This window comes from Ignicoccus islandicus DSM 13165, assembly GCF_001481685.1.
GTDB classification, from domain to species: Archaea; Thermoproteota; Thermoprotei_A; order Sulfolobales; family Ignicoccaceae; genus Ignicoccus; species Ignicoccus islandicus.
The window spans coordinates 1,322,122-1,379,792 of the sequence record NZ_CP006867.1; the positions used below are offsets into that span (position 1 = coordinate 1,322,122).

The window sequence follows — 57,671 nt, forward strand, 5'->3', positions numbered from 1 at the left end:
GGTTCAAAAATTCCTCCATCTTCTCTACAGTTACGTCACTGAGACCGTGTTCCATATAACACGCATCGCTCTCTGCATACTTCTCAGGTACATTTAACACCTCTATTAGGAATCTCTTTATGGTGTCAAACTTTCTCTCTATTTCCTTTGCCTTGTTGATGCCATCTATCGTAAGCTCAACAATACCGTTCTGGTACGAAACAAGACCTTCTTTAGAAAGCTTATTTAAATACTCTATCACCGTCGGTAACTTCACTTTCATGTAATCGGCTATGTCCTTTGCTGAGACTACGTTCTTCTTCTTCTTTAGTCTGTATATAACCTTTATGTAATCTTCGTACCTCTTTCCGTATGCCGCCCTCAATCTCGTATCCTCTTCATTACACTCTCAACCTTTCGATCCATTTTAAGCTCTTTGTCAGATCTGTAATCTATTCGTATTACAAAAACTACCCTCTTAATACCCCTAGCCTCCATTCTCTTCCTTATTTCATCCAAGACGTCTGAGATCTGGCTAAAATTATCTATTTCGAAGACTGTTGCCATAGGTGTAACCTTGAAATTTAATCCCTTGTCTCTTAGCACCTTAACTGCTTCCGCGACATATTCTGAAACGCTCGGGGAACCAGTTCCTAGTGGTAGCACTTGTATCTCTACAATCATCGAAGCTTCCCCTAGAGTTGTATTGAGGAAAGTAAAAAGCACTAGTTTCAGGTACGTGGATAAGGGTATCGAAGCAAAGAAATTAGTAGGCATGAGGAAAAATCTTCATAGACCACCAAGTGGCCAAGAAGTTACTGGGGTATTCGGAGTGGTAAAACTGAAAGTTAAAGTTGTGAGTTGGGGAGAAGTCGTAAGATGGAGTAACGAGCTAGCTTTCGTAATAATGGACTCAGGATATAAGCCGGACGTAATAGTCGCCATAGCTCGAGGCGGGTTAGTACCAGCAAGGCTATTAGCTGATTACATGGACGTAATTGACGTCCTATCTCTAAAGGTTGAGCACTGGATTGAAACAGGCTCCCATCAGGAAGAAGCGGTAATAAAGTACGAGACGAAAGATATTGACTTAAGCGATAAAAAGGTCTTAATAGTAGATGATATCTGCGATACTGGAAAGAGTTTATCTGTAGCTAAGGAGTTCGTAATTAAAAACTGGAAGGCTAGGGAAGTAAAGCTAGCAACGTTCCAATATATAGAACCAGTTGCACAAATTAAACCTGACTTCTACGTAGATCTGGTAAAGGATTGGACATGGTACATGTATCCGTGGAATTACGTTGAGGACATGGTTAATTTAGTTAAAAAGATGTTAAAGGAAGAAGGTGAATTGAGCCTACAAGAAATTACCGTAAAATTCAAGGAATGGTATAACATAACTCCCCCATTATCGATTGCCGAAACGGTCCATATAATGGAATACCGTGGCCTAATTAATAAGGTCAATGGGAAGTACGTACTAGTAAAGTGAATCTAGTTAAGACCTTTACACTTTTTCACATCTACGGGTAGACTTTACGTTGGTCGAAAGTGATTTCTATATAGTTGGTGGAGGCCCAGCTGGTATAGCAGCTGCGTATTTCCTTTCTCAGAAAGGGTTTAAAGTAGAGGTATTTGAAGCCAAGAAAGTATTAGGAAAGAAGCCTTGTGGTGGCGGTGTTCCCGATGAAATAAACAAATTGATTCCATTACAACCTAGGAGTATTTTACAAGAAGTTTATGGAATGGAAATTTACTACGAAGACAACTTGATCGGTATGTGGGAAACTAATAGACCTATATTCTATGTAATAGATAGGACAATATATTTGGAGAGTTTAGTAAAGGACTTAGATATAGTCGTTAATAAGAACTCTCCGGTCAAAATAAGTAACAATGTATTCATAAGTAAAAAAGGAAGACTCGATCCGAACAAGGTAATCGTTGCAACTGGTGTTTCATGGAGATTAAGAGAGCGAGATATGGTTGCACAGACGCTTCAATACGTCCTAGATGACGTGAAGCTAGATAACCCTCATCACATGAAATTCCTATTCTATAGAGATTTAGTAGGATACGCTTGGATATTCCCACTTGGAGAAAAAAAGGTTGAAGTGGGTATAGGTTCCCTTAACAAGAGCTTAGGTTACATGGAAGAGAGATTAAGAGAAATCATTAAGAGAAACAACTTCAATGAAGGAAAAGTAGAGAAACGGGAAGGTGCACCAATAGATATGGGTGGCTTAAAACCGGACTGGGGTGGAAACGGACCTTATGTAGTAGGTGAAGCCATAGGCGCTGTTATGCCACTCACGGGTGAAGGAATAAGACCGAGTATCATCACTTCATCTCTCTTAGCCCACAGCATTGAGAGAGGTAGTGATTATGTGAAGACTCTGAAGAACTCGGACTTGTTCAAAGCCACCAAACTCCAAAGGAAGATCCTTGAGAAGGTCTACAAGAATGGAGTATCAATTCCGTTAGAGGGAGTTCAACTAGAACCCAGAACAGTTGAATTAATCTACAGGTTAGGCATGGGCAAAATGGATCTAAAAACGTTATTCCATATAGCTAGAAAGTTACCGTCGTTATTTATGGGCCTTATCTAATACAATCATTTAGTAAAAGGATGTCTATGAATAATAGCAAAAGTGCGATGGGGAGTAGCGTTTTAGTACATTTTTTATGTTTCGATCCATGGGAGATTCAACGGAATGAAAGAGCTAGATGAGACCGACAAGAAGATCTTGATGAAGCTACAAGAAAACGCAAGAATTTCTTATTCGAAAATAGCGAAGGAGCTTAACTTAAGTGAATCAACAATACATCATAGGATAAGACGTCTCAAAGAAATTGGTATAATAAAGGGGTTTAGAACTCTACTCGATCCTGATAAGATAGGGCTTCATGTATCGGCTTTCGTATTACTCAAAACCGATCCACACCACCACAGTGAAGCTCTAGAGAAAATTACACGCATTAAGGGCGTTTACGAAGTGTATGATGTGACCGGAGAATATTCCGGATTAGTAAAGGTCATGGTTCGTAGTCGTGAAGAACTAGCTGAGGTCCTAGATGAAATAGGGAAAATTGATGGTGTACTTCATACGTATACTTTGGTTGTACTTAAAGTTATATCGCAGAAGGAAACAATAGAATTAGATTAACGAAGCTTAGCTACTTTCCGATTTAGTGATACACGTGTTATCAAGTAAATTACTAATTCACCTTTCTCAAAACCGCGAACGTATGCGTCGTATGGGATTGTGGTGTGAGAATCTCTCTCCATGACGACAGCAACCTCTCTGTTCAGTCCCAATTTCTTAAGCAACTTGTCTACTGTGATCCAGCGGTTCGCTTCAACGAAGCTCCATGTCACGAAGCCTTGTCCAATTATAGGAATATTTCCATCCTTACTCAGATAATCGATAGTTGGTTCTAACTCAGCTATTCTAAGACCTAATTCGCGTGCTTTTCTTCGAAGGTGACACGCCGGGCAAATATCTCCGTAAGATATGGACCCACAATACTTGCACCTTTTAATAGATTCGAGATCTTTCTCTAATTTTATACTTTCCCCTAATCTTTGGAGGTTCCTTAGAGTTCTCAGCTTAATCGAAGGGTGTTCGACCTCTATTTCGTGCATGAAGTTCCTTATCCTGTCTGCGAAGAGTATACCTACGTCGTATAAGGGACACCTCTCTTTGATCCATTCGAGTCTCTTATTTATCGCGAAGGCTAGGACGTCTCGTTCATATATCCAGAAAAGCGGCTTTACGCGTCCTAGAGCACCTGGCAGAGGTTCTTCAATAGCTGTAATCTTCCTCAGGTTCTCAATATCGGATGAAAGCAATGAGGTTAGGCCGACTTGAAGCATATCGTCTAGGTTATGTCCCGTTGAAACGTATCTATAACCTAGTCTAGTCCCTACCAAGTTTATTGCATGATTTCGTATTAGAGAACACAAACCACAAGGTTTTCTCTTAAGTTCACGATAGTGAAGTGCTGTAAACCCATATACATCGAACGCGTGAACAGTTACGTGTTCTATTCCGAGTTCTTGGGAATACTTTGCGGAAACCTTGGCTTCTAGCGTAGTGTACTTGGGAACAGTATCCACGGTTACAGACTTTAAATCTTCAATTTCACCCCTTTCCTTCAGCTTACTTAACAGATAGATCATTGTCAAACTATCTTTGCCGCCCGAGGTAGCAACGAGGATTCTCTTCGGTAACTTAATTCTCTTTACCCTCTTTATAAGAAATTCTTCGAAATGGTCCTTACATAGTCGTAGCTTAGCATAGGGTAATGTTACAACCGCTTCTTTAGAACACAGACTACATTTCGGGCGGCGTACCTCTACCATACTATTTCAGCTAATACGCTCCTGCTGTGATGCCTTTTTACTTCCACGCTTATCCACGAGTATTTCTCTAATTCCTGGGGTATTTCGACAGTTATTGGGTAACTTCCGGGTTGACGACCGTAACTAACGCCCCGCTCAACTTTTTCAATAACGACGTTTACCAATTTCGTCCCTATTGGTACGACCTTCCTCAACATCTCTTCTTGCCACTTCAAGACATACTTGCGGAAACTTTCGTAACCCTTAGCTATACGTGGTTTCTTAATCATATATGAGACTTTCGTCCCTTCAATTATTGAAAGCTTCCTAAGGTTAACTCTTCTGACGAGTAAGCCTTTCCTCTCAATTCGTCTCAGAAGTTCTTTATTAAACTCCCATGTCTCCTTACTCTCGCCCGGCAATCCTGCAATGAAATTTATACCCGGAAGCAAATGAGGTAATCCATTCCATCCTCTTTTTCTTCCTATTTCATTAATTACCTCTATTGCAAAAATGGCTTGATCGATGTCTACTTTGAGGTTATTCAGCTTTACTACTTTTGGATCAACGCTCTCTATTCCTAAAGCCGCTACGTCTCCAGGTGTGTGATACTCAACGATCGTCTTTAATGCCCTTCTGGAGAGGTCGGGCCATTCGTATATAGTCCTTGGATTGACGTTATCAATATGCAAAGTGATAAGGGAAGGTGCTACGTTACGTATGCCATTAAAGAGTTGTGTGAGGAGCCGTATGTTCGGTTTAGGCCATTCGTTAACGCCTAGTTCAGGAGAGCCGTAGACAAGTATGTCACTTTGTCTACCGAGTCGGAAGTTCCTGACTCCCAACTTGTAAGCGTTCTCAACTTCCTTGACTATATCGTATATAGGTCTGACCAATGGCTTGCCGTATTGCGGATCAATACAAAAGCTGCATCCTCCACTTACCCATCGAGCACATCCACGATAAGTTTCTATTTCAAGCGTTAAGTTACCTATATTCATATTAGGATGTTGTAGGACTATTTCGGTTCCTCTAATCAATGCTTTACTACGTAGATAGTAACTTTCCCTTGGATCGAGAGAGCTTATTCTATCAATTCCGTACTTAGCAGCTTGATAGAACCAAGGCGCGAGATCACCTCTAATAATAATGAAATCCTCGTCAATAATTTCCGTTCTCTTCCCACCAATTCCGCCAATCCCATAAGTAGTTATTGGGCCTCCTAAAGCTATTGGAGAGTTGGACCAGAGCTTCAGTAACCTAAGTTCTTCCACATCCCTTAAAGGTTCGCCTCCAAGATATCTTCCAGGGACTAAAGCTCCAGCAACGACTAAAGTAAGGTCAACCTTTCCGGAAAGTTCAACGAAAAGACTCCTATTGCTCCTTACTTGATCTATCGTTAAGTAGTATACAGTCGAGTATTTATCGGCCAATTTCATTGCACCGTAAACTTCTCTTGAATAGACGTCCAAGTACGGTGGAACTCCTAGACCAGCTGGTTCGTCAGTGTAACCGTCCACTATTAGGAGTCGCCTTAGCTTCATTTCGTTGATGACCACGTGAGGGTACGAAAATGAAGGGTAAAATAGTCAGAGATAAAATACCTCTACAAGTACCGGGACAGTACAGAAAATGTACATCGGATGAAGAAATATTGTATTTAGCAAGAAAATTGGTCGAGGAAGGAATAGAATTTCTCATATCATTAGATCCCGTAGAGCTAGCCGATGTATACGAAGTACTTTATGAAATAACGAAAAGAATTAATGTGGATATAGGAGAACTTAGGAAGCAAAAAGCTTCGGAGAAGGGAAATATGGTAAACCTTTGGTGCACAGAAGAGCAGCCGTAAATTCTTACAGATTTACAATTTAATTTTCTATTTATACCTAGCCTTATTATAGTACCTTGAGTGTAATGCTCACGAAGTAACGCATTGCACAGGATGAGGTGAATGCTGGATGATAACATTGATAGAGTTCCTTAAAGTTCTAATACAATACGCTTTACTGATTTCATTGCCATTATCCTATAATCTAACTCATTTAGACAATTACATCGATGTACATCATATAACCGAATACTCGAACTATATTGTTAATGATTGCAAAATTTCCATACTTAGACTTTCTCCGGGTCGTTATATAATACCTCAAGCGAAAATTACTATTTTCGTTTCCCCTCAAATGCTGGCCTCACAGAAATCGTTCCTATTATCAAGTCTACAGAAATTACTGCAAAATAAATATGAGGTGTATTTAGTTAAACTGAGATGTCCGGACTATCCTCACTTAAACGACCTCCAATTAAGGAAATTCTTTAATGGCATCCTTAAGAGCCAAATATGTTATGGATGGGGTCCTGAAGCTTACTATTGCGATTACGTAGATTCCATTATTAAGATAAGGGATTCGCCTATGGGCTCGTACGAACTCTTCTTGAATTCAACTCTATTAGATAGCTCCAAGGGTTCCCAACTTGCTATTAAGTACTTGATCAAAAGCGGTAAACTAAAGTCATTGGGCGTTTCCAGATGGATATACGTTAATCATCGCACGTATGCGATTGGATCGCAAGTAACCCCTTCGCTCTTAGACGGTAATGTGGATGAGATATTTAGATTAGCGGATAAATGGTTATCGACAAAGTAATGCAAAAAAGCTGTAATCAAGATCACTTCGCGGTCGAATTATTTTGAAGAGAAGTGAACTGCTGAAGTACGTTGCCTTACTAACGCTTTTGATAGCATTAGCGTCAATCTCTGGTCAAGCATGGGACGATTACGTATTCATTGAATCTGCACGTCTACTTCTTCAAGGAAAGGATCCCTATGCATATTCTGATAGCATTAAGGCTTATGTAGTTGGTTTAGGGCCAATGTGGGTAACCTATCCTCCATTGCCGTTGCTCTTATGGGCGCTTTCGATTTCGCCGCTAGTCTTACTAAAAGTTCCACTCTCATACTTATATTTACTCTTCATAAAACTTCCGTCAATCGTAAGTATACTATTTTCTATAACTATAGCAAAGAGGATGAACGCTAACTGGAAGATATTGTTGTTAAACCCAATAGTAATAACCTCGATATTCATTCACGGTATGTTTGATTCCATCGTAGCCTTCTTCTTGTTACTTGCTCTCTACTTCCTTATAAGTGGAAAGGTTGAATACGGTGGGATTGCGTATGGATTAGCGCTATCCACGAAACAGCACGCTATTTTAGCACTCCTACCGATACTTTTCTATATTTATAGGAAATTTGAATCGCTTCGGATGATTTTAAGATTCGGACTAATGGCACTTGGAACTTTCGTCCTAATAATCTTACTTTACTCGTCTATATTCGGATTCAGTAATTTAGAAGCTTTGTTCAGATCTATATTCCTCTTTCATTCACATAGACCCCCCAATTCGTTAGGTTTCGGTGGATTTGCTGTTCTGAACTTCTATTCTGATGCTCTGTCTGGGTTCACTGGCAATACTGCAGTAGCACTAAGTATGGGCTCAGTTGTGGAGTTATACAAGGTAATTGATAAAGCGTCTCTACTATTCATTCCATCATATTTAATTCTATCTATCATTATTAGAGATCCCTTTGAGGGCGTACTTCTCGCGTATTTGGTTTATATACTATTAAGCTACGTTGGTGCTGTTCAACACTTAGTCGTTCCTGCTGTCCTTTATACCTTCGCATATCAATCTAGCCCGTTGTTAAGGAGGTATTCTAAGTTACTGATGTATGCATTTATTCTATATTCGATCCAACATATATTGAGCTTCTGGGACTTGTTCCCAATGGTCGTAAACCCCTTATTCCTAAAGTCGTTCGGATTATGGTTGGCCAAGGTTTCCAGGATCATAGATTACGTTTTCGAATATTGGGATGTGGTCCTTCGGATAATTGGTTCGATATCATTGTCCCTTGCTTTCATCTCACTAGTCTCATTCATTGTAATGTACTTTAAGGATCATAGAAGGTATGCTTCGTACCTTGTAATTGGATCGTACATATTGGAATTAATAATACTCATTGCACTGGCTCCTAGCTTAACCCATCATAATGAGATGAATGGAAATGAGATTGTGGAGGCGAAAGGTTGGTGTTTAATAGTACCTTGGGAGAACATGGAATATCCCGGGCAAATGTACGGAGATTACATGTCGAAGTTCGCAGTTCCAATCTATGGCTACTATTCGTTTTCAAAACCTATCGCAGATAAACTAGTTCATGAGTTGAAGGGCAAATGTAACATCGGAATATTAGCTAGGTTAGATCTCTTTAGGGGGTATGAATACACGGATTTAATAAGCTCCTTGATCCAAAACAAAGTTAAGTACGCATGGGTATTGAGTCCAAATAATTACATTGACGGAGTTGGTAGCACTTCTCCAAACTCATTTAAACGCTTGTTGGAGGTGATAAGGGTAAATACACCCGTTAATGGATATTTCAAACTAGGAGGTATCTTGGACATCTTAAACGAAACCTTAGGATTATTTAAGGACATTACATACTATGACGGTTATTATAAGTATAATGGAAAACCGCTATTGTTAATCTTAGGTAACCTATCTACTAGGGAACTAGAAATTATCGAAAAGTACGGTTTCGCCATTGACAGATTCAATGGCACTATTATAAATATTAGAGATATGGAGCTATCCATATCCTAAGCAACGAATTGAACTCTAGTTCGTATTCAACTTTCATTGGTTTATCCTTACCAAAGGAAATCTTCGCCATTTCCGCAGCTTGGTATGCTCGGGACGCGTCATTCAAATGAGAAATAGAGTATTTAGCGTGGGCATCTGTATCTATATTTAAGGAAAGTAGCGGATTACCAATAGTTAGTATAGCATCATACGATTTGTTAACTTCACTTGCATGAACCTTGATTTCGTTTGTCTCCTCGACAGCACTCAAATAGACCTCATCACCAACTACTTTCGCGTCAGCAACTATATCTCTGAAATCCTTAGGTTTCATTGAAAAGCTCGCTTCTAATTCAACGTCCGGTTCTCTCAGTTCCTCGCCGATTGAGAGTTCACTTGCCAAAATTTTGAATTCCCTTTCAACACTTGTCTTCTTATTTATGTATCTTATAACGAAGTATGGTGAGCTTGAATCGTAGTTTAGCTCGACGATGTCTTCACGTGTTGCTCTTTTTATAGCATTAGCCACTTCGCTTGAAGGTATTTCTACTAGGGCTTCCCCACCTTCTACATAGTATTCCTCGAACGATGTAGAGGTTAATTCGAATACTATCATTAGGTTGTTGTCACTACTCATTTGCCTTATAGCTAGACCGTTTTGATCTATCTTTATTGGTAATGTATCGAGAAGTTTAACTATTGGCTGCCATATTTTCTTGAATTTAGTACCACTTGGATATACAGCGCGCAGTGTTACCATATTTCTAATTACACCGAATTCTAGTAGGTCTATCAAATTCTTATTTTATTAGCCTCGGCCACGCGTTGGAATGTGGGTAGATGTAATGGAAATTGAAGTGACCGTAGACATAGGAAAGTATAAATGGGTAAGGTTGCCTCGCGAAGACGCATTGAAGTTATTAGAAATAATTGAAACGAAACTTGGAGAGAGTCCTAGAGACTTACAAGAAGCAATGAGATACATTCGCCACTTCGATGAATTCTATCAAGAGATGAAAAAGAGGTTTAAGGATTTCATTGCACCAACGCAATCCTTAAGTGACATGATTAAAGGAACTGTTGTTGTTGATAAGCTCTCACTAGAAAAGGAGGGAGGTAAAGATTACGTAACTATAGTATTCGACAGGAGGGTACCATTAGATGTGTTGAAGGAAGCACTGCAGGAAATGGGATACAGTGTTAGAGAGAAGGTGGAAAAAATATGGTAAGGGTATTGAGAGTAATGATTCACTCGTATGATAACGAGATCTTGGAAAAAGCTCTAGATTCTATTAGGAAAACGTGTAATTGTGAACCTAAAATATCTAAATCAAAACTCATTCCAAATTACGCATTTGTAGAACTCCCATTAGTAATCTCACCCGATTCCGTTTCTAGGTTGTTAAAAGAATTAGGTATAGAGGATTTCAAGTTAGTTGTAATAGATTGAATTACTTCGTCTACGTCTAATCTAATCATCTTGATTCTTCCATTATGGAATTTCACAAGAGCTTCGCCTTTCCGCAGCAACGTAACGTAGCTACAGTAATCGCGTAGAGACGTACATATCCAATTATCTTTGTCTAACCTATTAAGTTTAAGTACAATCCAAGTGCCTATGTTACTCCATATCTCATAGCTTAGATCACTTGGGGACTGGGTTGCTACTATAAGACTTATTCCCTTACTCCTTCCTTCACGAGCTATTTCTTCCAAGAGGTTACTTTCTATAAGCCACGCTTCATCAACAACTATTACCTTCCTTAGATCTTTTGAAGGTTCCATATTTACTATTTCATCCAGAATATTCTCGATCACCCTGTTAATTTCTTCTTTTCTTAATGTAGAAGTCCCCTTAAATCTGTACACTTGCACCGGTATCTCCATTTCTCTTAATATATACTCTAGGTCTCCTTTGGGATCTATTACTATCACGTTAACGTAGGAAAGGAGTAAATGTATTCTTATTATGAGTGAAGCTAAGATTGTTGTCTTGCCCATACCAGTGCTTCCAATCACCCCTATGTGATGTCGTATACTGGTAGGTGGAATGAATTCTATGCGATTGGATTCAATGTCGATCCCTAAGTATATACCATCGCTTATTGTTGATTCAAGTGGTGGATTAGCTAAGGCTAGAGCAATGGAAGGTACTACTATTCCATTTTCCTTTACAACCTTCGGGTTAACCATCTTCTTGAGTTCTCTTGAATCGATGTCGCGTACTTGCGCTTTGAAAAGGCTACTCAACAAGTTTTTTAATGTATATTTCTCGGCTTCCAAGCGCTCTAAACCCCTTGAGTAGAGTAGGTAATTGATCTCTATTCTCGAAGGTAGTGTAGACGTGGAATAAAGCTTCAATAGTTTTTCTAAGTACCCTATTCTCAATTCTATTCTAATATCAGTTGGATCGTTCATTTTTTGTACTTTTAAATGAGTTAATTCCCTCTCAATACTCTTTATAATAGATACCGGATCGATGCTTTTCTTTAGTAATCGTATTTCCAAAGCTACGTCTAAATTCAATCTGTTTAAGAACTGAGTATACATTCTAATAATCTCGTCATACTCTTCAAGAAGTTTTACTGAATCTATATCTTCAACTCTCAATCCCTTTACATATATAGGTCCCCTCTGAGTTCGTATACGAACAGTATTGGAATCAATTTCCTCAACAACCTTCTTTCTATTCTTAGGCTTGATTCCACTTTTACATATAATGAATGGTGTAACAATGGCAACAAGTAGTTCTATTATTCCCATTACGTTCTTACCACGTTCTTACAACGATCCTTTTAACACCACCAGAGAGTAGCGTAGCTAAACTATAGATCGTTATCGATATAGTTGTTAAGTGTATGTATGGGATAGAAGCTAAAAAGAACGGCGCTAAAAGTATATCTGCAGTAGATAATTTCTGCTTAGAAACCCTACTCAGAAGTTGTAGACCCAGTTTGTTTGAGAGGTAACCTAGTTCGAAAAGGCTAGGTGGTGTAAAGCCTTTCTTTCTTCCATTTATTATAATATCGACCTCATTCCCTTTATCTACATCGAAAGTGACTTTCCAGACTTCTATGCCATTCCATAATTCATGTTCTAATTTACCATTCTTAACGTTGGATGAAAGATATATGCCGACAGTTTTTTCATCAAATATTCCCGAAAATGCTATTGAAACGCCTTGACAGTTCTCAAGAGGAACGAACTTGAATCTCATTATTAAATAACCGTCTTGAGAGGTCTCAAACTTTGGTGGAGAAGTATAATAATATAAACTACAAGGTAAATAAATTGCTATTCCAGGATCGGGTACAATTAATCCCTTCACTTTTATTTTCGAGTTAGTGAGAATAGTGTTAGGGCTAACATAGATCTTCTTCCAATCTTCTTCAGATACATCTATCTTAATACCAAGCAATTCCACTTTGATTTCAGAACGAGGCCAAGGAACACCACCTAGTGTATATGCGGTATCAAAGAAGCCTTTTGGATTCGTTGGATATATTCCACATATTCCTTTTAAATCACAAAAATATACTAAAGCGTATGGAACGTGATTTCCCTGTTCATCCAAGAGAGTTCCTTGAAGGTAGAATACGTTATAAGGTCCTCTCTCAAAGACCCCGGAGGCAATCATTTCAACGAAGTTAGCAATTGTTGGACTCATTGCTACAAATAATTTCATTATAGGTATAACGAGAGGCGTCATTACGTAAGTTACAACACCTAAAGAGAACATGAAAGCACCAGCAGATTTCGTAATTTTAAATGGAATACTCATGAGCAATATACCTATGGATAGGAATCCTGGAAGCAAGAGTTCCGATATTCTAGCTAAAATATAGAGAGCAGTCCAACTATAAACAGCTAACTTGAGGCTCGAAAGAAATATGTCTAGGAATGGTCTCGTAAACAGATTATTGAAGACTTCGATACGCGAATACGCTACGTATAATGCCTCTAACACTTTCCCTAATGGAAACTTATTAAATACAGTTTTCATTACCTTTGAAAGATAGTCTATAGTTATATAAGTAGATGCAATACCCTTATCTATCTCCAAGATTTCTTTGATATAACTTTCTCTATCCATTCCAATAAGAGCATAAGTTTTATCTAGAAACCATAATATTAGGAAGAAGGATGAAGTGAGTGTGAAAGTTGTGATAGAATCTGAAATGAGTATGGGGGCCCACCTTTTGAGACTTGGGAGGGGAAGTGGAATCGAATAGAGGAGGGTTCCTATAACGTACGTTAGAGCGGACAACGCGGCTGAAATTGCTAATATACCTAATATTAGGTCCATTAAACTCGAACCCTCCTTGTTCAACAAATATCAAGCTAAGGAGACCAGTGGGGTGATCGAAAGTTGGTAAGTACCAAAAAGAGATGGCGGATCAGAACGAACATAGTATGGGACGTAGACAAGAACGTTCCTGTATTTAAAGATACATGTTGGGATTGTAATTACGTAGAACTTCCAATGACGGACCCCGGTGACGCTAGACCTTCTTTTGATAGTGATCGAGACCTCCTCGCTAAGACTCTAGAAGAAGAGTTTGGTGCTGGAAAGTACCTAAATGAAATAATCGGTAGCGGATCTTTTCTTGTAAATAAAGGGGCAGGATTAGACGATTTCAGAGAGATTTTTAGTCGCGGAACTATAGTTGGAAAGCTCTATTGGGATATTATCAAGAGAAGATGGCGTTTCCGGCCTAGTTACTCAGCAGCGAAGATTATGGTTGAGAAGGGAGTAATACGAAAGGTAACGGTTCTCGACTATCCTAAAGAAGGTTCCAATATAAGTGGTAATTGTGAAGTCGACGAACACGTAGCACTAGTACTCAATGGCGAACCAATTGGAATAGGGTATTGTCGTAGCAATGGAAGAATTAGAGTAGTAACTACTTTCCCCAAGGAATTGTATGGTCGGGAACCGTTCCCAGCGCCTGACATACCTACCAATATTCACGATTGGATTAAGGAGAATGAATTAAGAATAAGAATGATGACCTCTCAATCAGAAAAGTTCCTATATCAAATGATCGAAAAAGTAAAGAAACCAGTCACGGTGTCGTTCTCTGGAGGTAAAGATAGCTTAGTCTCTCTTCATCTCACGTTAAAGTTCGTGACTCCCACAGTAATATTTAATAATACTGGGATAGAGTTACCCGAAACTATAGAAACAGTACGCAAGGTCGCATCGAAATATAATCTCGAAATAGTAGTCGCTGACGCTGGAGATGATTTTTGGCATGCTGTAAAAATGGTTGGTCCGCCTGCTAGGGATTTCAGATGGTGTTGTAAGGTAACCAAACTCGTTCCAATGGCTAAATTGGCAAAGGAAAAGTGGCCTGATGGTGCATTAAACGTAGTGGGTCAGAGAGCGTTTGAGAGTATTGAAAGGTCGAAATCACCTAGAGTATGGAGAAACAAGTGGTTCCCTCATATATTAAATATATCACCGATACATGAATGGACGCAATTGGACGTATGGTTCTATATATATAAGAATAACTTGGTTGAGTTAGTAAATCCTCTCTATTTCAAAGGATTTGAAAGAATAGGGTGCTTCATGTGTCCTGCGAGTCCATTGGCGGAGTTCGAAACGACCAGAAGCGTACACCCAGAGTTGATGGAACGTTGGGAAAAAGAGTTAAAGATATGGAAAGACAGGCTAAACTTACCAGAAGAATGGATAACCTATGGTTTATGGCGTTGGCTTTCGCCTTCTTCAAGGAAAAAGTCATTAATGAGAACAGTCGGTATCGAATATGATGTTTGGATAGAATATAAAGGTAGACTTCATCCACCAATTATTGAGAAGAAGGTTGGCGATGGTTTTGTTCGCTTGAAATTTCTTTCGAATATTTCCCATTCTTTATCCGACCAGGAGAGCATTATTGGTAAGAAAAGAGATGGTAAATTGAATGCAGAGGGTTACTCAGTTACATATAAAGAGAATGTAATTGAGATCGAAGGCGAAAATGCCATAGAGGGTGCAATAGAAGTCTCTGCATTGATATACAGATGGTTCAAATGTATGAGATGCAAGAGTTGTGAAGTATGGTGTCCAACTGGTTCGATCAAAGTGACTACGCGTCCAAAGGTTAACGCTGAAACGTGCATAAGTTGTAAGTTGTGCTTAATTGAGTGCCCCATGTACGACCCGTTCTCAGACAGAATAGTTTCCGCTGTTCTACTAGATAGGTTCGACGGTTGGAGGAGGAGCACGAAACCCCTTAGAAAGGAAGTACTGAAAGAATTGAAAAAGACCTTTTCGAAGCCCGTTGGTGAGCCACCCGTTACTGATGACGCTGCAGAATTAGGAGGTTTATAGATTTTGTTTCATTAAAGTAATTTTAAGTGAGACGTCAACTCGTTAACCATTTCCTCCGGTGCTGGACCTATAGCTATAGCTGTCAAGGTGTTAGGTGGTAACTGAGTAAGACCAGCATCTCTAATAAGAGAGCATGGTAGACCTTTCTTAAGAGCTTTACTATACAATTCTAATAATTCGCTTTCAGAAGAAGCTTTTAAAACAACCTTCTTCTGGCCTTCCATTCTCCATTTATGAACCCATTCACGCCATATAGCACGTTCTAATGCGATAAAAACTGCTTCGCATGAAGCGTGTGCTACTTGAGCCGCTATTTTTCCTCTTCCCATTTTAAGATCCGTTCTCACTACAATAGATTGCTTGAATTTCATTCACGTCCACCTTTAATCCGCTCATTCTGATAGCATATATTACGTCCTTACACGTAGCTCTTAACCATCCAGCTACTTCAATTGCCGTTTTCAATGGATCTTCACCTTGCCTATATGCTTTTATCATCTCTTTCGCTATTCTCCACCTTTTCTCAGTACTACTCATAACTTCTATTATCGCTTTCTCTATGTTTCCTTGAAGCTCGAATCGAGCCCTTAACAACGCGTAAACTAATTTGTGAACTATTTGGGGAACTCCTATCGTACTTCCACGTAGAGTTATTTTCCTTCTCATGCATACTTTACAAGGAATCTTCGAGGTTAGACCTTTCCTAGGAATTTCCTTATCTACAATTCCACCGAAAATGAAGTATTTAGCTGACATCAGCTCCGTTATACTAAGTTCTCTTTCCGCGTTAGGATCAAGTAATATTACTCCATCTTCGTTCTCTATATCTTTTATAGATAGCAATTTAATGAAATTAGTTTTAATATCAATGACCGAGTTTAGTGGCAAATCTATTAAGACGAAATGTTTGTCCCAAAGAAACGTTCTAACGGCATTGAGCGATTCCTTAACTTGCATCTTTAGTTTCCTCTGTTCGCGCGGCGTATGGAGGTCGAAAAACCCCATATATATGCCTACTCTCGGATACTCGGTAACTAATGGTTCAATATGGGTAACCTTAATTTCACCATTTTCTTGATGAGTAGCATCGCTTGTTTCTGTACCTCCACGTAGAGCATACCAGACGCATTCTTCATCCACGCATCTCTTGAACCACCTTTTGCATTTGATTCCCTCTCCTAGTTTAATGGAAGAGCCTTTAAGTAGCATATGCACAGCAGTCTCTTGGAAGGGATCTCGAATAAATCGCTTATTCCTTACATTATATTTACTGGCTAGAACATTTATACCTCTATCGGAAAGCACTTTAATGAGGGCTTCGCCGGGTCTGAGGTTTCCCAAGGCTCGCGAACCTCAATTGGGGATGTGGAAAAGCGTAAAGGCCTGATAGGTGAAGAGGCTGAGCTACGCTGAACTCATATATATCCTTCTTTGAGCATTAGCTCGGCAGTAAGTAGGCTTACGCCCGATGCTCCACGCAATAAGTTATGGCCGACCGCGACCATTCTAATTCTCCCGCTTTCCATAACCTCTATACGTCCCACAGTCACTGACATACCATTTCCATTATAGCGATCTAATCGAGGTTGTGGTCTATCTTCCTCTTCCCTTACTATTATAGGTGAAGGCGGAGCTGTAGGTAACGAAAGCTCTTGCGGTCTGGATCTGAATTCCACGAGAACGTCTTTAACGAGGTTAGCATCGACGCTCCTCTTGGGTTTAATATAGATGACTTCAGTATGTGAATCCAAAACTGGTACTCTAGTTGTAGTAGCCTCTATAGAGAATTTGGATGGCTTGATTTTTCCATTCTCTAGTTTCCCTAAAATCTTAACGCTCTCAACTTTCACTTTATATTCTTCTTTGGAAATATAGGGTATTATATTGTCTACTATCGAATATGCTGGAAGACCTGCGAATCCCGCACCGCTAATCGCTTGCATAGTTACAACGCTAATTTCCTCTATCCCGAACTCATCTAAGATAGGCTTTAGAGGTAGAGTTAACACGGCTGTGGTACAGTTTGGATTTTTAACGAGTTTCGCACCCCATCGCGTTTGATATTTCAAGAGTTCTAGATGTTCACTATTGACCTCAGGGTTCATAAGGGGAACGTCAGGTTCAAGTCTAAAGGGCGAGGCATTCGAAACGACTGGTATCCCTTTCTTGAGATACTTTAGCTCTATATCAGCTGCAACCTCACTAGGTAATGCGGAGAATATGAGATCCACCTTTTCCGTAAGTTGATCAGGATTACTTGCATCGAAAACGACATAGTCCTTGAACTTCTCGGGGAAAGGTTTTGGTATAATCCACTTTACTACCTCTTTATATTTCTTACCAGCTGATCTCTTAGAAGCGCCTAGTGCAACCACTTCGAAATATGGATGGTTTTCGAGAAGACTCGCGAACCATTGACCGGCCATTCCAGTGGATCCTAGAACGGCGACTTTTACCTTATCCATAATCTAAGACCCCATAGATCGCATAGCCTCGGAACCAATAACGTTTATTGAAAGTAATGAAATACAATAGTTAATATATCGTTTCGTGTACCGAAGGACGGTGATCAGCATGGGGGGAAGGCAAAGGACCAGTCTGTTCATGGAAAGTGCGTCTGAGAGAAGTAAAGTAGAGAAGAGATTACAAAGCAAGAAAGGTAAAGGTTCTAAGAAGTAAACACGATATTTATAATTATACCCTTTAACTAATTTACTTTCTTATTACGGCCTACACGAGGTCTAAAGATTGCCTAGATGTCCTTACAGGCAATTACATATCTCAATACCGAGCGATGCCCTGTCGACATACCCCTCATTAAGAGAAAAAACCTTAGTAGCTGGATTCATTGCACGAGCTATTGCAGCTTCGCGATCGGAAAGAGTTGCTATATATCATACGGCTTCAGATAACGGTTTAGATGTTCTAATCTCCATTCTGAAATATCTAGCTGAGCCTGTATACCTTAGGAAGAAACTCTTTCCGCTCAAACCAGAGCTTAAGTATGTGGGAATATTACCACCACTAAATATACCTAGTCTAAATGAAGGATTTAGGGATAAGGAAAGCTCAGCGCTCGTTAAAGTTGGATTAATTGTTGACTGTCGAAAGGGATCTAGAGCAATAATAGACATTGGAGAAGAAAAGGAAGTGGTAGTACAATACGATAAATGCAGAAAAGGAAATACCGTTATGGTATTAATAAAGGAGAATGATGAGCTGGTCGTCCTCCCTAGGAAATATGGAATTTGGCATGGCACGTATTGGGGCTATAAGGTTACAGTGTATAAAGATCTAAACAAACTTATCGATGAATACAGGAAAAAGAAGTTCAAGGTAATTGGAACCTCGAGATACGGTGAATGGCCAGGGAGATTGAGAGAAATCATAAGACCAGACTCTAAGGTAATTATAATCTTCGGTTCACCCTCGGAAGGTTTATTAGAAAAAGTTGATGGAAATGTGTTTGACGTTCTCGTAAACACGTTCCCTTGCCAAGGAGTTAAGTCAATTAGACTCGAAGAAGCGATTTGGAGTACGCTAGCTCTCTATTCTTCTCTTGAGTACGGATTATAGAGAACGATGTTGGACTAACTTTGGACAAGTTTTGGACAACCTTTGGATGATCTTTGTATAAAATATTGGATACCGATTTAGACAAACCCATACGATACTTTTCTCCCAGAACTCGTTTACCGGCTTAACTATTACATAAGAGTTTTGTATAATTTACTTTATCGAATCACTATAATGAAATGTTAACTCGTGTAATATTTCTGAATACAACTTTCAACCTGTGAAATGTTATACAACGTACTGTACGACAATGAATACGAAAGAAATCTAAGTGATGTTCAAGTCTTGTCCAAGACTTGTCCAAAGTCAATATCTTTCGAATAATTCAAAGGTATTTGAGCAATTCTATTAAACGTCTATCCGCGACCCTGTATTTACTTCTCCTCTTAGATTTCGTATTGGAAACCCTTTCTACGAGTCCCTTCTTTAAGAGAGGCTCCTTTAACCTATAGTGTATCGTGCTTTTCGCAACCTCGTAGCCTTGTTCCTTTAACCATTTAGTGACGTCGCTAGGCCCGGCCTCACCGAGAATAGCCAAAGCTTTCAAGATCATTCTATCCAACTCGTCTAATTCAAACAATATTGTAGTTTCCATAGCCCTTTCGGCCTCTCTAATTGCTAACTCAATGTGTTTCTTCGTCATTTCGCCTTCTTTGGCTGCATATGTTAGTGCTCTTTGTGCAACTTTAATCGTGTCTCTTAGGATAGGGAAATGACTCCATATTTCTTCAATCCATTCTTCTCTAAATGGATAAAATTTGTTATCAGGCTTGGAATATCCCTCTAATCTCTTTAGGAATACGTGTTTTACTTCTTGGAAATTGTATCCGGGTATACGAATTTCTATAAACTTACTTACCACATGGGGATACTTCATTCTAAAGTTTTGTAAATGGTCCGGGAGAATTGTTATTATGAAAGTAGCTTTGTTTTGGCCTTGGAGGAGTTGATCAAACCAAAAAGCTAACTGTTCGAATGAGTCCGAGAAAGCAAATCCATCAATCATAAAGATTAATGGTATTGAAGTATTATCTATAACGAAGCTTAGCGCAGATTTCAACGTATCTAGATCAACCTTTCCAAATCTCTCGAATCTCGTGAGGACGTTCTCGACGACTTGTGAAAGATATTTGAATACCTTCTCATATTCTTGGTTAACTCCTACAAAGTATATCCAGCCTGGTTTCTTGAAACCCCTTTCCAAGCCTTTGAGCATGTTATATAAGAACTTCTGTAGATTCTCATCATATGTGGTCTTTACAACGATTGGTATGTTCTTCTTTACAGATGCTTCAAGTGGTGATTTCGGATATGGTAAATCTAACTCTCTTCTCCAATAGTTCAAGAAGGTTGATTTGCCTAAGCCATAACTTCCTACAACGAATACTCTTCCGTTCCCTTTTTCCTTAATAATTCTTTCGAAAACCAATTTCTCGAATAAGTCGTCTGGTTCATATCTCTTTACGTAAAATCTTAACATTTCTCCATCTAGGGGTGCAGGCTCAAACCGACGTATCAATTCGTAGAATTCGATAGTCCCCGTATAACAAATAGGTGTCTAAATGTAAAAACGAGGTAAGCGTAATCTTTGGATAATTTGGACTATTCATTCCTGCAGGAATTTGGATACAACAATATTGCAGTACGACTGAAGTATTCGTACGAAAAACTGTTAGGATATTTGTACAAGTATTATAAGTTGTCCAAACCTGCAGGAAGAAGGATCGAAAATAATTTCGCGAGGAGGGGTTCAAGGGGTTGGACGTTTCAATGAATAAAGAAGGGGTTGCTAAACCTAAGCTAATAACTAGAATATTAAGAGCGATCTACCCATTACATGACGACGTTGTCGCTAAGGCATTCATTAAGGCAGGCCTGTATCGAAAGGCACTAGAACTTCTACCTCCTTATTGGAAAAGAATAGTAGACTTGGGATGTGGAACTGGAAGGACGTTTGAAGTTGTGGAAGAAGGGAAAGTAGTAGTTGGTTTGGACTTAACCTTAGATTTTCTTAAAATAGCAAAAACTCGCCATCGACAAAAACCATTTGATTTGGTATATGGCACAGCTACCCACTTACCCTTCAGATCTAACTCATTTGATGGAGTTCTAACCTATACTATGATGCATCATTTAACATATGATGAGAAGCTAAGGACCCTTAGCGAGATAGCCCGTGTAAGCGATACATACGTCTTCGGGGAAGTAGGAAAGAAGCTTTGTTGGAGTTCGATATTATTGAAAATGATTGGTTCGAAAGGTTTGATATCCAAGGACGTTTTCGAGAAAGTCGGATTGAGAATAGAAGTTTGGGAGGATCCGAAGTCATTTTGTCTAATAATAGGAAAAGCGAGCAGATTAAGAAAGGAATAACCGCCCTAGAGTAATGGGAGATTGGGATTGAAAACGAAGATTCTAACCTCTCACTCAGGAGGCTATCCGAGGCCTCCAGAATGGCGTAAGAGCATTGATGCTTATCAAGCCGGAAAGATAGATTACAAGGCCCTTATGCGGAATTGGGAACTCCAAACGAGCTCAGTTATATTTGAACAAATGGAAGAGAACATAGACATTCTAACCTCTGGCAACTTGTTTTGGGATGATCTATTCAGACCGTTTGCCAAAGCATGGGATGGAATGGAGCTACCTGAAGTTGGTGGATATTACAGGTTTTACGAGCTCAACTTCTATTACAAAAGGGCAATAGTCAATGGAGAAATAAGACCGACTTATCCAGTCCTATATCACGAACAGAAGTTATTAAAAGAGCTAAATGGAAGATCTTCTAAAGTAGTAGTTCCAGGTCCATTGACTTTTGCGTTGCATGTCGAAAACAAGTACTATCCGAACATTAAATCTCTTTTAAGAGATATAACCTTAGCGCTCGCAACGGAGCTTGAGATGGTTAAGGACTTCGTGGACTATATTCAAGTGGATGAACCAGCATTAGTTGATCCAGAGGTTAACGACGAGTTAAAGGGCCTTGCGATTCATTTCATTAATGAATTATCAGCGTTGACTGACGAGAAGAAGATAATAGTTAAGACCTATTTCAAACCAGCAACGGACATTTACCATCTAATAGAAGATCTGGAGGTTAGCGGGATAGGTTTCGATGCTGTAAGTTGGAATTATGAAGATATGAAGGAAACAGTATCCGAATACGGATATCCTTTCGATGTCCTAGATCTCGGTATCGGGGATGCATTAAATGTAAGACTTGAACCAGTCGAAGAAACCGTAGGTAAAGTAATAGGATTAATGGATGAAATAAAGGTTAAGGAACTACATATCTCTCATAACTATCGACTTGATCTGCTACCCTATTCGCATATTCGAAAGAAACTGAGGAGACTTAGCGAGATAGTCATTAATCTAAGAAGACGTATTCTTGAGGAGGTGGAGTAACGTGAGTAACGCATATAAAATACCCAAAGTACTACCGACCACTGTTGTCGGAAGCTATCCAAAGTTTCCCGAAGCTAAGAAAGCGTTAAAATTATATGAGAAAGGCGAAATAAGTGAGGAAGAATTCGAACAACTCATTAAGGAAGCGATAAGAAAGGCAGTTGAAGACCAGATTGAAGCAGGAATAGACATAATCTCTGATGGTGAGCAAAGAAGGGAAGATATGGAAGTTTACTTTGCAGAGCGTCTTGAGGGATTCGTGGTCGGAAACAATCCTGAAGATTGGGTTAGAATATTCGATAATGTACATTATAGGAAACCCATAGTAGTTGGTAAAATTGCTTGGAAAGGACCTATGACCTTAACCGATTGGAAATATGCAACCGAATTCTCTCAAGGGAGACCCGTAAAGGCTATAATAACCGGGCCGTATACCATGGCTGACTGGGCCTTCGATAATTACTATGGCGACAAAAGGGAACTAATAATTGATTTGGCTAAAGCTCTACAGAAAGAGCTGAAAATTCTCTACGAAGCCGGAGCTAGATTCCTTCAAGTTGACGAACCGGCCTTATCAACCCATCCCTACAAAGACGATATTGAAATAGCAAAGGAAGCGCTTTCCATAGTCTTTAGCGGAATGGAGGATGCTAAGAAAATAGTACATATATGCCATGGAAGAGTAGAGAAGTTATTCCCAGATATTCTAGATTATCCTGTTGATCAATTCGATTTAGAATTCGTAAATAACAACTTCAAATTACTTGAGGCAATAAAGGAATATGATTACGCATCTAGCGGAAAAGAGCTCGGGTACGGAGTAATAGACATTCACTCGAAAAAGGTCGAAACTAAGGATTTCATAAAGAACGCAATTTATAGAGTACTTGAAATTATGCCACCAGAGAAGGTCTACGTCAAACCCGATTGCGGTTTAAAAATACTGGGTGATAGGGACATAGCCTTCAAGAAAATGAAGGTGATGGTAGAAGCTACAAAGGAGGTTAGAAAGGAACTCGGGTACGACGAAAGTTAAGCTATTTTGCTCCCATATATCTCGAGTAGCTGACACTTGTCTTTCAACTTTTTCAATCTATCTGATAGCTCAGTTAATGAAGTAACCTCTATTTCGTTCTTGCCAAATCCCATTTGGACTCTAGTTAGATCCGGACATATGTCTCCCTTTAGTACTATGTTGCAAGCATCACCGCTCAATAAACCTTCTATGTAAATACAAGTATCTCTCGTAGTCATATAAAGGAAATCAGTAATCTTCTCTATAGACTTCTTAGCTGCGAAGTGAACGTATGATGGTTTGAAAGTTAACGACTTCCTTGAAGGGATCGGCATTGAGACCCTTGCTTCAGGGTTATCTCGTAAATCAACCTCTATTTTCTCCTCATCTAGTTGAATTATCTCAGCTACGCCTTCTACAGAGACCAAGGCCCTTTGAAAAATATCGACAGCTTCCGAACCGCGTAGCGTTCTTCCCTTATAGATTACCTCTAATCCTATTATGACGTTTCTTAGTATTTCAACGTATATTGTAATAGGACTTCCGTCAAGAACTCCATCAACTGAAATCCTTCCTACGAAATTCTCCGAACTCAGTTCTTCAATTAAATCGAGTAAGCTGTACTCTTGAGGCGAAACTCTCTTGAACCCTATGGTCTTTCCAGAACTTATGAATGGCATCTAATTTCACACCTCCTTGAGGTCTTCTATTATTTTATCGAAGTTTGGCGCGTTAGGTGATAAAATAAATAATGATACAACTGATGAATCTTTTAAAATCAATATAAAGAGATGGTTCTGGAATTGATCCTTGCGTGTTTCAACGAAAGCCATTAACTCTTCCAATTCATCTCGGAGTGCCTTGAAGTACTGTGAATTAAAGTTCTCTATATCATTTAATAGGACTATTGAGGACTCATGTAGTACTATTCGAGGCTTTTCGTTTAAGATCTTTTCTTCTTTCGGTTTGACCTTATATCCAAGTAACTTGTATTTGAGTAATTCCTTTCTCCCATGAACCATTATTTTAGAGGTTAGTCTGCCTATTTCATCTAGTTCTTTAGCCATTTCCTCGATGACTTTCTTACTTTTCTCGATAAACTCTTCTGGACCGTGTGCAACTATTATCATATCTTAATGACCCCCGTAACTACTTCTCGTGCCTTATTGATAAGGTTCTCATCAATTACGAAATTGATTGGTGCACAGTAAGTTGGTTTAGAAAATGTTACTATCCACTTACCTGAGCTTCCAAGGGGGTATTGGAAGGCATCCACACCGTAGATCGCACCCACTTGTTCTGGCATAGTTAGAGAGGCACCTATTATCGTTTTATTACATTTCACTACATCCAATATCCATCTATCGTTTACTGAGACTATATTATACGCTACATCTTCTTCCGATCCTAGGAGTTCTCTAAGTTCCGAAGGTGGATCAGGAACATCGAGTAACATACTTCCCCAATTATCCGTATCTACTGAAACGGACGAAGGTTCGAATAATTGAACTACCGGTATTACCGTGCCGTTCAAAACGAGCGCTTCTCTTACTCTTATTTCTTTAACTAGTGTTAAGAGAGATTCGGGCGATTCTAGTTTTATGTAGTCTGGGTCCATCATCTCTATGAATAGTTCCTCCGAACTCATCTTTATGAACGTTATTTCTATTTTACTTGGAATTGAAAACGCCGCCAAGTCACCTTTGAATGCTATCGCTACACCATCTGTAATGAGAATATCTAGCGGTGGCCATTTTACATTGAGTCTCCCGCTTAATCCAGCACTCCTAATTTCTTGTAGTGCTTCGAAGAGCGTATTGAATTTCTTATAGAACGTGCCACAACTCCAACAGACGTTACTCATGGCTTCCTACCCTGGGACAACCCTTTTTACACCTAATGGAGAGAGGTATTCTAATGCGATTTCCTCAATACGACTCCAAGGCACATCTTCATTACTCTCTATTCTCAAAAACGCGATCTTCTTTTTCACTTGTAGACTGAAATCCGTTATTTCAATGCCCAAAGCCTCGAGACGATAAAGCAGACCTAGTACTGCTTTTCCTAAAGCCACAATACCAGCAGAGGAAATGTAGTGAGATTCCGTGTCAAATGTAATTAGAGAGTCGGCGGTCATTTCACTCAAGCTTGAAACTTCCGGTGGAGGCGCTGAGAACAAGACCGTGACTATATCCTTATCATCGCCTATTTTTTCAAAGAACTTGGAATATTCAACTTCGTTGCCATTTATTGTGGCTTTGATAATTTCTCCATTACACATAATTAATATGCCAGAGTTCCCTTTCTTACTATTAAGAATAGTTATTTGAGTACATACTGAAGGCAACATATTTTCAATCGCATTACGTATACACTTCAAGCTCCCACTTGAAAGACCGTAAGGAACTTGAGAACTCATAGGTGCATTCTTCCCCATCATGATTTTATTGAAATAAAAATAAACTTAGTCATACAGTTAGCTTAGGGGTATAACAGTTTTGGAAGGTGAAGGAAAGGAAACAAAGGGCGTGAGAAAGATTTCAACTACGACCGATATAATGAATGCAATTAAAAACGTGGAACGGGGAATTGCAATACTCTTAGTACTTAAGAAGGACTTAACGTGGGAACGCTATATTTTACACATAGAGAATAAAAGGATAATTTCCGGTGAACCCAAAATACCCTCTGAACGAGATTTGAAGGATTCATTAATGTCGCTTCTCGTCTTACCACGTGTCCGAATCATCGAGGAAGGAATCGAAAGAATGGTTGAAAGCGCGGGGCTTGACGTGGAGACCCTTCCGGAAGATGTGAAGAGGCTAGTTCAACTAATTCCGGGTATTGAACTGTTCATTCCAGACAAGGAACTTGTGGAAGCTAACGTGAGCGAAACTGTTATCCCAATAAATGAAGTAGTGGACGAAGTCGTTAGGATAGTTGAGAACATGATTGAGGAAATGGGTCTCAAAGGTGAGGTAAAAGTAGTAAACAGAGAGTTAAATATTGTAATCAGTAAGAGGGTTCCGAAGAAACTGGTACAACGATTAGAAAAAGCTCTCAAGGCAAGGTTAGGCGATATGTATGAGATCAAAATAACTACGGGGTGATGTAGAAATGATACTATTCTTCGGTAAGAAGAAGAAAAAGAGAGAAGATACTGTCATTGTAGGGGTAGAGAAGGATAACGTCTTCGGAACTATGAGTCCTAAAGGAGGAGTTGGAAAAACTAGCATAACTGTTGAAGTAGCATCATTAATTACACTCAAGGATATGTCAGTTGCACTAGTTGACTGGGATCTGTGGTCTCCTAGGCTCACGAGCAGGTTAATTGGAGTAAACGAAGGTCCTGGCCTCTTAGAACTCCTCTTAGGTGAAGCAGAGCCTGACGAGGTACTCAGAAACGTCGATTTCACTACGACCTCCGGTAAATTAATTCGATTCAAAGTTGTGCCTGCTTCCGATAAAGAGGCGTTAACCAAGGGCTTAATGAAGAGGTTAGCAACTGAATTGGAAGAAAAGTACGATGAGATAAAGGAAAGAGCAATTAATCTCTCGAATTACTTAGCTAGTACCACTGACATCGTCTTTAATGATTATCCCGTACCAAGCGGCCCAGCTCCAGCTCCCTTCCATAAAATTGCAGCTAGCGCCACCCATTGGCTAAATATAGTCATAGATGCTGTCCCAACAACTGCGGAGTACGCGGCAAGATACGTAGAGATGTTCTACCCAACTCTCCCGATATTCATCGTATTCGTAAACATGATAAGACCAGTTCATCACGAATATAGCGCGGCTGTTGCGAGAGCACCCGAGCTATGTAAGAAGTTCGCTGCTAAGTACGTAGCCTTCGTTCCATTCGACGGTAAGCTTTACGACGTAAAAGTATCTGGGGCAGCTCCCCCAGCAAGTATAAACTATAAGCCCACGGAGTCTGACGCTCTAAAAGTACTTCGAGATGCTGCTATGAAGATAGCGCGTAGAGAGAACCCAGCTGGATGCGTTGCATTACACTTGAAAGTACTCTAATCTTAGAAATATTATAGGTAGGTGATTAGCGTGAATCAGTGGAAGGAAGAGATACGAAAGGTCCCCGGATATGAAATAGAATGGTACGCCGTGTTCGAAATTACTGAAGGTAATCTAGAATTGCTTGACAAGGAATCAGTCTCTATTGAGGTCCTACGTAAAATAGAGCCTATGGTAGCTAGTGTGATTCATGACTTAAAAGCCATTTCGGAAGCAGAACTGAGAGACGAACCTATGGAGAAAAGGAAGTTAGACGTACTTGTTAATACAGAGAAAGGATTTATTAGTATGAGTTTAGTGTCCGATAGCATACTTGTAATCGCTTCACTGAGAAAGAAAGAATTTTAAAGTCTTATTATAGCAACCCTAGGTCTCAATCCATCCCATATCGCTTCAACTTCTATTTCGGATTCTAATTCTGGTTCCGAAAAGATTGATCTAAATATAGCTATTGAGGACCGTAGTGTACTTAGGGACTTCATCGTATATGTGAGAACCCTCAGGGTCTGCTTAATTACCATTTCCTTATTCGGATCGACCAATATGGTTATACCAGGATAACTAGCGGAACCCTCGCCTTCTCCAGTCCATTCCTCTTCTATGATATTTAGAACTCTCTGAAGGTTCTCTTTACTTATATTAACTGAGTTCTCCATATCAGATAGAAGTTCTTTTAGACTATTGTACTTCTTTACTTCTAAAGGCATTTCCACCAAACCCCTTCTGTAAATTTATATTGATTCAAACGACTTTAGCATAAGTCGTGTACCCCAACCCGTCGGATAGGGCGAGGCCCACCTTACGTTAGCTTCGTGGGCCATGGCTGGTCCCGCTATATCGAGGTAGACCCATGGGTCTGGAGCAAACTCTTTCAAGAATAACGCACCTATGATACTTCCAGCTTGTCTCTTAGATGAAATGTTGGTCATATCAGCAACTGGATGATCTAAGTCGCTCCTATATTTTTCGTAGAGAGGCATTCTCCAGACGAGTTCGCCTGTGTACTTAGATGCCTCTTCAATTAGTTTAGCGTAGTCGTCGGAGGTTGAGTATAATGCTGCAATATCGTAACCTAGAGCGATTATTTGCGCGCCAGTTAACGTTGCCAGGGTAAAAGTGACTTGAGGAGAGAATTTCTTGATGTAAGTTAGGGCATCAGCCAGTATAAGTCTTCCTTCAGCGTCAGTATTGCCTATATGTACGTATTTTCCAGAATAGCTCCTTATCACGTCTTCCATCTTATATGCCCTACCAGAAACGAGGTTTTCAGCTAAGGGAACGATGGTAGTTAGCTTCACTTTCAAGCCTAGTTTGGCTGCCCAGATAGTTGCTGCCGCAGCGACAGCAGCGCCTGACATATCAGCATGCATATTCTTCATATAGTTCGCGGGCTTCAGGTTGTAACCTCCAGAATCGAAGGTAACTCCCTTTCCTACCAGCCCTACCCTTCTTCCTTCTCCATCATAGTGAAGTATCAGTAACTTCGGTGGTATGTCGGAGCCCTTGCCTACTGCTAGTAGTAACTCTAACCCCTCTTTTTTGAGATCATCTTGATCTAACACCGTAACGTCTATAGGTAAACCCTTCGCTTGATCCATTACTAATTTAGGAAAGGTTGAAGGGTTGAGTTGGTTAGGAGGTTCCGATGCTAGTTCTCTTGCGAACATCTGTGCTTCTGAATGAAGCAATGCTCTCTTAACTTCACCTCTCTCGCAGTTATCTACGACGAAATATATTCTTCGTTCCTTTTTATTGGATTTATACTTATCGAACTGCCATGAAGTTAGTGCAGTACCCGTGATGATGGGGTAGGGATCATCCACATCTCGCAAATCAACTACCGAAACCCTGAAGCTTTTCAAGGATCTGCCTATCTTATAGCCGGTCTCTATGTCATTCTTCTTTCCTAAGACCAGTAGTTTTAATTCAGTGCCTTCCTTGTAAAGGACCGGTTCTATTGACTCGACGTCCTCTGGTAAGACCAGCTGCGGAAGGGTATTCTGGAACTCGTTTCTATCTTCAATTATGTTTACCTTAATACCGGGTATGGAAGAGGGATCCGAAGTCGTGCATTTGATTTCTAGAGGAATTTTTTACTCACCGTGTATACCCTTTACGTGAAGGGGAAATTACTGTTTTCATATGCGATGAGGAGACCACGGCAAGACTGAAGAAGTGATGTATCAGAGTTACGCTGAGCTCAAACTAATTCCTTAGACTATTCCAAGCAGAATTAGAAATATATACATAATGAGCGCAATTAGTATTGATTGGACTATCGACTTTAGATCTATTTTACTTTCCGTAAAACCTCTACCTGCTAATACCATTAGAATAAGGCCAAGAACGTTAGTAAACGAATAACCTATCCAGTAGCCGATTTTCGTGTCTATCATGCAACATACTTGAAGTATCTTTGATATTGCAAGAGATAATGGGACGTTAACGAATGCGTCGTTCCATGGAGTTAATGGCGATAACAACCATCCAATAATTCCTATGGATATGCGGATCAGTTGCGCCGGGCGTTTTCGTCCTCCCGAAGTCCTTCCGGAGCTCTTCATCATCTACCTAAACTCCGAGACCTTCGATAATCTATAAGCATTTTAGTCGCGCATAAACCCTGTACAGTATATACATTTGCAGTTACCGCTTTGCTCGTCGAAAACCAACGCGTAGCAGAAGTTCTCTTGGCATATTTTAAAGCATTCCTTCTCTGACTCGACTTTTCCAATTTCTATATCTTTAACGGCCGGTTCTATTTTACTCCTTTCTTTACTCACTCTAAACCCTCTAGTAGTTCCTCTGGTATGTAAGAGGAGGGAGACCTTAATGCTTCTCTAGCCAATCTCCGTACTTCGGGCTTGAGTTTCTTGAAATCCTCCGAATCTATGGAAATAGTCTTTATCTTACCCTTTAGCTTGTCCTTCTTCTCTTCGAATTCTTTAGGAGGTATTACGAACGAAGCTATTTTCGGATGGGTCTCCGATGGAACTCTACCTACTGCAACTGCTATAGCAACTTCGCCGAAAGTTCCCCTTTTTGCCTTTATGAGATAGACGTCGACGTCCACCGGTTTGAGCATTTTCAGATCCCTTCGTAGCCACTCAAGCTCTGATATTAAAGGGCTTCCCTTCCGGTTCTAATTAACTCTGAAACGAATGTGGGTAATGCCCTACTAAGTATTAAATCGCATTCAGCGTTACTTATTTTGCTTTTCCTGTGGGCTTGAGTTAGTGGTAGTGGATAGCCTTTCAAAGAGGTTCGCCTTAGAAAGTTAAATATCTTGTTCATTTCGACTTCATCGTAACTACCTATAACTTCGACCGTTAGTGGAGCGCCGTTCTTCGAGAGCTTCATATAGGATCTAGTAAGTGTAACCTCTTTCCTGTATTTCTTACAACCTACGACCGTTGTTATCCTCTGTGGTTTAGTCATACCAACCTTATCTTTAGCCAAGATATTTATAATTCCAATATCCGTTAAGATGTTGTCCCCAAAGAGCTCGTTACTTAGAAACGACTTTCCAACATATATGGTTAGTACGTTATTTGCCCGTTCGGCTACTTCTTTATATAAGTTTTTCTTCCATCCGCATTCTATTTTTATCGCTGTACCCGCATCTAAGTTATTAGATTTTATGTAATCTAGAAGTTCAACTAGCCCTCCATCGAAGGGCTCGCAACCATATTTCTCTAAGACTTCTTTGCATCTACTTGCTACGCTGAACATACCATCCATTAACATTAATTCAATACTTCTTAATCGATCCACTGTGAAGCCATGTATTTCAGCTTCTAATCCTTCCATATAGAGTATCGTTCTATCTTCATACTTCTCATGGGGTATTAATACATCCATTTTCTCTAATATAATAGGTAAGGTATTTCCATTTTTTGAAAATGGTATCGATACTGCCCTTACAGCGAAAATTGGATAGGCTTGAAGTTTTTGATTACATTTAGAACCATCAACTGCGCTAAGAGATGACACTTTTAGCTTTAAGTCAGTATCCATATCGCTCTGATCTATCCACAATTTATCGAAATCGTCCCTATGTCTCTCAATTACTTCCTTTAGGAAATTCCTATGGACGTGCTTTCTTCGAAAAGCGATGGCATCAGCTAATATGCCCTTGTATCGTCTCTCTTCTTCGTTGGCAGACTCGTTGATGAACTTAAAAGCCACCTTTCTTCCCTATGGTAATACCGGAGGATAATGTATATATGGAGAGAGAGAACAACGAAAGTATCGGATTTGTTATTGGAGAAAGCACGACTAATTACGTCACGGCATCGTTCAACGATTTCGTTCAGCGCGGACAATATGTGGTACTAAAAACAACCAAGGGTGACGTAATAGGACTTGTGGAAGAAGTAATTAGCAAGAATCCCGTATTCGATAGACCTCTGAGCTTGGAGGACATTTCTTCATTAATGAATCTTGACGAAAGTATATTGTCGACGAACGATATCGCAATCTATGCGAAAATAAAACTATTAGCACAAATAGAAATTAGCGAAGGCGATTCCAGAATACGTCTAAGTCCACCTACCACAGCACCGGAACCACTAAGTGAAGTAAGGAGAGCACCAAACGATGTTCTAGAAAAGATATTTTCAAAGAGTCTAGAGAGAAACGTCATAAGAATAGGTAGGCTTTCAGCTCATCCAGAGGTAAGCGTTTACGTGGATGTTAATAAGATGGTAAGTAGGCACTTAGCTATACTAGCAGTTACTGGTGCCGGTAAAAGCAACACAGTCACTATCATATCTTCGAGACTCGTTGAGAAGGGAGGTACTATTCTAATATTTGATATGCATGGCGAATATTCCAGCGCTTTCGAATCTGATAAAATTAACTTAATACAAGCTAAGGTGAATCCGGCTAAACTAGATATCAGCAGTTTCTCTAAACTAATTGGGTTAAGAGACGCTCCAAAACAAGAGCTCTACTTGCGCAACATACTCTCAGCATGGGAAGTAATGTATTCTGCGCAAATATATACGAGGGAATCACAACTATTTGATTTCATTACAACGGCATTAATTGAATTAATGAATGCCTCTAGTAAGGTAGCTTTACCTATTATAAGAAATAGAGAAGTCGTGAGGAAAGTATTGGAAGAATTAAAAGGAAAGGTCGACCCAAACAAGCCTATTAGGTCATTAAATGATATAGCAAGGCTTTTAGGTAGGGACGATATCGTAAAGACCTTGCAATCATGTTCTAACTACGATCCATCCATTTGCGAGCATTCCATCGCTCTTCTAGATATAAGCTCAAGTGACAGAAATACTACGTTGCCCTCGCTTTTAGTCAAAATAGAAGAAAGCCGAAACAGGTACGAAAACATTATAGATTTCAACGTACCTAAAGTAGTTAGCCAAATAGAGCCCGGTAAAGTAAATGTAGTAGATCTAAGTCAAGTCGATGAGGAAGCAGCAGATATAATAGTAAGTACTATCTTAAGAGACATCCTTCAAGCAAGAAAGGCTTATGTCCAAAAAAGAGATTCAATCAACGGCCTCGAATACCCTATCTTCTTGGTTCTTGAAGAAGCACACATATTGGCGCCTAAAGATCGTACCACTCTAACCAAATATTGGACAGCTAGAATAGCTAGGGAAGGAAGGAAGTTCGGTGTAGGTATATGTTTAGTATCACAACGACCTAAGGGCTTAGATCAGGATACCTTAAGTCAAGCGAATAACATGATAGTAATGAGGCTTATAGAACCAATGGATCAGAAACACGTTCAAGCTAGTAGTGAAAGCTTGAGTGACGACCTACTGAAGCAACTTCCATCGCTCGATGTAGGTGAAGCAATACTCCTAGGCCCTATGACACCCCTCCCGGCCATTGTTAAAATAGATAAGGCAGAAGGTAAGAGTCTGGGTAGCGATATAGATATAGTAAGTGAATGGCAGAATATCAAAAAGAAGCGCGAATCATATCTCGAGGAGGAGGACGTGTGGTAGTAGGAATAGCAATTGGTGGCGTAAGCGGTATCGTTCCAATAATCCTGAGGAAATCTGACCTTAAGAAGATATTAGTATTGCGAAATTGTAAGTACAAGGAAGTTAAATGGGCTCGTAAAGTCCTACCAACAATTTTTGAAGTTAACCCTAGTACAGTTATCTCTAAAAAAGAAAGCTTAGAAGGTCAGCTAGCGTCAAAAGGTTTTACTGTATACGTTCAATGCATGAAGTCTCCATGGAAACTCGTACTCGAGGATTTCGAGAGGTTCCTTAACGGTGAAAGAATCATCGTTGGAGACGTTTCATGTATTGGAAGTTTCTTTCCAAGCAGATGTCAACCTTCAGCGTTGGGTTTAGCGGTAATTGATGGACGAGAAGGCGAGTTAGTTACGCTACGACTTGGCAAACCACCTTCTGATATTATATGCGTAGCTCAAGTTTTGAAAAAGGTATCTTCATGTTTAAGGGAAATAATGAGAACGGATACTCAATCGGTTGAAAACGTAAGAAGGATTATAGATTACTTAGTCGCCAAGAACCCGAATATGATGTTATTAGAATTTAAGCGCGAATTGAGCAACAATGAAAAGATATACGTGTTCGATCTTAAATGTTTTTATGAGAAGTTAACGTATCTAAGGGATTTAAGAGATCATGGTCCTCAGTATCTAAGAAACTTGAGGTGCGAGCTAAGTGAAGGTGAGAGGGATCAATTGTTAGAGTTCTTTAGAAAGTTCGTTGGTGATTAACGATCCATAATATCCCTTTACTATAGCATTATAAACATTAAGTGGATCTGAACCGTTTACTATAGCTATAGGTATCTTGCTTCTTTTAGCTATATGAAGAGATAATAGGTCGAATAGTTCATACCTTCCAGGCTCTTGTTTCCATTGGGTAGACGATAAAATCCTTAGAGCCTCGTCGTAACTTACCTTGAGCAACTTCTTAGCTGTAGGATCGCTAGGTGGCTTGTCGTAAAGAGCGTCTACGGTAGTGGCGTTGACTACAAGTTCTGCACCCACTAGCTCAGCAATTAATAAGGAGACAGCATTGGTTGACTGACCTGGTTGAAGGCCTCCACTTATTATCGCCTTCCGGAAGTTGAGTGAGTATAACTTTAACAAATCATCAATACTCTCGGGTATTCTCTTAATTGAATGTTTCATTGTATATGCAAGAGCCCTTGCGTTTAATCTAGAAGCTTCAATACCGATTAGGTCTTTCAAGAAATTGTTCGAGTTTACGAGATCTATATATTTCCTTGCTATCGATCCGCCACCGACCACCACGAACAACTCGTGACCTTCTTCTATTATTTGATCTAGTGTTTTAGCATATTCTCTTACTAATGGTTTATCTATAGGTGAGATAAATTTTCCGGAAATTTTCACTACAACCTTCATTTGAACGTACACACCTCTTTACCTACGCCTCTTTTAGGCCCAAGTATAGTTTCCCTATTTCTGGATGCTCCAGTATCTCCCTTGCTGGACCGGTGTAAGCAACCTTTCCAGTTACTAGAACGTAGCCTCTATCACCTATCTCTAGACCTTTCCTGGCGTTCTGTTCGACCAGTATTATTGTGACACCAGAATCTCTTATCTCCTTTATTTTATTTAAGACCAAGTCTACGTATTTAGGTGAGAGAGCGGCAGTCGGTTCGTCTAATAGCATAACACTCGGTTTTGCCATTAATGCCCTTGCCATGGCTAACATTTGCCTTTCTCCTCCCGAGAGGCTACCAGCCAACTGATTGAGTCGAACCCTTAGGTCTGGGAATATTTCCAAAACTTCCTCCATCCGCTTTTTAACTTCGTTTTTATCCTTTATAATATACGCTCCCATTTCCAAGTTCTCTTTTACAGTTAAGTTTGTAAAAACGTTATTCGTTTGTGGTACATAACCTATACCCATTCTGCTTATTCTATCGAGTCTCTCGTTTGTAATATCTTTCCCCTTATATAGAACTTTTCCGGATATAACCTTAGCTATTCCTAATATTGCTTTAAGTAACGTACTTTTTCCCGATCCGTTTGGACCTACTATTGTAACTATTTCTTTTTCATAAACATAGAAATCGATTCCGTGGAGTATGACCATCTTTCCGTATCCAGCAACTAAGTTTATGGTTTCTATTACTTTCTCGGGCATTATGCCTCACCTAAATATATTTCTATAACTACAGGATTCTCTACAATTTCTTGAGGGGTTCCCTCTGCAACTATACGACCTCTACTCATTACGTAAACGTAATCGACGTAATCGAAAAGTATATCGAGTCTATGTTCTATGATTAACATACTCATACCTTGTTCCTCTCTTAACTTCCTAAGGAATTGAAATATTTGATGGGCCAGTGTTGGATTAACACCTGCTGCAGGCTCGTCTAAGAGTAACATTTTCGGATCGCTCATCAAGCCTCTAGATATTTCAAGGAGTTTCATTTGTCCTCCGCTTATTGCCGCAGACATGTTTCGAGCTATGTGGAAAATTTTCAGGAGCTTCATTGTATCTATTGCCTTATTAGATATTTCTATCTCCTTGTTCCTCCAGATATGCCTCAAAAGCGATTTAAAGAAGCTCTCACCGGGGTTCCCTCTTGCGGCAGTTAGGACGTTTTCATAGACGGTCATTCCTTTAAATACTTTAGGTATCTGGAATGTTCTGACGAGACCTTTATGGTATATCTTCTCTGGAGGCCAACCAGTTATATCAGTTCCATCGAACAAGACCTTTCCTCTATCTGGTTTATATACGCCTGCAATAACGTTGAAGAGAGTAGTTTTGCCGGAACCATTAGGTCCTATTAGCGCCGTCATGGTCCCTCTTTCGATACTCATACTGACATCATCTAGTGCTACTACACCACCGAAGGTTTTCCTAACATGTTCGACTTCGAGTATCTTGTCACTCACTGATTCTCACCTCCGCTTTTCCTTTCTTCCTCTTCCAATACCTTCCATGCCGGCGTTCTAACTACCTTTTCTGGGACCAGACCTTGCGGTCTGAACATTAAGAATAGGATGATCAACAGACCAACTAATATAGCTTGGAAATAGTTGGGTTCGAGAGGTAGGTTAATGTAGTCCTTGGCTATTTGGGTGAGTCTGTTTATTAGTATTATTATAGCAGTTCCAATTACGACACCAGCGTTATTTGCCATACCGCCAACTATTACCATAACCCAAATAATGAAGGTTATAAGTGGTAGGAAAGTGTCTGGGTTTAAGTAGAGGAAATAGAACGCGTATAGCGCTCCAGCGATACCAGCTATAGCACTGCCTAGTGTTAATGAAAGTAGCTTATATCTATATGTGAACTTACCAATGCTTTTCGATGCGAGTTCTTCGTCTCTAATGCTTTTCAAGACTCTACCTAAAGGCGAGTTACCCCACCTTTCTAGTAACAAATAGATTACGAAGAACAACCCCACACTGAATCCGACGTACGTCAACAATCTCAACGTCGGATTTTCTATGAAGTTAAACGGTGGCGAGATACCTCTTAAACCGAAGACGCCTCCCCAGACGCTGTTCGTTGGTGTGTTTCTGAGAAGTATCCTTATCATTTCACCTATTATTATAGTTGACATACCTAAGTAGTCCTCCTTTAGCCTAACTGTAGGTAGAGCTATTGCGAACCCAACGGCTGCCGCGGCGATAGCTGCAGCTATAATACACACTATCATAGGTAAATGAAATGCCGCTGAAAGAACGCCAGCGGTGTATGCACCTACCGCAATGAATCCTACTTTTCCGAAGTTACTTAGTCCGGTATATCCATATTCCAAGTTAAGGCTAAGCGCAGCGATACCGTAAAAAGCTAGGAAGAATATTAGATCTAGTGTGTAACTTACATTAACTGTAGCGAAAGAAGCTATTATACCAGCTACTATTATACCTATAATTAATCCAGTTCTGTCTAATTTTAGAGAAGCCTTCACCTCACATCACCTCATGCCTTTCTAGTCTTTAGGCCAGCTAGGCCCTCAGGTTTCAGGTACAACACTAAGAGGAAGACAGTGAATGGTATCAAGAACCTGTAACCCGTGTATTGAGGATCTATCGATGCCAATAACGTAACTCCGAACTGCTCTGCAAATGCTAATATATAACTTGCTGCAAAAGTTCCCCAGAAACTGCCTAAACCACCTAGTACTGCCACTGCGAACGCATTCAGAAGTATCATCCATCCGAGTTCCGGATAGATCTGTGTTTGCATAGCCCAGAATAAGCCTCCTAGACCAGCTAACGCGCCAGCAACTAGCCAAGCCAAGTTCACTACGCTATCAATATCAATACCGCAAGCGGCTGCTAGGACGGGATTGTTGGCAACAGCTCTCCAAGCCTTTCCTATTTTCGTTTTCTTAAACATTAGTGTTAGTAATATAACAGTTGCTAGAACAGTGGCGGACGACCATATGTATAAGTCAGTAAACGATATCAATGGTTGAGGGAAATTAAACAGTACCTCGAATGCATCTAACTTCTTGAATGCAATACCAGTAGGTGATATCTCTATTGCTGGTATGAATTCCGATGTTTCAGTTAAGGAAGGCTTTGCAATTAGAAGCGTCCCGTTCATTATCCATGCTTGGAAGTTAGAGAGTTGAACACCGAACGATTGATAAGCTATCTCAGTTTTTAGGAACTGTCTGCTGTACCAAGTCATTTCATACAGGCTATACCTTATTATCAGAGCAACACCTATGCTTGCTACCATTAACTGAACTAACGTTGCACCCTTATTCGAAAGGGGCTTATATACTAGTATATGTGATAGTAATGAGATTATAGCACTTACTATTAGTGCTTCAGCGGCAATTAAAATTAGGTTTTGTGGTAAGACATACGTACCTATTCCAAGTATAGCAGCCGATATTAAGATCGCTACTCCGAGCATTAGGAATGTACTGTTTCTCTTTATCTTACCAAAGTAGCTCAGTACGGCTCCAATAACCACTCCAGTAATGAAAATCGGTTGAACGATACCGTTTACTGCACCGTTAACTATTGCGAAGTTGTACAAAAGATACGCTGCATACGCTCCAACTGTTGCAACGTCACCGTGTGCGAAGTTGGCGAACTTAGCTACGCTAAAGGTCATTGTTATCCCTATCGCAATAAGGAAGTAAAGGTTTCCTAGTAGTATTGTATCAACTAGCACTTGAGGGAGTTGCGAGTAGCTGGTGCCCCATGCCTCCTTAGGCACGAGCGAATATACGAGGATCAGTAATGCAATAATAACTATTATACCAATAGCGAACTTCTTTTGCAGCAGCGTCATTGTTTAGTGCCCTTTTCCGTGAGGAGGAATGAGTATATATTAGGCTACTTTTGGTAAACCGAATACTTAAGATACGAACATATCTTATATTGTATATTGTGTAATTGGGTATATAGGTTATGCTAAAATAACTTGAACGGCATACTCCCTTGACTTAGAGATACAGTATAGCTTCTGGAGCTGCTTTCAACTAGAACCAACGTATTCTCATTTTCGAACAAATCAGAGAGCATATATCTATATGATTTTAAAGCGTCTAATAATTCTCCACTCACTATCTCCGCAAATGGAACTAAGTCCTTAAATTCCTTAGCACTCATGACTTGCTCTCGAAGTTCTACTTTTAAGAGAAGTCTATCAAGTATTTCGTTTATTTTCTCTTCGGGTATTCTTCCCTCCAATAGATCCACTATTAGTTTTTCAACGTAGTTGACGGACCTTCTCGAAAGTTCGTATTCATAGTACATACCCGAGACTGATAGCGCGTGTAGTATTTGGGCTTTACCACTCACACCCTCTTTTGGTATAGAAACCATTATTTGGTCAACAAGTTCCTTAACAATCATCGCATCTTTCGTGGAAATCGGGCTTGAATGTATGTAAGGTACAGCCGACCCAATTAAACTCCAGGGCGTTAGTTCTATGTTGTCAGCACCGAGAAGCGTTAATACACCTAAGTTCAACGCAAAGTCAAGAACTATTACCTTCAGTTCTGTTACACCTATTCCACGCATTTGTTTAAGTAAGTAGTCGGCGAAGTATAGCGTAGATCCAGTGGTATTGTAAAGTAAGGCGACCTTTTCACAGTTACCTTTAATCACTAGTGATAGTATATTACTTACGTCCCTGATATGCGAAAGTAGTACGTTCGGTGAAGACGAAGGATCTATTCTAGGATTGTTTGAGATCGCTATTACACAGTATTCGTTGTCCCAATACTCTTCTAACTGTTGAAGTAAGTATTTCCTTGTAGGCGGGTGACTAGGCATCACTGATCTTTTCACCAGTCCCCTCTAAGGGGCATAAGACAATTATAAGAGTCGGAAAGCGCTTACCTTCCTGGAAATCAAAAAGGCAGAATAGGCATGTCTCCCTAGTTTCTTTGAGAGCATAGCCTTTCTGAACTTACTTGTTCCAACGGAAGTGCGTGGTTCATCTACGAGATATAGAGGAATAGATTTCTTGCTGGCGATTTCCATTAGAGCAATAATTAACTGCGTTGATGTATCAATGTTTCCATTGCCTACCATTATTCTAGAGACTTCTATTTCATTTAACACTCGCTCAATGGTATCGATTAGTAGGTCTTTAGGACCTTCCCATGAAAACAATATTACGTCTCTCAATCTTACGATAAGACCGCAATTCTCTCCGGGATCAATTCCTATTATCGGAAGATCCTTTTCATCTAAACATTTAGCGAGTAATTTATATGTACAAGACAAATACGATTTACAGACATGTAGAACAGAATCGCAATAGATCTTGCATTTAGGAATTTCCGAGATAGGTTCTTGAAGGCAAACGTCTCGGAATAACTTGAAGTAGTTCTTACTTATATTCTTTTTAATATTACGTTACCTCCTTCCAGATAGCTTTCTCGCCTCTCTTTCAGTTTCTCTAAGTATTAGAATATCACCTACTCTTACTGGACCCTTGACGTTCCTTGTCAAGATTCTTCCTTTATCTCTACCCTCAAGCACTCTTGCTCTCACTTGGGTTATCTCACCAGTTACACCAGTTCTTCCTATTATCTGGATTACCTCTGCAGGAAATCCTATTTCTTCTGTGATCTTTATTTCTTCGATCCAATCCCCTACATATATTTTCTTCTTCTCAGTCACTTCCTTCTAACCCGGATTCGTACTCTGGAATATCCTTTTTAAATCTGAAATTCCATGGTGGAACGGGGACGGAAAGTGCAACATAGAGTGTGCTCATTTTGTGGTAGAGAAATTGAGCCAGGAACGGGTATAATGTTTGTTAGAAACGATGGATCGATTTTGTGGTTCTGTAGCAGCAAGTGTTTCAAGAACTATAAGATGGGAAGGAAGGCGCGTAAGTTACCTTGGACAGCAAATTACGGAAGGTGATTGAGTAATGAGCGTCGAATTAGAGTTCGTGATGATAAAGCCGGATGGAGTTAAAAGAGGGTTAATAGGAGAAATAATCTCAAGAATCGAAAGGAAAGGTTTAAAGATAAAGGCATTGAAAATGATTAAAATGAGTAAGGAGATGGCAGAGGAACTTTACGCTGAACATAAAGGCAAACCGTTCTTCAATGACTTGGTTGAATACGTTACCTCGGGTCCAGTAGTAGTAATGATTGTAGAGGGTCCAAAGGCGGTTCAAGTTGTTAGGAAAATGATCGGTGCTACCGACGGCGCTGAAGCTGAACCCGGAAGCATACGCGGTGATTTCGCCTTGAGTAAAGCGAGGAACATAGTTCATGCTACTGACTCACCGGAAAAAGTTGAGAAGGAGGCATCGATATTCTTTAAACTAGACGAACTCGTGGATTACGATTACCTACACGCGATTTACTAAACGATTCGTTTTAGTTATTAAACAGAGCAAATAAAGAACCATATTTCATTATCATTGAACGTTCTCTTCTTTACCTCTAATCGATGCTATCGATTTAGCTAAGTCGACCGTCATTAGTCCTCGCGTAGAAATTGTACATACTTGTGGACGACCCTTCCCCCATATTAGATAGGCTATACATTCTAGAAGCACTTGGACCTCGGAACTTTCCCATAATATTCTCTTATAAAGTTTGCTCATAAATGGAATTGTTAAAACTTTGACGTTTCTAGCAACTATATTCATTATTTCATTCATTAATAACCTTCTTTCGTTAACGTCAGTAAGTATTCTCGGAGTTATTTGGTTGATTACGAATATGTCAGGTAGAGTTCCCATAGCAGCCTCTGCTATTCTAAGCGTCCTTTCAATCTCGGTAATGCTAGCTTGGGACAGGAGAACACTTCTTGCGTTTAGAGACTCAATAACGCACTTCAAAATTGGTATATCTGCGAAACTAGCAGCAGGAGTATCGAAGACTATTAAGTCGTAAAACTCCGATATTTCGAAGAGAGTCTGTGCGACTTTTCGCGCTGCATGCGGAATACCATATCTCATTATCTCTTCTGAGTATTTGATTGCTGAATCCAGCGTTCCTGAAGGTATAACGTGTAGTAATCCATCACCAAGAACGTGAGTGTAGTCATCAAGGGAACCTCCTATTTCTAATACGTCATACCACCCCTTCAAGTTCCTGGCCCGTTCTCCTAAGAAGAATCTCGATGCGCCGTCTCTAAAGTCAGCATCTATTAGCAGAGTTCGACGCTTACTCTTGAATGCCGAGCTAGCAGCTATTAATGCACTCGTTGTTGACTTTCCTACACCTCCTTTGATGCCCCACACAGTAATAACGTTCTCACGCTTAAGCAATGGTTCGCAATGGAACTTTACCTTGCTTTTCTTAATCTTCAATCTCAATACCTATTCAGATGTCAGCAATTCAAGTTATAATACCCTATAGTACCACTATTCCAATTCCCCATATAGTACTTTACTATTTTTAACGTAGATACTAGTTAAAAAAGTATAATTGCGAATTAAACTTCCGTTCGCAAATTGTTTAAAATTACCTTCGATTTGTATAAACCTAATGGTGTTTTAACAATGATAAAAGCTAAGCTCAAGGAGGCAATAAAGGAAGGTATTAGGATCGCCGAAACTGCACTGCCTAAGTGGATCTATGATTATTTAGTAGAAGCCTACGAGAATTCGGAAGGTAGAGCTAAAGCCCAGTTAGGGGCTATCCTAAGAAACATTGAGTTAGCAGTAAAGGAACGTAAGCCTATGTGTCAAGACACAGGTCTTTTGGTATTTAGCATAAAGTTAGGCCGCGACTTCCCTATCTCTTATAGAGATCTAATAGGAATAATAGAAGAGAGTTTACGTGAAGCTACGTCAGAGATACCAATACGTCCGAACACTATGGATCCCCTTACTGGATTTAATCCAGGCGATAATACTGGCAAGGGCATGCCAATTGTCGAGATAGAAGAAATAAACGAGGGCGACGCACTTGAGATATCGATAAGACCGAAAGGCGGTGGAAGCGAATATCCATCTAAGCTATGCATGATTCCTCCATCAATGGGATTAAAGGGAGTAAAGGAATGCTTGTTTAAAGCAATACTCGATGCTGGAGGAAAACCGTGCCCCCCTGGAATTGTGAGCGTAGCCTTCGGCGGTACAGTAGAAGAGGCAGTTAAGCTCTCAAAAAGTAACCTATATAGGAAAGGAAAACATCTCGAGGAAAGAATAAGCAAGCTTGAAGAGAAATGGAAGCAAGAAATAAACGCCCTTAATATAGGTCCCATGGGACTAGGTGGCACGCCAACGATACTTGACTTAAAAATAGATTATAATTATCGTCACCCCGCATCTTATCCAGTAGCAGTTACGTTCAACTGTTGGGCTGCTAGGGAATCTCGGATAAGAATAAAGAGAGATGGCTCATGGGAAGTAATAAGCGAAAACGTAACTAGCAAAGACTTACTTCACATAGAAGACATTAATGTTCAAGCACGTGAACTTAAGCTACCTGTCGATAGTAACGAGGTAAGAAAATTGAAGGCTGGTGACGTAGTCTACGTTACCGGAACCATAGTTACCGCTAGAGACGAAGCACATAAAAAGATAATTGAAGAAGGTAAACCTCCAATAGACTTGAAGGGTCTAGCTATTTACCATTGCGGCCCCGTGGTAAAGAAGGAAGGAACTGAATGGAAAGTTATTGCAGCGGGACCAACCACTAGCGCTCGAATGAACGAACTGGAAGCGAAAGTCCTTGAAATAACGGGTGCCAAGCTGGTTATAGGTAAAGGTGGAATGAAAAGAGATCTCCTTGATACGTTCAGTAGGTACGGCGCTGCTTATTTGGCCTTTCCAGGAGGGGCAGCGTTGTTAGCTGCTAAGGCTATAAAGAGAGTCAAGGGAGTATATTGGTTAGAGGAGTTAGGAATTCCAGAGGCTATGTGGGTCTTTGAGGTTGAAAGGTTTGGTCCGTTAATAGTTGCGATGGATTCCCATGGTAATAGTCTTTATGAAGAAGTAAACAAGGCGGCAGTAGAAAACGCTAAACGGTACTTAAAGGAAATATAGACCCTTTAAAATTACTTGTTTGTTAGTTGTAATAATGTATATACATGCATTGCTGAGAGTTCGTAAAACAGCACGGAACTCGCAGGATCTGATGAAGATAACTTGCGTGCCGAATACTGGTATATCTCAGCGATTACAGGATTTAATTTATTGGATTTCGCAAGAGATAATGCTATTCCGGAGGCGTATTCACTTTTCTTAAGAACGTTTTCTAAACTAATTGAGTAGTTGACGTGAAGTTCGTAAGTAAGGATAGCATTCAAGTACATGCCAGCAGCCATCTTTTGAAGAGGGCCTTCGGATGATGCTAGTTTATATATCCCTATGGCCTCTTCACCGCTTCTGTCTAAGTTTATGTTCATTGCAAGTATGTAGGCCAGAATAGTATTAGCAGAAGAATAGACCGCTTCAGCAGTCTTGGTGAACCTTCCTTTATCTATACTCTCACCTTTACTGAAAACGTTGGCTAGTTGTAACCACGTTCGTGTTGCAAGAGCGTAGTATTTAGAGTATATTAGATACTGAAGTATGTCGTTTAGTTCCGTTGAATTGAGTGCTTCGTGATAGTAATACTTTGCACGTAAGTACCTATTTGCTGACGTGAGAAGTATATCTATATGGTTAGAATCAAAGTATTCATAACTATATTGGTTAAGTAACCCTCTAACCTCTTTTAAGAGACTCTCTACGTTGTCTGCCAATTCTATTAAGCTCTTAAATCCATTTAGAACCATCTTCTCATACCAGTAGGCAGTTTCAGCTCTTATTGCGGCAGTGAACGCGTAGTTTACCGAACTATACACATCAGTAGATCTCAGTTCATCCGCTTTCTCTGCAGCAGTTCTCGCTTGATCTATTAGTTCAACGCTTACATGCGTGAGGCCTTTAACAGACCTTTCATATTTTCTATACATAGATAGATAGTAATCAACCCAATTCGTCATAACGTCTCTTACCTCCTTTGGCAATTCGCTTACCAGTAAGGGTCGAGGTACTATTGGAGGATTGTTTAGCCAGTATCTTAGTGCTTCGAATATTGTTTTCACGGGAACTACTTTAACTCCTAATTTCTTACCAAAGTCTATTAAGTTAACTTCTTCAGACTTTATCGTTTTGATTACCCCGAAAGGTGAATTAATGGTAGTGGCTCTACTGATTGTAGCGTTTTCTTCACCGAATGGTAAGAGGAATACCGTATAACCTTTCTCTGCAGCAGCTTGTAGTTTATAATACGTGCCTCCAACGGGCCCTATCGTTCCGTCTGGACTTATCGTACCTGTGCCAGCTACGTTAGTCTTCGGTTTTTGGTTAGTTAACGCTGCGTAAACAGCTACCGTCATTGCCATGCCGGCACTCGGTCCGCCTACGATTACGCTAGGAGTCTTGAAGCGAAAGAAGAAGTCATACTTAGTCCAATCCTTCTTTGCTATTGCGGAAGCCACCAGAACAGCTATTCTTGCTATACCCTGGGTGTCCACTTGGGTTAAAGGTTCCGAAGATACGTAGATAGAACCGGATCCCGGATATGCTACTACTACTGTTAAGTTTCCGACCACACCTTCCATTCCGTTCTCAGTGAAAGTTACACCGATTACTGGAACAGTTACAGTAGAAGCCTTTTCGTAACACTTACTAAATGCATAGGCGCTACCACTTGCGAGAAGAATCAAAACGAGTGAAATTGTAAGCGACTTGATACTCAACCTCCGACACGCCCAGACTCTTCAGATTATCTAAGCGATTAAAGTTTGGTATTAGTCTCCTATCAGCCCATTTAAGATTGTCCTTAGTTGGGTCAAGTCCTTCGCGAAAATCCTAATCATTGCTTCCTTCCCATAGAAACCTCTATCGTAAATTACTTGGGGTATTTCGTTATACTTGTTATAGACGTACTCTACAAGCCATTTCATAGTCTTCATTCCACGTTGTTGAAGGGATCTATCAATCTCAACTACTTTTAACCCCATCTCTCTTAATCTTTGGACATTCTCTTCCGAGTATTTTATATTAATTGCAACTTTGTAATCGCTATATTTCATGGCATTAACGAGAAGGCGAGCTAAATGGTTTGAACCACCCCACCACGGACAGTCGCATTTCCTTAAACCTCTCGGAGTCAAATGAAGCCGACCAGGTACACCTATTACTGTAGACACACCCCGGGATACTTCTTTTGGAATAGAACAAGCTACATTCAAACCTACCTCTGGCGCAATCTTCTTGGCCTTTTCAAAGGGCAGAGATTCAAGCCACTTTATGAAAGCTCTATACTCTTCGTGACATTCAAATCTATAGTAAGCTAACCTAAAACTGGTCAAAACGTCGCCTACGTATCCACCATCTAAGCTTTTCACGAATCGGTGTACCACTCTCGTATAACCTATAGAGTACCTTGCTGAAGTTATTGGGTCTTTGCCAGAGGCAAGTAAGCTCGTTAGTGATGCTGCTAAGATGCTTCCGGAACCGTGAATGTTAATTGGTATTCGTTTACCTTTCATTATTAGTTCTTTTCCATTCCATCTAACGTAGTCGATAATATATTCCTCGTCTGTTCCGAAATGTCCGCCTGTAATTATCACTAGTTCTGGACCCAACTTCTGGAGTTCTTCAGCCGACCACCTTATGTCTTCTATCGAGCGAATTTTAATACCTAGGATTCTCTCCACTTCTTTTATATTAGGTGTAACTGCGTAAGACCTCTTTAGGAGTTCAAGTAGACTATTCAGCCTTCCAGTATACAATTTGCCACCAGCAGACGCTTCTAGAACTGGATCAAGAACGACCTTCGATCTAAATTCATCAACTAGGTTAGCAAGCGTATCAGCAATTGCCTCATTACATAGAGCTCCGACTTTCCATGTATCTACCTTTTCTAGATAGTTTTCCATTTGGGCTAGTAAAACTTCCTTATTAACACACGTTCCTCCAGCGAACATAGAAGTAGTTTGAAAAGTTATCATTGTAACAATTGGATGGAAATGAACATTGAAAACCTCTCCAACTTTCACATCGGTCTCTATACCGGCTCCAGCCGACGGATCAAGGCCACCAATGGTAAGTGCTCTTCTCAATATAACTCACCAGATAGCCGTGGGGTGTTAGAATAATGAATTTTAGAAAGTATCCAGTGAAAGGGAGCAAAGTTTGTTTGAAGAGCAATAAAATAGCAGTTCTGCGACGAGAAGGTGGTCTTGCAATTATTGATGTTAATAGCAATAGCGTTAGGTTAATAGGAGGTTTCTTCGTATTCAAGGACTTTGCATGGGGGACGAACCGAATTGCTGCTTTAACTCATAACGTAGCGATGCTATATGATCACGATGGAACCCTTTATAAAGTAATTAAGTTCGACAGTGAGGCGTCAACTGTTGCATACCTAAATAATTTCTATTTAGTTGGTACAACTGATGGTAACTTAGTTAAATTCAATGAAGACGGACAAGTTATCTGGAAGAAGAAAATATGGGATGGTAGCATAGATAGAATAGATCTAACGCAGAGTGGATACATCATAGTGGTCGCATCTTCAACAAATATGGTTCTACTTAATCAAAATGGGGATGTGATTACAACTCATAGTTACCAATGGGATCTAACTAGAGTTGCTTGGACCAGTGATTTGAGCTTCCTAGCGGTGCCTGTTCAAAACTATGTTATTATATATAGATGGGATGAGAAACAAGGGTACGTTAAGGACAAGGAAATTAGAGTAAATAGCGTTAGGAAGCTCAAGTGGTGTGAAAATAAACTTGCCATTGCTGATTACAAGGAATTTCTTGTCCTTGAGTACTCTAAATCATCTATATCGTTGCGTCTAAGGCTTGAGGTTATAGACTTCAGTTGGAATGAAGAATGTAGAGATCTAACCTTACTATCCCCAAATTACCTCTACTACTTGAAAGACGTAAATTCAATTGCAACAAGTATATCATCTTCATCAGCGTAATCACTTGGTCTTACGGGTTCAACTTCATTTAAGTTTACGATCTTTGCTATTATGTGGACATATCTCTTATTAAGCTTTGAAAGTCTTTCTGAGAGTTCAATGACGTTGATTGGAACCTTTCGGCCTATAGGGATAAATTTATTACCTATTTGTGCGAAAGTCATTCCAAATGGTCCACGCTTTAGCTTTATTTCAATGAGATTAGGTTTACCCTCGGAAAGGGCTGAAAGGAACACAGCCGAAATGGGGTCTTCAAACGATTCCAAGAATAACTTACTTATGTTACTGGATGGTACAATTACATCAATTGATAGTAGTTCGCTCAATATTCTATATCCCCTCTTGGAGTAAGCTAACGCTAAAACTGTTGGTGGGAAAAGCCTCCTCATTTCATAGCTCTTTACTATCAGAGCTATACTGACGCTCTCGTCATCGTCTTTACCACATATTATAATTTTCTTGCAATTATCGATGTCTCCTCTACGATAAGTTTCTAAGAGGGTTAGCTTTCCCTTTATAACAACTATTTTATAGGATCTTGCCAAAGCTATTAGTTTCTCATCCGTATCCAAGGAAGCAATCCAAACTACTCTGCTCCTTCCGGAGAGTTCCTTTAACCTTTTAGCTAACTCGACACAAGAAGGCGACGAACCTACGACTAATACATCGCTTCCCTTTACTTTACCACCTCCCTCTCTCTCAATGATGGTCCTAGTAATCATCTCATGCGAGATCAGACTGACTATTGCGCTTATACTCATGAAACCGACTATTGCTAATGCCATTGCTATTAACTTTCCAATAAAAGTAGCCGGTACAATATCTCCGTAGCCTACGGTCGTCACTGTTATTATAGCCCAATATATTGCTTTAAACATAGATAATGATTCTACATGTGAGAATAGTATGCTTATTATTGTGATAGTGAGTATTAGTGCTAGTGTAAGGAGGATTGGTGCCTTACTCAGAGCAGTTGAATAGAACCATATCACTGATAGCCTAGTAATCTCATAGTACTTTCGTATTATGTATACTAGATTTTTAACTCTCCTTCTCAATCGCTATCGGAAGGACCTCCGGGGAAGGATAGTTAAACGTTTCGCGATGATGAAGGTTAAAAGCTGTGAACGATGATCGAGGGCCAAGCACTGAGCGGTAAAGTTACGAACCTACACTTATAACTAATGTCATCAATGAACCCAAAGGTAGTGAGGTGAGACTGAAATGAGCGAGAAGAGACTAAGGCAACCTATAGTCGCCGTCTTGGGACACGTCGACCACGGCAAGACTACTCTCTTAGACCGCATTCGAGGTACCACAGTTGCTATGAAAGAACCAGGCAAAATAACTCAGCACGTAGGCGCCAGTCTAGTACCTACGGAAGTTATTGAAAAAGTCACGGAACCCCTTAAGAAACTAATACCAACCGTAAAATTAGAACTACCTGGCCTCTTGTTTATCGACACTCCGGGTCACAGTATATTTAGTAACTTAAGGAAGAGAGGAGGAGCAGTAGCAGATTTAGCAATACTCGTGGTCGACGTGATGGAGGGCTTCCAACCACAAACGATTGAAGCAGTAGAGATATTAAAGCAAAGAAAAGTCCCGTTCATTGTTGCAGCTAATAAAATAGATAAGATACCTGGTTGGAAGAGTATTGAAAACGTGCCTTTCCTAGTAAGCGTGAGGCATCAGGATAAATCCGTTGTTGAATATCTAGATAATAGGATATATGAGATAATGGGAAGTTTGGCTGAATTAGGTTTCGATAGCGATAGATTCGATAGAGTTAAGGATTACACTAGGCAATTAGCCATAGTTCCAGTATCTGCTAAGACAGGCGAAGGTATACCGGAACTTCTAGCGCTTCTCGCGGGTCTAGCACAGAGGTATATGAAGGGACGTCTAAAGTACGTTGAAGGACCAGCTAAAGGCGTAGTAATGGAAGTAAAGGAGGAGCCCGGTTACGGAACAACTCTAGATACAATAATTTACGATGGGATAATACGTCAAGGTGACGTTATTGTAGTTGGGAGCTTAGAAGGGCCAATTGTAACTAAGGTCAGAGCTCTGTTATTACCTGAACCTCTACAAGAGATTAGAGCAACTAAGAAATTTAGAGTTGTGGACGAGGTTTCAGCAGCTGCAGGAGTTAAAATAGTGGCGCCAAACTTGGAGAATGCAGTAGCTGGTGCGCCGGTATTTGTAGTTTCTGACGAGAGTCAATTAGAGAAGGTTAAGGAGGAGGTTATGAAAGAAATAGAAGATGTCCTTATCGAAACCGATAAGGAAGGCGTTGTTGTGAAAGCAGACACGTTAGGGACCCTTGAAGCCCTAGTCCAATTCTTGAAGTCTAAGGACATACCCGTGAGAATGGCGAAAGTGGGTCCAGTTACTAAAAGGGATGTGATGGAAGCAATGGTTTCGAAAAGAATGAATAAAGAGTATGGTGTTATATTAGCATTTAATGTGAAAGTATTGCCCGAAGCGAAAGAACTTGCAGAGAAAGAAGATATTAAGATCTTCGTACATGATGTAATCTATAAGTTAATAGAAGACTTCGAGAATTGGGTCAAAGAACTACGAGAACAAGAAAAGAGAAAGGAGTTGGAGCAATTAGTTCGACCAGGAAAATTGAGGATCCTACCTGGGTTTGTGTTCAGAAGGAGCGATCCCGTCATTGTTGGTATTGAAGTCTTAGGAGGAACTCTAATGCCGGGTTATCCTCTAATGAAGGAAAGCGGTGAAAAGGTGGGTAAGATTCTACAAATACAAGATAAAGGCAAATCAGTGAAAGAGGTAAAAGCAGGTCAACAAGTAGCCATCTCTATTAAAGGACGAGTTATGGTTGGCAGGCACTTATTCGAAGGCGATGTTTTGTATACAGATGTACCTTCGTCCCATGCTAAACTATGGCTCACAAAGTATAAAAATGAGCTAAGCGAGGACGAACGCTACGTTTTAAACGAAATAATAAAGATTAAGAGAAAGACGGATCCGCTATATGGTTTAGCCGTTGGAACTTGAACGTCATCACATCATCTTAATAATTATTTTGGAAATCTAACGGGATGACGAATAAGGGAGTCAGGCGAAGTAGATGTGATGTGCATAAACGGAACTTCTGACCGCGATGAAGAAGCTAGAAAGGGGAGAAGGTTAGTATTGGGATGATCGGTGGTCGGGCGCTGAGCAAATCTGTTCAGAAGGTGGGGGTTCCTCCAGAAGCTTCTACTATTCTCCTTACCTTTTCGATTACGTCCACGGAATCTACGAATTCCTTAATGCTACTGGCAGCGTCTTTAATATCTATACCACTCACAACGTGAAGCGCCAATGAAGCATTTACCAATAAGAACGTAAATTCGGGTTCATTTCCGCTGAGGGCCCTCAGTACCTTTTCCTTGGACTCCTCCACACTCTTAACCCTTAACGGATCCAAGGATTCCAAAGGCCTAATGCCGAAATCCTTCACATCAATAACGGTCTTTGTAATATCGCCCTTGTTAACGAGAACAACCTCAGTTGACGCAATTGGCGAAACCTCATCTATACCAGGGAAACCATGAATGACTGCTGCTCTTTCAACGTTAAATTGAGTAAGGGCTTCTGAAATTGGTTGCAACATCCACTCTTCTGCTACTCCAACTACTTGATATCCAGGCGAGGCTGGATTCGAGAGAGGACCAATTAGATTAAATATGGTTCTTATACCAAGTTTCTTTCTAACTGGCATCACGTTCTTCATTGCTGGATGATATAGAGGAGCGAAAATGAATGCGAAATTGCTACTATTTAATGCTATCTTAACTTCCTCTGGTGTGAGATTTATTTTATAACCTAGGCTCTCCAACAAATCGGCACTACCACTGGTTCCGGAAATACTTCTATTGCCATGTTTTACAACTTTGTAACCCATAGCGGCTAGAAGAAGGGCAGTTGCCGTACTAACATTATATAAAGATGCATTGTCGCCACCAGTACCGGCTGTGTCTAATGCCTCCGGGAATGGACCCACTTTAACCGCCAGATCTCTCAGTGCTTTAGCAAAGCCTGCTATCTCGGTATATTTTTCTCCCTTACATCTTAATGCAACCAATATCGCCGACTTCAATATATCGTCTATCTCGTTCTTAGTGATTTTCATTGCTATTTCATACGCTTCCTCGAGAGGGAGATTGTTACCTTTCAAGAGAGTCTCTAGAACTTCTTTAAATTCCATAAGTAAGACCCTAGGTTGTGGGATAGATTAGCATTTAAAAAATAACTTATGGGTTTATCAAGCCTTGGGTTTACAAACAACCGGTGCATTTGGGCCTTGGTCTTCACAGACAAGGACTACTTCGCTGGCTTCTTGAGTGGCGCTCATGGCTATCTCCAGAGAGGGTAGATTTAGGAGCCACTATTTAAGTAATGCGTTGAGAAACTCAATTTGTTCATAGAACTTAATAGGATCGAATTTGTCCGGGGTGTCTTCTAATGAACCTAGCCATTGGCTCCTTCCTCCAACGACAATCCTTCCATTTGAGAAGTCAAAGACGTTATCTGAAAGACCTAGTCCATCTACTTCGATTATCGAAGAACAATATTGCTCAAATATCTCCATTAAAGATCTTGCCTTAAACCAACGAGGAATGAATAGTAAAGTTCTGGACGTACTTGAGTAATAAGAGAATAATATAAGTGAAGTTAGACTATGTCCATAACCATACCATAACGCATCATAGTACGTGAAGAGACATGTTTCATCGCCCTCTCTAATTAGAATTGGTAGTTTGGTTTCGATTAATTCAGACACAACGTTTGCGAAAAACTCACCCTCCCTTAAACTGCGTAAAATTTTATTCTTATATTCGACAGCTACTGCTATAGCGGGATTCCACGTAAGGACGTCGACTTTTGGAACAATTTTTCCGGAAAAGTATAATATACCACCGTAGCTCTCAACAGGTTTATCTGATATTACATCTATTTTCCCGCTACTCATACCTGAGGGTAAGCACGGTATTCTATTTGGTATATACACATCACATTTCCAGTCGCTTACGATTCTAACATCAACTTTCTCCACTACAAATTCACTAAATGAATTCCAAAGATACTGCAATCGCAACGATATATGGTCTAGAGGTCTCATACTGAATGAAACCAACTCCGTGCTCCTTTCAAAGAGCGATTTTAACATCACTACTTATGGCCCCCAGCCCCGGGTGTTTCTAGACGAACTCTATCTCCTTTCTTTAGGTTAAGTTCGAGATATCCGTTTGTTTGTACAACTTCGCTTCCACTTCTGTAAACAACTATCCTACCAGGACTACCGTTCGTACCACCTATGCCGTAAGAAGGGAATCGAGTTTGTGACAATAGGGTAATTACAGTTATATCATCTAGCGATTCAAACTCCCTTACTATTCCGTCTCCTCCCTTCCTTCTTCCTTTACCACCACTGTTACGTCGAATGCCATATTCTGTAAATAGTATAGGTAACTCTGATTCTATTACTTCGATAGGTGTGTTTAATGTGTTAGTCATTCCCCACTGTACGCCGTTTTCACCATCTTCCCACTTGGTGGCTGACCCACCGCCACCATTGGTTTCGTAATATGTCCTATCTTTATAGGATATGATGAGGTTAGACATTGTCCCAGGACCTAAAGATGGTACTTCATCAGTTATTTTGGAAAACGCTAGAATAATACTTTGCAAGATTCTCTGAGATGTTTCTAGGTTACCGGCACCAACTGCCCGTGGATAGTTAGGATTTAGTATACTACCCTTTCGAGTTTTTACATGTATCACATCATATAGGCCTTGATTAACGTCCTTTTGTGCCCCGAAAAATGATTTAATGAAGAAAGAAGCCGCAGCATAAGATATTCCCTCTACAGCGTTAAGATTGTAATCAACTTCGTCATCACTCTCTGTAAAATCGAAGAACACCTTTTCTGTATCTATTTTTACGCTAAGACGTATATGAGCAATATCTAAGTTAGGTAGCTCCAATGGTATTTCAGAGGATCCATGGGTTCCTGCTAAAGGTATTAATGTTTGGGCATAGCTTTCCCTAGTAATCTCTATATAGCTATCTATGGCGCTTTTTATGAAATCCAGGGTCTTCTTTTCAATGAACTCTTTTAATTGCATGTAGCCCCAACGTATAGATGACAATTGGGCATTAACGTCAGCTACGAAAAGTCGAGGATTTCTAACTGACCTTGCTAAATTAGTAGCTTCTTTAGAGAGGACCCAGTTGGATGCTGCCCTAATTGGTTTTATAACTATGCCTTCTTCGTATAAGTACTTGGCGAAAGGATTTAATGAACCGGCTTTGGGCCCTCCTATGTCCACGTAATGTGCTTTCACAGCTATATAGAAATCACTATATCGCGACACCATTGTAACGTCATTTAAATGGGTTCCAGTAAGATAAGGGTCATTAGTCATAAGCACGTCTCCAGAACCTAGGCCTAAAGATTCGTATGCTTCTATGAGCTTCTTAGAGGCCCATGCCATGCTACCTAAGTGTACGGGAATGTGTTCAGCCTCTGCGACAACTCTTCCGTGAGAGTCAAATATAGCACAAGAGAAGTCTAGTCTTTCTCTTATGTTTGGAGATGAAGACGAGTTTCTTAGGACTACTCCCATTTCTTCTGATATGTAGGAAAGTGTTTTTTGTACTATACCAACTTTAAGCTCATCCATCGTTCTTCTAACACCATAGTTCTATTAGGATTGTGAGGCAAAAAGTCCCCCCTCTCATTCCGAGGCTTTTTGCCTCCGTCCGGGGGTCGGCGCGCTCGAGACGAAGGTTCCCGAAGATGAATAAAAGTTTTGATTCTGTTAGTAAGCTAGATGGATTCTTCCGAAGACTAAATGGGCTTCTGAATGTTTACTATGTCACACTTCCAGAGTTCGATTACTTTTCCATTATTCACTCTGATTATATGGAGTTGGAGCAATGACTATCTCATACATACTTCTAAATCGGTAGTTCGAAACAGTATAATAATATCTAGTACCAACGACTTCTTAGTACTTAATGTTACTTCGCTGGTTGTAGCATTAGATGGATATACTCTTTATCGAATAATTGCTACTGAACCACCCGTTACTGTATATAAATTGGCAAATGTGTTCAAGTTACGTGATTCTACCATAATATTCTTCCGAATAGTTGAGAATACTACTTTGATGTTCGATAGCACACAGTTACAGTACTACAATAAGCCCAATTCAGGTCTTAATGTTATTATTGATATGAAAAACGTCATCGGCTTCATAGTTATATTAGTAGAGATAGTTAGACGTGCAATGGCTTTAGAGTATAGAGGGTGAGAGCTAGAGTAGTATATCACTCAATTTTATAAGAGATTCATTGCATATTTTCATCTTACAGAACCTAACGCCTTCCAACTCCAGTAACCTCTTTTTGAACTCTCTTCCGAGTTTGTAACCACCTACGTCTAAGTCTTTTGGAACAACTCTATGACATGGCACTACTATCAGTTTTTCATTGGATGCTAACATTTTCGCGATCGCTCTAGGATGTGTATTCAAAATATTGGCTAGGTCTGAATACGTTACGACTTTACCTATGGGTACTAAATTGAGGATTACTTCTAGTAACTCCCGTTTCGTAGTTTTATCTAAGGTTCCCACCTCTGATTAGACGGTGGTTAAGAAATGGTTATGTATTGGTATCGTTGTATTAGCGGAATTTACGATCCTGTAACTAGGTGCAATCTACTAGATACAGACGTCTCAGCCCACTTCTGTCTAATATGTCCTTTACGAGGTAAGGAGTGTAAGGATCCAGTGTGGTTTAATGATATGAAAGAAGATTCATTGAAGAAATTATTTGACAAGCTAAGCTCGGTGGAGTAAAAAGATGATATTTATTTATCTCGATGAGCTCAGTAAGGAGATAGCTCGATTATGTTCCTTAATATACAGTGAGCTATCTCACAAGCTCTCTATAGTTTTCGATCCGATATCCTTCGTTAACTACTTCATGATTTATATCGAACCTACTGTTTTGAGCGATATTGTCGTGATCGGGGTCATGCCAAAATTCGATGTTAACGTAGCAGTGAGATTGGCAAACTCCTTTAGAGCCTTTTCCCTAGAGCCTAAGAACCTAATTATTAATGCCGAATCGTACGTAGAGGTTATAAATCTCAAGACCCCAGGAACGGATTTCTTTAGAAACTCGAAGGTTGTGTCTGCTCATAACTACGTTCAGTTAACTTATAAGACTTTGGAAACGTGCTTCAAATACGTACTGGAAGACATTAAACCTTCACCGCGATTAGAGCTTTTTCAAGAGGATTTAGAGAGCGTCCGAACTCTTCAACGTTCGGATCAAGTTCCAGAAAGTCATTTAAACTCTTTGTTAAAGATAGTTGAAAGCTCCAATCCAATTCTCACTACACCTTCTGTAAATCTGTTCGCTAAAGTACTTAGTTTTGAAACGAAAAGGGAAGTAAAAGAATACATAGAATTTAGCAAGGAAAAAATATTCGAATATGATATTTTAACTACTACCTCAGAAGAACATTGGATAAAACATCTCTCACGATATGCCCACATTTATGTTTCACTTAACGTCGATCCACTCATTGCATCGTATTACCTCTTGAAGATATACGAAATTCTAAAACAAATCTAATGTTCGTCTCGATGAAATTTCGCCTGCTATTGGTTCTAACATTTTCCTCTTTACGACCTCTATGTCGTCTCCGAAGTTTCCTAATACCCACATGAGCTTGACTAATGCTGTTTCAGATAGCATATCACCTAAAGGCGTTACTCCAACCTCTAAGAGCTTCCTCCCCGTTGCATATACGTTTAGGTTCGTGGTACCGTAAATGCATTGAGTAGTCATACCTACGAAAATACCATCTTTAATGAGATTCCTGATCGTACTAAGTAGATCTTCAGAGATATGACCCATACCAGTACCTTCTATTATTATACCCTTATAACCTCTTTCTTTAATTATATCAAAAATGTCGCTTTTCATTCCAGGGAACATTTTGACTAAGAAGGCGCGTTCATCGAATTTGTTAAGTAATCTAGGAATAGAATTAGACCTCTTTCTAAGATCTTTTTCTATGACCTTTAACTCATAGATCCAAGGCCAAACGAGCGCTATGGGCTTGGAGCATATACTCTTAAATGCATCTCTTCGCGTGGAGTGCATTTTTCGTGTCCTCGTGGCTCGATGAACGACGGCGTACGTGTCACCGGTCTCACCGTGCATTGTAATGACGACCTCTGCAAACGGAGCCCTTGCAGCGACTAGGGTGGCTGCAAGTAAGTTGAAGGCAGCATCACTCGAAGGTCTGTCAGAAGACCTCTGGGCTCCTACGAACACTACTGGTTTATTCAACTCTTGAATGGCAAAAGAGATGGCAGCCGCTGTATAGCTCATAGTATCAGTGCCATGAGCTACAATTATCCCTTTAACATCGTCCCTTAACAGTTCCTTATGCACTTCTAATGCTATCCTTTCCCAATTTTTCGGTTTCATGTTCTCTGAAAGTATATCTAATAGTTGTTCAGTTTCTAGATCAGCTATTTCTTTTATTTCCGGAATATCTTCAATGAGCTCATTGGCGCTTAGGTAAGGTTTAACTGCACCAGTTTCGTAATCTATCTTCGATGCAATTGTTCCGCCAGTCCCAATTATTTTTACTAAAGGGAATCCAGGTCTCCTTTCGACCCTCTTACTTTCTCGGTGTGAAACTTTCTTCTCATACTTTCCAAGTACCTCTATCCTTTCGATATTTTCTTTCTTTATACCTATGTTGTAACCATTATCTAACTTAATTACTATGGTGTCATCGCTTCTTGCAAGTGGTAATACTAGGCCACTAACCTCTAAACCGTCTTTTCTTACTACTTTCACGTAAGTTAAAGGTTCT

Annotated in this window: 62 protein-coding genes (2 of these 62 only partly in view); 24 read left to right on the plus strand and 38 right to left on the minus strand. The window is 40.0% G+C overall.

Going from position 1 to position 57,671, the window contains the following annotated elements; genetic code table 11:
• Positions 1–364, minus strand: the 5' portion of a protein-coding gene (locus EYM_RS07315) for a metal-dependent transcriptional regulator (RefSeq protein WP_075050465.1). It extends 35 nt beyond the left edge of the window; only the first 364 of its 399 coding nucleotides appear in the window; the start codon lies at positions 362–364; the stop codon falls past the left edge of the window.
• Positions 361–663: an MTH1187 family thiamine-binding protein gene (locus EYM_RS07320; protein WP_075050466.1), complete on the minus strand. Its 303-nt coding sequence runs from the start codon at positions 661–663 to the stop codon at positions 361–363. The genes EYM_RS07315 and EYM_RS07320 overlap by 4 nt, the downstream gene beginning before the upstream one ends.
• Positions 664–811: 148 nt before the next feature.
• On the opposite strand from EYM_RS07320, the gene EYM_RS07325 reads away from it, so the two are divergent.
• From EYM_RS07325 to EYM_RS07335, 3 genes are all read left to right on the plus strand, one after another.
• The gene (locus tag EYM_RS07325) at positions 812–1,471 is read left to right on the plus strand and encodes a phosphoribosyltransferase (RefSeq protein ID WP_075050662.1); all 660 of its coding nucleotides are present in this window, start codon (positions 812–814) and stop codon (positions 1,469–1,471) included.
• A 49-nt stretch (positions 1,472–1,520) separates the two neighbouring features.
• Entirely contained in the window at positions 1,521–2,588 is a 1,068-nt protein-coding gene (locus EYM_RS07330) for an NAD(P)/FAD-dependent oxidoreductase (protein ID WP_075050467.1), read from the plus strand.
• 105 nt (positions 2,589–2,693) lie between these two features.
• Positions 2,694–3,146, plus strand: a complete 453-nt coding sequence (locus EYM_RS07335; RefSeq protein WP_075050468.1) for an Lrp/AsnC family transcriptional regulator — start codon at positions 2,694–2,696, stop codon at positions 3,144–3,146.
• Here EYM_RS07335 and EYM_RS07340 read toward each other — a convergent pair.
• Both EYM_RS07340 and EYM_RS07345 read right to left on the minus strand, forming a co-directional pair.
• Positions 3,143–4,345 (minus strand): tRNA lysidine(34) synthetase, encoded by a 1,203-nt coding sequence (locus EYM_RS07340; protein WP_075050469.1) that lies wholly within the window; start codon positions 4,343–4,345, stop codon positions 3,143–3,145. The two genes, EYM_RS07335 and EYM_RS07340, sit on opposite strands and share 4 nt — an antisense overlap.
• On the minus strand, positions 4,339–5,868 hold the full coding sequence (locus EYM_RS07345) for a radical SAM protein (RefSeq protein WP_075050470.1): 1,530 nt from the start codon (positions 5,866–5,868) through the stop codon (positions 4,339–4,341). The genes EYM_RS07340 and EYM_RS07345 overlap by 7 nt, the downstream gene beginning before the upstream one ends.
• Positions 5,869–5,897: 29 nt before the next feature.
• On the opposite strand from EYM_RS07345, the gene EYM_RS07350 reads away from it, so the two are divergent.
• The 3 genes from EYM_RS07350 (at position 5,898) to EYM_RS07360 (ending at position 8,998) form a co-directional block, all read left to right on the plus strand.
• Complete coding sequence (locus tag EYM_RS07350; RefSeq protein ID WP_075050471.1) at positions 5,898–6,176, plus strand: nucleoside triphosphate pyrophosphohydrolase family protein; 279 nt, start codon at positions 5,898–5,900, stop codon at positions 6,174–6,176.
• Positions 6,177–6,285: 109 nt separating this feature from the next.
• On the plus strand, positions 6,286–6,975 hold the full coding sequence (locus tag EYM_RS07355) for a hypothetical protein (protein ID WP_075050472.1): 690 nt from the start codon (positions 6,286–6,288) through the stop codon (positions 6,973–6,975).
• A 43-nt stretch (positions 6,976–7,018) separates the two neighbouring features.
• Positions 7,019–8,998, plus strand: a complete 1,980-nt coding sequence (locus tag EYM_RS07360) for a hypothetical protein (protein WP_075050473.1) — start codon at positions 7,019–7,021, stop codon at positions 8,996–8,998.
• On the opposite strand, the gene EYM_RS07365 is transcribed toward EYM_RS07360, so the two are convergent.
• On the minus strand, positions 8,970–9,737 hold the full coding sequence (locus EYM_RS07365; RefSeq protein WP_075050474.1) for a beta clamp domain-containing protein: 768 nt from the start codon (positions 9,735–9,737) through the stop codon (positions 8,970–8,972). The genes EYM_RS07360 and EYM_RS07365 overlap by 29 nt on opposite strands.
• 85 nt (positions 9,738–9,822) lie before the next feature.
• On the opposite strand from EYM_RS07365, the gene EYM_RS07370 reads away from it, so the two are divergent.
• Positions 9,823–10,206, plus strand: a complete 384-nt coding sequence (locus EYM_RS07370; protein ID WP_083495127.1) for a hypothetical protein — start codon at positions 9,823–9,825, stop codon at positions 10,204–10,206.
• A 118-nt stretch (positions 10,207–10,324) separates the two neighbouring features.
• Here EYM_RS07370 and EYM_RS07375 read toward each other — a convergent pair whose 3' ends face one another.
• Both EYM_RS07375 and EYM_RS07380 read right to left on the minus strand, forming a co-directional pair.
• Positions 10,325–11,740 (minus strand): helicase HerA domain-containing protein, encoded by a 1,416-nt coding sequence (locus EYM_RS07375; protein WP_075050476.1) that lies wholly within the window; start codon positions 11,738–11,740, stop codon positions 10,325–10,327.
• 7 nt (positions 11,741–11,747) lie between these two features.
• Complete coding sequence (locus tag EYM_RS07380) at positions 11,748–13,283, minus strand: hypothetical protein (protein ID WP_075050477.1); 1,536 nt, start codon at positions 13,281–13,283, stop codon at positions 11,748–11,750.
• A 63-nt stretch (positions 13,284–13,346) separates the two neighbouring features.
• Here EYM_RS07380 and EYM_RS07385 point away from each other — a divergent pair, with 63 nt between their 5' ends.
• Positions 13,347–15,317: a phosphoadenosine phosphosulfate reductase domain-containing protein gene (locus tag EYM_RS07385; RefSeq protein WP_075050478.1), complete on the plus strand. Its 1,971-nt coding sequence runs from the start codon at positions 13,347–13,349 to the stop codon at positions 15,315–15,317.
• An 11-nt stretch (positions 15,318–15,328) separates the two neighbouring features.
• Here the strand turns inward: EYM_RS07385 and pth2 are convergent, their stop codons facing one another.
• The 3 genes from pth2 to asd all read right to left on the minus strand — a co-directional run bounded on the left by pth2 (position 15,329) and on the right by asd (position 17,785).
• Positions 15,329–15,688, minus strand: coding sequence for a peptidyl-tRNA hydrolase Pth2 (pth2, locus tag EYM_RS07390; protein ID WP_075050479.1), 360 nt, complete (start codon positions 15,686–15,688; stop codon positions 15,329–15,331).
• Positions 15,648–16,658: a hypothetical protein gene (locus EYM_RS07395; RefSeq protein ID WP_075050480.1), complete on the minus strand. Its 1,011-nt coding sequence runs from the start codon at positions 16,656–16,658 to the stop codon at positions 15,648–15,650. Before EYM_RS07395 ends, pth2 begins: the two co-directional genes overlap by 41 nt.
• 74 nt (positions 16,659–16,732) lie before the next feature.
• Positions 16,733–17,785, minus strand: coding sequence for an aspartate-semialdehyde dehydrogenase (asd, locus tag EYM_RS07400; RefSeq protein WP_075050481.1), 1,053 nt, complete (start codon positions 17,783–17,785; stop codon positions 16,733–16,735).
• Positions 17,786–18,065: 280 nt separating this feature from the next.
• Here asd and EYM_RS07405 point away from each other — a divergent pair, with 280 nt between their 5' ends.
• Complete coding sequence (locus EYM_RS07405) at positions 18,066–18,893, plus strand: putative RNA uridine N3 methyltransferase (RefSeq protein ID WP_075050482.1); 828 nt, start codon at positions 18,066–18,068, stop codon at positions 18,891–18,893.
• Between the two features lie 325 nt (positions 18,894–19,218).
• On the opposite strand, the gene EYM_RS07410 is transcribed toward EYM_RS07405, so the two are convergent.
• Positions 19,219–20,373 carry an ATP-binding protein gene (locus tag EYM_RS07410; RefSeq protein WP_075050483.1) on the minus strand — a complete coding sequence of 385 codons (1,155 nt, stop codon included), beginning with the start codon at positions 20,371–20,373 and terminating at the stop codon, positions 19,219–19,221.
• Positions 20,374–20,651: 278 nt separating this feature from the next.
• Between EYM_RS07410 and EYM_RS07415 the strand changes: the two genes are divergently transcribed.
• The 3 genes from EYM_RS07415 to EYM_RS07425 are packed head-to-tail and all read left to right on the plus strand — an operon-like array spanning position 20,652 to position 23,337.
• Positions 20,652–21,266, plus strand: coding sequence for a class I SAM-dependent methyltransferase (locus EYM_RS07415; protein WP_075050484.1), 615 nt, complete (start codon positions 20,652–20,654; stop codon positions 21,264–21,266).
• Positions 21,267–21,293: 27 nt separating this feature from the next.
• On the plus strand, positions 21,294–22,301 hold the full coding sequence (locus EYM_RS07420; protein WP_075050485.1) for a hypothetical protein: 1,008 nt from the start codon (positions 21,294–21,296) through the stop codon (positions 22,299–22,301).
• A gap of 1 nt (position 22,302) precedes the next feature.
• The gene (locus tag EYM_RS07425) at positions 22,303–23,337 is read left to right on the plus strand and encodes a methionine synthase (protein ID WP_075050486.1); all 1,035 of its coding nucleotides are present in this window, start codon (positions 22,303–22,305) and stop codon (positions 23,335–23,337) included.
• Here EYM_RS07425 and EYM_RS07430 read toward each other — a convergent pair.
• Genes EYM_RS07430 through EYM_RS07445 form a run of 4 tightly spaced genes read right to left on the minus strand, consistent with a single transcriptional unit; the run spans position 23,334 to position 25,735 of the window.
• On the minus strand, positions 23,334–23,996 hold the full coding sequence (locus EYM_RS07430) for a hypothetical protein (protein WP_075050487.1): 663 nt from the start codon (positions 23,994–23,996) through the stop codon (positions 23,334–23,336). The two genes, EYM_RS07425 and EYM_RS07430, sit on opposite strands and share 4 nt — an antisense overlap.
• A 6-nt stretch (positions 23,997–24,002) precedes the next feature.
• The gene (locus tag EYM_RS07435; RefSeq protein ID WP_075050488.1) at positions 24,003–24,446 is read right to left on the minus strand and encodes a hypothetical protein; all 444 of its coding nucleotides are present in this window, start codon (positions 24,444–24,446) and stop codon (positions 24,003–24,005) included.
• A complete protein-coding gene (locus tag EYM_RS07440; protein ID WP_075050489.1) occupies positions 24,443–25,180 on the minus strand; it encodes a hypothetical protein in 738 nt (245 codons plus the stop codon). The genes EYM_RS07435 and EYM_RS07440 overlap by 4 nt, the downstream gene beginning before the upstream one ends.
• A 6-nt stretch (positions 25,181–25,186) precedes the next feature.
• Positions 25,187–25,735 (minus strand): hypothetical protein, encoded by a 549-nt coding sequence (locus EYM_RS07445; RefSeq protein WP_075050490.1) that lies wholly within the window; start codon positions 25,733–25,735, stop codon positions 25,187–25,189.
• 79 nt (positions 25,736–25,814) lie between these two features.
• On the opposite strand from EYM_RS07445, the gene EYM_RS07450 reads away from it, so the two are divergent.
• The 3 genes from EYM_RS07450 to EYM_RS07460 are packed head-to-tail and all read left to right on the plus strand — an operon-like array spanning position 25,815 to position 27,696.
• Positions 25,815–26,426 carry a hypothetical protein gene (locus EYM_RS07450; protein WP_075050491.1) on the plus strand — a complete coding sequence of 204 codons (612 nt, stop codon included), beginning with the start codon at positions 25,815–25,817 and terminating at the stop codon, positions 26,424–26,426.
• A gap of 7 nt (positions 26,427–26,433) precedes the next feature.
• Positions 26,434–27,348 (plus strand): P-loop NTPase, encoded by a 915-nt coding sequence (locus EYM_RS07455; RefSeq protein WP_075050492.1) that lies wholly within the window; start codon positions 26,434–26,436, stop codon positions 27,346–27,348.
• 30 nt (positions 27,349–27,378) lie between these two features.
• A complete protein-coding gene (locus EYM_RS07460; protein WP_075050493.1) occupies positions 27,379–27,696 on the plus strand; it encodes a hypothetical protein in 318 nt (105 codons plus the stop codon).
• Here EYM_RS07460 and EYM_RS07465 read toward each other — a convergent pair.
• The 6 genes from EYM_RS07465 to EYM_RS07485 all read right to left on the minus strand — a co-directional run bounded on the left by EYM_RS07465 (position 27,693) and on the right by EYM_RS07485 (position 31,536).
• Entirely contained in the window at positions 27,693–28,055 is a 363-nt protein-coding gene (locus EYM_RS07465) for a hypothetical protein (RefSeq protein ID WP_075050494.1), read from the minus strand. The genes EYM_RS07460 and EYM_RS07465 overlap by 4 nt on opposite strands.
• 24 nt (positions 28,056–28,079) lie before the next feature.
• The gene (locus tag EYM_RS07470) at positions 28,080–29,210 is read right to left on the minus strand and encodes a M17 family metallopeptidase (RefSeq protein WP_157058805.1); all 1,131 of its coding nucleotides are present in this window, start codon (positions 29,208–29,210) and stop codon (positions 28,080–28,082) included.
• Positions 29,211–29,561: 351 nt separating this feature from the next.
• Positions 29,562–29,915: a DUF7980 family protein gene (locus EYM_RS07475; protein ID WP_075050496.1), complete on the minus strand. Its 354-nt coding sequence runs from the start codon at positions 29,913–29,915 to the stop codon at positions 29,562–29,564.
• 39 nt (positions 29,916–29,954) lie between these two features.
• Positions 29,955–30,131: a hypothetical protein gene (locus EYM_RS07855; RefSeq protein WP_157058806.1), complete on the minus strand. Its 177-nt coding sequence runs from the start codon at positions 30,129–30,131 to the stop codon at positions 29,955–29,957.
• Positions 30,128–30,433: a hypothetical protein gene (locus EYM_RS07480; protein WP_075050497.1), complete on the minus strand. Its 306-nt coding sequence runs from the start codon at positions 30,431–30,433 to the stop codon at positions 30,128–30,130. Before EYM_RS07480 ends, EYM_RS07855 begins: the two co-directional genes overlap by 4 nt.
• A 35-nt stretch (positions 30,434–30,468) precedes the next feature.
• Positions 30,469–31,536 carry a DNA double-strand break repair nuclease NurA gene (locus EYM_RS07485; protein ID WP_075050498.1) on the minus strand — a complete coding sequence of 356 codons (1,068 nt, stop codon included), beginning with the start codon at positions 31,534–31,536 and terminating at the stop codon, positions 30,469–30,471.
• A gap of 38 nt (positions 31,537–31,574) precedes the next feature.
• Between EYM_RS07485 and EYM_RS07490 the strand changes: the two genes are divergently transcribed.
• Together EYM_RS07490 and EYM_RS07495 are read left to right on the plus strand one after the other, a co-directional pair.
• Positions 31,575–33,329 (plus strand): ATP-binding protein, encoded by a 1,755-nt coding sequence (locus EYM_RS07490; RefSeq protein WP_075050499.1) that lies wholly within the window; start codon positions 31,575–31,577, stop codon positions 33,327–33,329.
• Positions 33,323–34,078 carry a hypothetical protein gene (locus EYM_RS07495; protein ID WP_075050500.1) on the plus strand — a complete coding sequence of 252 codons (756 nt, stop codon included), beginning with the start codon at positions 33,323–33,325 and terminating at the stop codon, positions 34,076–34,078. Before EYM_RS07490 ends, EYM_RS07495 begins: the two co-directional genes overlap by 7 nt.
• Here EYM_RS07495 and pyrH read toward each other — a convergent pair.
• From pyrH to EYM_RS07535, 8 genes are all read right to left on the minus strand, one after another.
• Positions 34,046–34,735: a UMP kinase gene (pyrH, locus tag EYM_RS07500; RefSeq protein WP_075050663.1), complete on the minus strand. Its 690-nt coding sequence runs from the start codon at positions 34,733–34,735 to the stop codon at positions 34,046–34,048. The two genes, EYM_RS07495 and pyrH, sit on opposite strands and share 33 nt — an antisense overlap.
• A 22-nt stretch (positions 34,736–34,757) precedes the next feature.
• A complete protein-coding gene (locus EYM_RS07505) occupies positions 34,758–35,483 on the minus strand; it encodes an ABC transporter ATP-binding protein (RefSeq protein ID WP_075050501.1) in 726 nt (241 codons plus the stop codon).
• Positions 35,483–36,247: an ABC transporter ATP-binding protein gene (locus EYM_RS07510; RefSeq protein WP_075050502.1), complete on the minus strand. Its 765-nt coding sequence runs from the start codon at positions 36,245–36,247 to the stop codon at positions 35,483–35,485. The genes EYM_RS07505 and EYM_RS07510 overlap by 1 nt, the downstream gene beginning before the upstream one ends.
• The gene (locus EYM_RS07515) at positions 36,244–37,275 is read right to left on the minus strand and encodes a branched-chain amino acid ABC transporter permease (RefSeq protein ID WP_083495131.1); all 1,032 of its coding nucleotides are present in this window, start codon (positions 37,273–37,275) and stop codon (positions 36,244–36,246) included. The genes EYM_RS07510 and EYM_RS07515 overlap by 4 nt, the downstream gene beginning before the upstream one ends.
• 11 nt (positions 37,276–37,286) lie before the next feature.
• On the minus strand, positions 37,287–38,618 hold the full coding sequence (locus tag EYM_RS07520; protein WP_075050503.1) for a branched-chain amino acid ABC transporter permease: 1,332 nt from the start codon (positions 38,616–38,618) through the stop codon (positions 37,287–37,289).
• Between the two features lie 122 nt (positions 38,619–38,740).
• Positions 38,741–39,622, minus strand: a complete 882-nt coding sequence (locus tag EYM_RS07525) for a hypothetical protein (RefSeq protein WP_157058807.1) — start codon at positions 39,620–39,622, stop codon at positions 38,741–38,743.
• A 27-nt stretch (positions 39,623–39,649) separates the two neighbouring features.
• Positions 39,650–40,063 (minus strand): RuvC family protein, encoded by a 414-nt coding sequence (locus EYM_RS07530; RefSeq protein WP_075050505.1) that lies wholly within the window; start codon positions 40,061–40,063, stop codon positions 39,650–39,652.
• A gap of 132 nt (positions 40,064–40,195) precedes the next feature.
• On the minus strand, positions 40,196–40,462 hold the full coding sequence (locus EYM_RS07535; protein WP_075050506.1) for a 30S ribosomal protein S28e: 267 nt from the start codon (positions 40,460–40,462) through the stop codon (positions 40,196–40,198).
• A 54-nt stretch (positions 40,463–40,516) separates the two neighbouring features.
• Here EYM_RS07535 and EYM_RS07540 point away from each other — a divergent pair, with 54 nt between their 5' ends.
• Together EYM_RS07540 and ndk are read left to right on the plus strand one after the other, a co-directional pair.
• Positions 40,517–40,711, plus strand: a complete 195-nt coding sequence (locus EYM_RS07540; protein ID WP_075050507.1) for a 50S ribosomal protein L24e — start codon at positions 40,517–40,519, stop codon at positions 40,709–40,711.
• Between the two features lie 7 nt (positions 40,712–40,718).
• Positions 40,719–41,165, plus strand: a complete 447-nt coding sequence (ndk, locus tag EYM_RS07545; RefSeq protein WP_075050508.1) for a nucleoside-diphosphate kinase — start codon at positions 40,719–40,721, stop codon at positions 41,163–41,165.
• 51 nt (positions 41,166–41,216) lie between these two features.
• Here ndk and EYM_RS07550 read toward each other — a convergent pair whose 3' ends face one another.
• Positions 41,217–42,116, minus strand: a complete 900-nt coding sequence (locus EYM_RS07550; protein ID WP_075050509.1) for a ParA family protein — start codon at positions 42,114–42,116, stop codon at positions 41,217–41,219.
• Between the two features lie 192 nt (positions 42,117–42,308).
• On the opposite strand from EYM_RS07550, the gene EYM_RS07940 reads away from it, so the two are divergent.
• The gene (locus tag EYM_RS07940; RefSeq protein ID WP_075050510.1) at positions 42,309–43,799 is read left to right on the plus strand and encodes a FumA C-terminus/TtdB family hydratase beta subunit; all 1,491 of its coding nucleotides are present in this window, start codon (positions 42,309–42,311) and stop codon (positions 43,797–43,799) included.
• 11 nt (positions 43,800–43,810) lie between these two features.
• On the opposite strand, the gene EYM_RS07560 is transcribed toward EYM_RS07940, so the two are convergent.
• Together EYM_RS07560 and EYM_RS07565 are read right to left on the minus strand one after the other, a co-directional pair.
• Positions 43,811–45,502, minus strand: coding sequence for a S16 family serine protease (locus EYM_RS07560; RefSeq protein ID WP_157058808.1), 1,692 nt, complete (start codon positions 45,500–45,502; stop codon positions 43,811–43,813).
• Between the two features lie 51 nt (positions 45,503–45,553).
• On the minus strand, positions 45,554–46,870 hold the full coding sequence (locus EYM_RS07565; protein ID WP_075050512.1) for a PfkB family carbohydrate kinase: 1,317 nt from the start codon (positions 46,868–46,870) through the stop codon (positions 45,554–45,556).
• Positions 46,871–46,905: 35 nt separating this feature from the next.
• On the opposite strand from EYM_RS07565, the gene EYM_RS07570 reads away from it, so the two are divergent.
• Positions 46,906–47,745, plus strand: a complete 840-nt coding sequence (locus EYM_RS07570; RefSeq protein ID WP_075050513.1) for a hypothetical protein — start codon at positions 46,906–46,908, stop codon at positions 47,743–47,745.
• Here EYM_RS07570 and EYM_RS07575 read toward each other — a convergent pair.
• On the minus strand, positions 47,691–48,803 hold the full coding sequence (locus tag EYM_RS07575) for an ion channel (RefSeq protein WP_075050514.1): 1,113 nt from the start codon (positions 48,801–48,803) through the stop codon (positions 47,691–47,693). The genes EYM_RS07570 and EYM_RS07575 overlap by 55 nt on opposite strands.
• A gap of 166 nt (positions 48,804–48,969) precedes the next feature.
• On the opposite strand from EYM_RS07575, the gene infB reads away from it, so the two are divergent.
• Positions 48,970–50,772 (plus strand): translation initiation factor IF-2, encoded by a 1,803-nt coding sequence (gene infB / locus EYM_RS07580; RefSeq protein WP_075050515.1) that lies wholly within the window; start codon positions 48,970–48,972, stop codon positions 50,770–50,772.
• A 175-nt stretch (positions 50,773–50,947) separates the two neighbouring features.
• On the opposite strand, the gene trpD is transcribed toward infB, so the two are convergent.
• The 4 genes from trpD to EYM_RS07605 form a co-directional block, all read right to left on the minus strand.
• Positions 50,948–51,967: an anthranilate phosphoribosyltransferase gene (trpD, locus tag EYM_RS07585; RefSeq protein WP_075050516.1), complete on the minus strand. Its 1,020-nt coding sequence runs from the start codon at positions 51,965–51,967 to the stop codon at positions 50,948–50,950.
• Between the two features lie 180 nt (positions 51,968–52,147).
• Positions 52,148–52,816, minus strand: coding sequence for a hypothetical protein (locus EYM_RS07590; protein ID WP_075050517.1), 669 nt, complete (start codon positions 52,814–52,816; stop codon positions 52,148–52,150).
• Positions 52,817–52,932: 116 nt separating this feature from the next.
• Complete coding sequence (locus EYM_RS07595; protein WP_075050518.1) at positions 52,933–54,447, minus strand: hydantoinase B/oxoprolinase family protein; 1,515 nt, start codon at positions 54,445–54,447, stop codon at positions 52,933–52,935.
• A 636-nt stretch (positions 54,448–55,083) separates the two neighbouring features.
• Positions 55,084–55,404, minus strand: coding sequence for an MGMT family protein (locus tag EYM_RS07605; RefSeq protein WP_075050520.1), 321 nt, complete (start codon positions 55,402–55,404; stop codon positions 55,084–55,086).
• A 24-nt stretch (positions 55,405–55,428) separates the two neighbouring features.
• Here EYM_RS07605 and EYM_RS07610 point away from each other — a divergent pair, with 24 nt between their 5' ends.
• Positions 55,429–55,629: a hypothetical protein gene (locus EYM_RS07610; protein ID WP_075050521.1), complete on the plus strand. Its 201-nt coding sequence runs from the start codon at positions 55,429–55,431 to the stop codon at positions 55,627–55,629.
• A 4-nt stretch (positions 55,630–55,633) separates the two neighbouring features.
• Positions 55,634–56,413 (plus strand): hypothetical protein, encoded by a 780-nt coding sequence (locus EYM_RS07615; RefSeq protein ID WP_075050522.1) that lies wholly within the window; start codon positions 55,634–55,636, stop codon positions 56,411–56,413.
• On the opposite strand, the gene gatD is transcribed toward EYM_RS07615, so the two are convergent.
• A protein-coding gene (gatD, locus tag EYM_RS07620; RefSeq protein ID WP_075050523.1) for a Glu-tRNA(Gln) amidotransferase subunit GatD crosses the window boundary here: on the minus strand, positions 56,399–57,671 show its 3' portion. It continues 44 nt past the right edge of the window; 1,273 of the gene's 1,317 nt are visible here — the last part of the coding sequence; its start codon lies off the right edge, out of view — the gene reads right to left on this strand; the stop codon is at positions 56,399–56,401. The two genes, EYM_RS07615 and gatD, sit on opposite strands and share 15 nt — an antisense overlap.

Excerpts from the sequence above, each read along its gene's own strand:
- EYM_RS07940 (WP_075050510.1), top strand. The coding sequence starts at position 42,309 with ATGATAAAAGCTAAGCTCAAGGAGGCAATAAAGGAAGGTATTAGGATC.
- EYM_RS07340 (WP_075050469.1), bottom strand. The coding sequence starts at position 4,345 with ATGGTAGAGGTACGCCGCCCGAAATGTAGTCTGTGTTCTAAAGAAGCG.
- EYM_RS07480 (WP_075050497.1), bottom strand. The coding sequence starts at position 30,433 with ATGCTCAAACCGGTGGACGTCGACGTCTATCTCATAAAGGCAAAAAGG.
- EYM_RS07430 (WP_075050487.1), bottom strand. The coding sequence starts at position 23,996 with ATGCCATTCATAAGTTCTGGAAAGACCATAGGGTTCAAGAGAGTTTCG.
- EYM_RS07345 (WP_075050470.1), bottom strand. The coding sequence starts at position 5,868 with ATGAAGCTAAGGCGACTCCTAATAGTGGACGGTTACACTGACGAACCA.
- EYM_RS07365 (WP_075050474.1), bottom strand. The coding sequence starts at position 9,737 with ATGGTAACACTGCGCGCTGTATATCCAAGTGGTACTAAATTCAAGAAA.
- EYM_RS07610 (WP_075050521.1), top strand. The coding sequence starts at position 55,429 with ATGGTTATGTATTGGTATCGTTGTATTAGCGGAATTTACGATCCTGTA.
- EYM_RS07475 (WP_075050496.1), bottom strand. The coding sequence starts at position 29,915 with ATGATGAAGAGCTCCGGAAGGACTTCGGGAGGACGAAAACGCCCGGCG.
- EYM_RS07490 (WP_075050499.1), top strand. The coding sequence starts at position 31,575 with ATGGAGAGAGAGAACAACGAAAGTATCGGATTTGTTATTGGAGAAAGC.
- EYM_RS07335 (WP_075050468.1), top strand. The coding sequence starts at position 2,694 with ATGAAAGAGCTAGATGAGACCGACAAGAAGATCTTGATGAAGCTACAA.
- EYM_RS07445 (WP_075050490.1), bottom strand. The coding sequence starts at position 25,735 with ATGAGTTCTCAAGTTCCTTACGGTCTTTCAAGTGGGAGCTTGAAGTGT.
- EYM_RS07355 (WP_075050472.1), top strand. The coding sequence starts at position 6,286 with ATGATAACATTGATAGAGTTCCTTAAAGTTCTAATACAATACGCTTTA.
- EYM_RS07435 (WP_075050488.1), bottom strand. The coding sequence starts at position 24,446 with ATGATAATAGTTGCACACGGTCCAGAAGAGTTTATCGAGAAAAGTAAG.
- EYM_RS07380 (WP_075050477.1), bottom strand. The coding sequence starts at position 13,283 with ATGGACCTAATATTAGGTATATTAGCAATTTCAGCCGCGTTGTCCGCT.
- EYM_RS07350 (WP_075050471.1), top strand. The coding sequence starts at position 5,898 with ATGAAGGGTAAAATAGTCAGAGATAAAATACCTCTACAAGTACCGGGA.
- pth2 (WP_075050479.1), bottom strand. The coding sequence starts at position 15,688 with ATGAAATTCAAGCAATCTATTGTAGTGAGAACGGATCTTAAAATGGGA.
- EYM_RS07455 (WP_075050492.1), top strand. The coding sequence starts at position 26,434 with ATGATACTATTCTTCGGTAAGAAGAAGAAAAAGAGAGAAGATACTGTC.
- trpD (WP_075050516.1), bottom strand. The coding sequence starts at position 51,967 with ATGGAATTTAAAGAAGTTCTAGAGACTCTCTTGAAAGGTAACAATCTC.
- EYM_RS07465 (WP_075050494.1), bottom strand. The coding sequence starts at position 28,055 with ATGCCTTTAGAAGTAAAGAAGTACAATAGTCTAAAAGAACTTCTATCT.
- EYM_RS07520 (WP_075050503.1), bottom strand. The coding sequence starts at position 38,618 with ATGACGCTGCTGCAAAAGAAGTTCGCTATTGGTATAATAGTTATTATT.
- EYM_RS07410 (WP_075050483.1), bottom strand. The coding sequence starts at position 20,373 with ATGTTAAGATTTTACGTAAAGAGATATGAACCAGACGACTTATTCGAG.
- ndk (WP_075050508.1), top strand. The coding sequence starts at position 40,719 with ATGAGCGTCGAATTAGAGTTCGTGATGATAAAGCCGGATGGAGTTAAA.
- EYM_RS07615 (WP_075050522.1), top strand. The coding sequence starts at position 55,634 with ATGATATTTATTTATCTCGATGAGCTCAGTAAGGAGATAGCTCGATTA.
- EYM_RS07320 (WP_075050466.1), bottom strand. The coding sequence starts at position 663 with ATGATTGTAGAGATACAAGTGCTACCACTAGGAACTGGTTCCCCGAGC.
- EYM_RS07570 (WP_075050513.1), top strand. The coding sequence starts at position 46,906 with ATGAATTTTAGAAAGTATCCAGTGAAAGGGAGCAAAGTTTGTTTGAAG.
- EYM_RS07440 (WP_075050489.1), bottom strand. The coding sequence starts at position 25,180 with ATGAGTAACGTCTGTTGGAGTTGTGGCACGTTCTATAAGAAATTCAAT.
- EYM_RS07375 (WP_075050476.1), bottom strand. The coding sequence starts at position 11,740 with ATGGGAATAATAGAACTACTTGTTGCCATTGTTACACCATTCATTATA.
- EYM_RS07505 (WP_075050501.1), bottom strand. The coding sequence starts at position 35,483 with ATGCCCGAGAAAGTAATAGAAACCATAAACTTAGTTGCTGGATACGGA.
- infB (WP_075050515.1), top strand. The coding sequence starts at position 48,970 with ATGAGCGAGAAGAGACTAAGGCAACCTATAGTCGCCGTCTTGGGACAC.
- EYM_RS07370 (WP_083495127.1), top strand. The coding sequence starts at position 9,823 with ATGGAAATTGAAGTGACCGTAGACATAGGAAAGTATAAATGGGTAAGG.
- pyrH (WP_075050663.1), bottom strand. The coding sequence starts at position 34,735 with ATGAAGGTTGTAGTGAAAATTTCCGGAAAATTTATCTCACCTATAGAT.
- EYM_RS07540 (WP_075050507.1), top strand. The coding sequence starts at position 40,517 with ATGGTGGAACGGGGACGGAAAGTGCAACATAGAGTGTGCTCATTTTGT.
- EYM_RS07595 (WP_075050518.1), bottom strand. The coding sequence starts at position 54,447 with ATGGATGAGCTTAAAGTTGGTATAGTACAAAAAACACTTTCCTACATA.